The following is a 56,383-nucleotide window of genomic DNA, read 5'->3' on the forward strand; positions in this document are numbered from 1 at the left end:
AAGCTAGTAAGATCCCTGAAAGATGATCAGGTTGATAGGTTCGAGGTGGAAGCATGGTGACATGTGGAGCTGACGAATACTAATAGATCGAGGACTTAACCATATAATATGTAGCAATGTTATCTAGTTTTGAAAGAATATAAAAAACTTATTGACTTTCGAGGTCAAATGAGTTAAAATGATTCTTGTCTTAAATGAATACAGTCTGGTAATGATGGCAGAGAGGTCACACCCGTTCCCATACCGAATACGGAAGTTAAGCTCTCTAGCGCCGATGGTAGTTGGGACCTTGTCCCTGTGAGAGTAGGACGTTGCCAGGCAAAATGGAGGATTAGCTCAGCTGGGAGAGCACCTGCCTTACAAGCAGGGGGTCGGCGGTTCGATCCCGTCATCCTCCACCATATATGTCGGAGGGGTAGCGAAGTGGCTAAACGCGGCGGACTGTAAATCCGCTCCTTCGGGTTCGGCAGTTCGAATCTGCCCCCCTCCACCATTCTTAATTAATGGGCTATAGCCAAGCGGTAAGGCAACGGACTTTGACTCCGTCATGCGCTGGTTCGAATCCAGCTAGCCCAGCCATTAAGAGCCATTAGCTCAGTTGGTAGAGCATCTGACTTTTAATCAGAGGGTCGAAGGTTCGAGTCCTTCATGGCTCACCATTTTAATGAAATATGCGGGTGTGGCGGAATTGGCAGACGCACTAGACTTAGGATCTAGCGCCTTTGGCGTGGGGGTTCGACTCCCTTCACCCGCACTTTTAATAAAATAACTCATACATGTCTTGCGGAAGTAGTTCAGTGGTAGAATACAACCTTGCCAAGGTTGGGGTCGCGGGTTCGAATCCCGTCTTCCGCTCCAATTTTCAATATGACATGCCGGGGTGGCGGAACAGGCAGACGCACAGGACTTAAAATCCTGCGGTGGGTGACCACCGTGCGGGTTCGACCCCCGCCCTCGGCACCATATGCGCCCGTAGCTCAATTGGATAGAGCGTTTGACTACGGATCAAGAGGTTAGGGGTTCGACTCCTCTCGGGCGCGCTTTTATTAACGGGAAGTGGCTCAGCTTGGTAGAGCACCTGGTTTGGGACCAGGGGGTCGCAGGTTCAAATCCTGTCTTCCCGATATTCCCAAAAAACATGGGGCCTTAGCTCAGCTGGGAGAGCACCTGCCTTGCACGCAGGAGGTCAGCGGTTCGATCCCGCTAGGCTCCACTTTATTTAATATATGTCTTGGAGGTATACCCAAGTTCGGCTGAAGGGATCGGTCTTGAAAACCGACAGGCGGCGAGAGTCGCGCGGGGGTTCGAATCCCTCTACCTCCTCCATTTTTTAAAACTTTATATTGTCGCGGGGTGGAGCAGCACGGTAGCTCGTCGGGCTCATAACCCGAAGGTCGCAGGTTCAAATCCTGTCCCCGCAACCAAATGGTCCCGTGGTGTAGTGGTTAACATGCCTGCCTGTCACGCAGGAGATCGCCGGTTCGACCCCGGTCGGGACCGCCATTTATGTTGGCTCGGTAGCTCAGTCGGTAGAGCAGAGGACTGAAAATCCTCGTGTCGGCGGTTCGATTCCGTCCCGAGCCACCATTTTTTTATGCCGGCTTAGCTCAATTGGTAGAGCAACTGACTTGTAATCAGTAGGTTGGGGGTTCAAGTCCTCTAGCCGGCATCATTTAGGGGCATAGTTTAAAGGTAGAACTGAGGTCTCCAAAACCTCCAGTGTGGGTTCGATTCCTACTGCCCCTGTAAAGTATATGGGCCTATAGCTCAGCTGGTTAGAGCGCACGCCTGATAAGCGTGAGGTCGATGGTTCGAGTCCATTTAGGCCCACCATATATTATTCCGCAGTAGCTCAGTGGTAGAGCTATCGGCTGTTAACCGATCGGTCGTAGGTTCGAGTCCTACCTGCGGAGCCATGGCCCGTTGGTCAAGTGGTTAAGACACCGCCCTTTCACGGCGGTAACACGGGTTCGAATCCCGTACGGGTCATACAAAAAGAGTCAGCATTATGCTGGCTCTTTTTTATTTTGTTAATCCTTTTTATTACGTTACTTTCCAGAAATAAATAAAGGAATTTTGGAAAAGCTATGGTATGTATAAAAAGGAGGAAATCATAATGACACGAGTGAGAGACTTAATGAGTACCCATATTGTACATTGTACACCGCTAGACAATGTATATGAGGCAGCTGTAAAAATGAAGGAAGAATCGGTTGGATTAATTCCTGTTGTTGAAAATGAGCAAGTTGTTGGGCTTGTTACTGATCGTGATTTAGTCGTTCGAGGGATTGCTGAAAAACATCCTGGATCTAATAAGATTACAAATGTAATGACAACAAATATTATCTCAGTTTCTCCAAATGATTCTATTGAAAAAGCTACAGAGCTAATGGCACAGCATCAAATTAGACGATTACCAGTAGTTGATAGTGGTCAACTTATTGGCATGTTAGCACTAGGAGATTTAGCTATAAGGGAATCAGCAGATGATCAAGCTGGATTTGCCTTGAGCGAAATCTCAGAGCGTACAGAGTAAATTTAAACTTTCATTAACCGAGAGTTTAATGGTCACTCATAAAGAGCTAAATTATATATAAATTTCAGATACATTATTCTAGTATATATGGATTAAACTAATATGTTAGCGTGATGTATCTGAGACATTATATAATAAGTATGTGGTTAATAATTTCGACATTTTTTTAAAATTTGTTATTCTTAATTTTTAATAAGAGAAAAGATGATATACTGATAGATATAAGTATTATGAGAGATTTTGAATATAACAATATTAATTTTTAGTGGTGCGATAATAAATTAATATTTCCTACATAGATGAAAAGGGAAGGGGAATTATATGAAGGCTGTACAGGGCGACCCAAATTGGAATTTGGTTACAGATACATATATAGAACCAAATAATTTCGCTGAATTATTTTCTTTGCTTGTACCTTGTCACCCAAAAGGTGAGGGGAAAGAACGAACTATATTAGTATGGAAAGAGAAAGAATTTTATAAAGAAGAAAATTTAGCGGCATTTATCGTATATGGCATGAATAAAGCAAAGAAATTACCGCAGTTTCATAAAGATGAAATTCCAACTTTAGTGCGTATTCTTCGCTTATGCCAAGAGATTGGTTGGTATGAAGAGGCAAATGATTTTATGATAGCGCAAGGATTAGCTGAGTTTGTTCATACTTCATTGGAATATGAAACATGGGATCTTTTGACGCAATCAGTTGCTTTAAATTATTTAATTATTAAATATCGTATAGGTGAATTGACAGATAGGGATATTGAAATTTGGGATAGAGTTAAATTTAATGAGAAGTGTATAACCGATTGTAAACATTTATTATCTCATAAAGAAGTATTGGAATTTACATTCTTTTATATGTGCAAGAGAGCGAAATCATTATCAAAAGAGCAATTAAATAGTGATATGATGAGTTTAGCAATGTATTGTAATACTTTTGTATATGATTTGTATACACATGATTTATTACGGAAATATCGTAAGTGTACAGATTTCCTATCATATTATGGACCTAGTCAGGCAGTTTTAGCATGTCAAAGAGCTGTATTATCTCAAATTTCCGATCGCTTAGACCCATTAAAGACAACGCATGTAGATGATTATTTATATGTGATGAAAGAAATGATGGAGCATATGACGATAGGAGTAATGGATCGATATGGTCATTTTATTGGAAAGCTACTATCTTATGTGCCATTTTTCGAAATGATACAAGTTCCACAGCATGCATATTATTGTGAAGAATTACTGTATATTTGTAAGGGCATTGAATATAAAGAAGAAACACTACGCAATTATATATTTATACAATTACATGATTGTTTACCATCATTCTTTAGGCTATTTCTTAAAAATAAGCGTTACGCAACGATTCATGATATTCTTTTCTATTGGTGCGATGACGAACAACGAATGAGCTTAGAGAAAAAATATAATCTGAGCTTTATTTATGAAAAATATGCTTGTGGATAAACAATATTTTCGATATGAAAAATTAATATAAATTAAAAAGGATCTCCAGTTTATGTGAGATCCTTTTTTGTTAGTAAAACAAGGAGAAAGTGATTAAGATAAGAAACAACATTCCATATAGGAGAAGTTGTGCAGTATAACTTCCTTGTATACCAAAAAAAGTATTGGCTTTCTTATACAAATTCAATATGTATTTTATTGGAGTATCTTTGAAAGATTGGTACACAGTGTCGCCTCTTTCTAAGCTTCTTGTTTTTGTTTTTGGTTATAAGGGACATTAATATATCTAGCTACAAATAATAAAACAGCCATAAAGAATACTGGAAATACAGTAGATAAATAAAAGCCATTACTAATTATATTTGTTATGAGAGCACTCAAAAGAAAAATAGCATTATAAATATGGGCAATTTTTTGTTTTAGTTGCACTTGAAATGATTCCATCATAATTTCTAATGCAACAAAAGCAATAATAATAGATAAAAATACAATATTTGTATTGTAAATGATTAAACAACAGATTAAACCTAAAAAGGCTACGTATTCAATTATAAGAGGTATATTGCGTGGCATACAATTTACCTAACTAAATATGGCAGTGGATTTACTGCATTTGTTTTTTCAAAATTCCATTCTCCATTATGTAATTCAAAATGAAGATGTTGCCCGTATGAATGACCTGTGTTTCCCATATGACCTATTAATTGTCCAGTTTGTACTTGATCACCAGCTTGTACAGTGCGATCCTTCATATGAGCATAAACAGTTGTATATAATTTCCCATTGATTTGATGCGCAATGAAAACAACATTGCCATAGCTAGCTGAATAATAAGATTTCACAACTTTACCTGCAGCAGCAGCTTGGATAGAGACGTTTCCTGGAGCGGCAATATCTATACCATAATGCATTTGTTCCCAGCGTATATCAAAGGTTGAGCTAATTCTTCCTTGAGCGGGGAATTTGAAAGCAGCTGGAATTGATGAAGGCTGATCTGTTTTAGCTTGTGGTTGATTTTGTACTACATAGTGTTTTGCTACATATCCGTATCCTGTGCCAAAACGAATTTTATACCAAGTACCTACAGTTTCTACTACTTGTACTTGTGTACCGTTTTGTAATGAACCGAGTAGAGCGCTACTTGTACTAGCGGTGCTACGTACATTTAGATTAGGTGTTGCAACAGTATATTTTGTATTATTTTGAACGGTGATTCCTTTTACTAAGGGTTGTGAACCATTAGAGATGAATGCTTTTTGTACGTAACCTGTTTGGCCATTATGTGATATTTTATACCATTCGCCTTGATCTTCTTGAACGCTAATAAACTTACCATTTGGTAATACATCTAAAATGGAAGATTCTAAATTAGGTTCAGAGCGAACGTTTAATGCATTAGCATTAACGATGTATTGATCATTAGATTGAAGTTTGTTTTTTAGTAAAATAGCATCTTTTTGTACATAACCTACTTTATTATGAACAGATACTTTATACCAACCATTAGTTGTTTCAAGGATGTTCACTTTTGTATTAAAGCGAATTGTATCAATTGATGTGCTTTTTACGTTATCTTCTGTATGTAATGCTACTTGATCGACTTTGACATACCCAGTTTTAATATTAGATAATTGTTCAGCGTTTGCTTTTTGTACATTTGTTTCACCCATAGAAGGAAGTAAAGAAGCAATCGCTACAGTAGTTGCTGTTAAAGCAGTAGCTTTCATATTCATGGAATAGAGACCTCCTCTAGTTGTATAGTTGTATAGTTGTAATTTTATTATAGTATAAAGATATAATATAGTGGGGGTATTCACATAAATGTAATATGAAATCAATATAAAAATAAATTTTTTGAAGATAATGATTCCTTTTTATACAATTAATCAGGGTTTTATTTTCTAAAATAGAATGTATGTATTGTATAATTTTGATATTATGTTGATAATTAAGAAAATTAAAAAAGTTGATGATGTCTTATTAGGGTGTTATACTGACAGTGATAATTTTATAGTTTGCTAGGAGAGCTGGTGTTGCCAGCTGAGAGTAGGCCGTAAGCCTTTGATCCTTTTTATTACCTGATCTAGATTATGCTAGCGTAGGGAAGCAATTCGGACACTAACAATGAGTCCCCGTTTCTTTGCGTATAGAAACGGGGCTTTTTTATTTGAAAATTTCATATTGAAACCACTAGGGGTGCTTGACTTGCTGAGAGAGGAATAATCCTTAACCCTTACAACACCTGATCTAGGTAATACTAGCGAAGGGAAGTGGAACATCGAATAAATGTATAACTTTATTTGCTGTAACCACTTCTTATATATAGAAGTGGTTTTTTATTTAGATACATATATTGAAAGGGGATAGAGAAATGAAATTTTGCTATAGATTATTAGAAACTGTGCAACCGGTATGGGAGATGAGTCATAATCATCCGTTTGTAGTGGGTATGGGAGATGGCACGTTAGAAAAAGATAAATTCCAGTATTATATTATTCAAGATTATTTATATCTGCTAGATTATGCAAAGTTATATGCGATTGGTGTTGTAAAAGCAACGAATCCACAAGTAATGGGAAAGTTCGCTGAACAAATTGATGGAATATTAAATGGCGAAATGACAATCCATAAACAATATGCAAAAAGACTTGGAATTTCTATAGAGGAGATAGAGTCTGCGAAACCATCTGCTAAAAATTTAGCTTATACAAATTACATGATGTCTGTATCTCAAAATGGCACACTTGCGGAATTAATAGCAGCGCTTCTTCCATGTATGTGGAGCTATTGGGAAATTGGAAAGCGTTTAAATGATATTCCTGGAGCAAGAGATCATGAGTTTTTTGGTGAGTGGATTCAAGGATATAGTTCGGAAGAATACGGTAATCTTTGTATTTGGTTAATAGATTTATTAAATGAAATGGCAGTTGGAAAGTCTGAGAAAGAACTAGAAAGATTAGAGGAGATTTTCTTAAATTCCAGTCGATTTGAATATTTATTCTGGGATATGTCCTATCGTAAGGAGATGTGGGGATTTGAGGAGCAAGAACATACTACAGTTTCATAATGTTTCTTTTCATTACGATGAGAAACCAATCATCCATGAATTAAATGCTTCTATACATGAGAAAGAGTTTGTCAGTATTATCGGACCGAGTGGATGTGGGAAAAGTACTTTATTTCGCCTTATTACAGGTCTAGAAAAGGTAAGTATTGGACAGATAGAACTGACAGAAACAAAGCACCATCCTGTAGGATATATGCCGCAAAAAGATATGCTTTTGCCGTGGAGAACAATTATTGAGAATGCTGCCCTGCCGTTAGAGTGCCAAGGTGTACAGAAGAAAGAAGCAGAAGTAAAGGCAAAGGAACTGTTACATAAATTTGGTTTGCAAGGGTATGAGAAAAAATATCCGAAAGATTTATCTGGTGGTATGAGACAACGTGTATCTTTTATTCGAACTTTATTAACAGGCGGGGAGATATTGCTGTTAGATGAACCATTTAGTGCGTTGGATGCTTTAACGAAGACCTCTTTGCAAGAATGGTTGTTTGAACAATGGCAAGAGTGGGAAAAAACAATTTTATTCATTACTCATGATGTTGAAGAAGCGTTATTTCTTTCAAACCGAGTTTTAGTAGTGGAACAGCAGCCGATAATGACTTTGACTGAGCGGACTGTACCGCTTGATCATAACAGAACACGAAAAGATTTATATAAACCGGAAGTATTAGCGTTGAAAGATGAGCTTCTTAGTATGTTACAAAGGCAGGTACTTGTGTGATGAACCGATTGAAAGAATTAGTTCCTGCTATTACACTTTCTAGTATTTTACTAGCTGTGTGGGAAATAGGAGCAAGAATTGTAGATGAGATGTACATTTTACCGTCACCTTCTGCGATTTTAATGAAGATATGGAAACTAAAAGACATATTATTTACAGTTCATTTACCTGCAACGTTATACGTCGTTTTAATAGGTGTTGTTATCTCTATCGTATTAGGTGTAGGGCTAGCGATGTTAATGAATGCGAGTACATGGATGGAGAGAGCATTTTATCCATTATTAGTTGCTTCACAAACGATTCCGATTACTGCGCTTGCTCCGCTATTTGTTTTATGGTTTGGATATACAATTTGGAGTAAGGTTGTTGTCACAGTTTTAATTACGTTTTTCCCAATTGCGGTCAATACGTATGATGGACTGCGTAGTACGAAAAAAGAATGGGAGGAGCTCTTAGTTACATATGGAGCAACAAAAAGAGATATTTTTCTTAAATTAAAGTTGCCGTCTGCTCTTCCTTATTTTTTCTCAGCTTTAAAAATTGCAGTTCCGCTTAGTGTTATCGGAGCAGCAATTGGAGAATGGCTCGGTGCACAAGCTGGGCTTGGATATTTCAGTAAGAGAATGATGACGCAGTTAGATGGAGCTGGCGTATTTGCACCTATTGTATTGTTATCATTATTAGCTATTTTCTTCGTCGTAATTATTTCCATATTAGAAAAGAAATTCATTAGTTGGAGGAAGCATTCATGAAATTTTTAAAGCGCATCTTTGTGTTTACATTATTAATTGCAATAATTGCAGGATGTTCGAGTAATTCAGCATCAGACAAAAGTAAAAAAGAGAAAGAAATAACAGTCATGTTAGATTGGTATCCAAATGCGGTACATAGCTTTATCTATGCAGCAATTGAAAAAGGATACTTTAAAGAAGAAGGTGTAAAGGTAAATATTAAATTCCCTTCTAATCCGACTGATCCATTAACGCTGGCAGCAGCAGGGAAGGTGACAGTGGGCTTGTATTATCAGCCAGATGTTGTTATGGCGAGAGCGAATGAGCAAATTCCAGTGAAATCAATTGGGGCTGTCGTACGTTCACCATTAAATCATGTTGTATCACTGAAATCAGCGGGCATTCAATCACCGAAAGATTTAGAAGGAAAAACAGTAGGATACTCTGGAACACCATTAAGTGAGATGTATTTAAAAACGATGGTAAAAGAAGCTGGTGGTAATCCTGATACAGTGAAAGTAGTAGATGTTGGCTTTGATTTAGTACCAGCATTAATTACGAAGAAAGTAGATGCGGTAACAGGGGCATACATTAACCATGAAGTACCTGTTATGCGTCATGAAGGCCATGAACCAGCGTACTTTAATCCAGCTGATTACGGAGTACCAAACTATCATGAGCTTGTGTTTGTAACAGGTGATAAAACGTTGAAAAAAGATAAAGAGGCGTTGCAAGCTTTCTTACGTGGTACGAAAAAAGGCTATGATTTCATGAAGAAAAACCCAGATGAAGCATTGAATATTTTATTAAACCATCAAGAAAAAGAAAACTTCCCACTTGTGCCAGAAGTTGAAAAGGAAAGTATGAAAATTTTATTAGAGAAGATGGAAACGAAAGATGAGCCATTCTTATCAGATTCAAAAGAATCTTGGGAGAAACAAAATAAGTGGCTGAAGGACAAAGGAATGACGAAAGAAACCGTCCCAGCCGATGAATTATTCGAAAATATTTTAAAGTAGGCGAATGAATATGAAAAATGAGCTCCACGTAATCTCAAATGGCCATATGCCATTCGAAGAGTTAGTGAATGTAGCGATGCAAATTGAGAGTGAGATTGATTATTTGCATATTCGTGAGCGTGAGAAGAGTACGAAGGAATTATATGAAGGTGTGGAAAGTCTATTAATGGAGGGCTTTCCGGCTTCTAAAATTGTCATAAACGATCGAATTGATATTGCAATTTTATTAAATATTCCTCGTGTTCAACTAGGATATCGAAGTACAGATGTAAAGTCAGTGAAAGAAAAGTTTTCGTATTTGCATGTCGGTTATTCTGTGCATTCGCTAGATGAAGCAATAGTAGCTTTTAAAAATGGAGCGGATTCACTCGTTTATGGCCATGTATTTCCGACAGATTGTAAAAAAGGTGTGCCAGCGAGAGGGCTTGAAGAAATTTCAGACATTGCAAGGTGTTTATCTATACCGATTACAGCAATTGGAGGAATTACCCCAGAAAACACAGTGGATGTTCTTACTAACGGTGTAAGCGGTATAGCAGTTATGTCTGGAATTGTAAGTAGTAGTAACCCGTATAGCAAAGCGAAATCTTATAAGGAATCAATAAGAAAGTGGGCGGAAAAACATGTGTGAGAAGTATGATGTAGCGATTATTGGTGGTGGTGTAATTGGTAGTTCAGTTGCACATTTTCTAGCAGAAAGAGGACATAAAGTAGCGATTGTGGAGAAGCAAAGTATTGCATCGGAAGCTTCAAAAGCAGCAGCTGGTTTACTTGGTGTTCAGGCAGAATGGGATGCGTATGATCCGCTATTTGAACTTGCTAGAGAAAGCCGAGCTATATTTCCACAACTTGCAGCAGTTTTACGTGAAAAGACGGGTGTTGATATTGGATATGAAGAAAAAGGAATTTATCGTATTGCTCAAAATGAAGATGAGAAGGAAAGAATTCTTCACATTATGGATTGGCAGCAGAAAACAGGTGAAGATTCTTATTTTCTAACGGGAGACCATGTGCGGGAAAAAGAGCCATATCTATCCGAATCTATTATAGGAGCAGTATATTATCCGAAAGACGGTCATGTTATTGCACCAGAGCTTACGAAAGCATTCGCACATTCTGCAGCGATTTCCGGTGCTGATATATATGAACAGACAGAAGTATTTGATATCCGTATTGAAAATAATAAAGTGACTGGAGTTATTACAAGTGAAGGTATTGTCACATGTGAGAAAGTCGTTATTGCAGGAGGTTCATGGAGCACGAAGTTACTCAGTTATTTTCACCGCGATTGGGGTACATATCCAGTTAAAGGAGAAGTGGTTGCGGTAAGAAGTAGAAAACAACTTTTAAAAGCACCTATTTTTCAAAAAAGATTTTACATTACTCCAAAGCGCGGTGGACGTTACGTAATTGGGGCAACAATGAAGCCACATACGTTCAATAAAACTGTGCAGCCAGAAAGTATAACTTCTATATTAGAGCGTGCTTATACAATATTGCCAGCTTTAAAAGAAGCAGAATGGGAAAGCACGTGGGCAGGATTAAGACCACAATCGAATCATGAAGCTCCTTATATGGGAGAGCATGAAGAAATAAAAGGTTTATATGCTTGCACGGGCCATTATCGAAACGGTATTTTATTAAGTCCTATTTCTGGCCAATATATGGCTGATTTAATAGAAGGAAAGCAAGAGAATCATTTGCTAGATTCATTGCTTTCTAGAAGAGTTTAGAAAGGGGATGGAAGTTTGAATTTAAAAATTAATGGTAACCAAATTGAAGTGCCAGCGAGTGTAAAAACAGTAGCTGAGCTACTTACACATTTAGAGCTAGATAACAGAATTGTTGTAGTAGAGCGTAATAAAGATATTTTACAAAAAGATGATCATACAGATACATCTGTTTTTGATGGAGACCAAATTGAGATTGTAACTTTCGTAGGAGGCGGTTGATTATGTTAAACATTGGACCATTTTCATTTCATTCTAGACTTTTATTAGGAACAGGTAAATTCCCTGATTTTGACGTACAGCAAAAGGCAATTGACGTTTCTGAAGCTGAAATTTTAACGTTTGCAGTACGTCGTATGGATATCTTTGATGCAAAGCAACCTAATTTATTAGAGAAACTTGATGTGAAAAAATATACGTTATTACCAAATACAGCAGGAGCAAAAAACGCTGAAGAGGCTGTTCGTATTGCAAAATTAGCAAAAGCTTCTGGGCTTTGTGACATGATAAAGGTAGAAGTTATTGGTGATGATAGAACGTTATTACCTGATCCGGTAGAAACATTAAAGGCATCTGAAATGTTACTGGAAGAAGGATTTATCGTACTTCCGTATACATCTGATGATGTTGTATTAGCACGTAAATTACAAGAGCTTGGCGTGCATGCGATTATGCCAGGAGCATCTCCAATCGGATCAGGACTTGGTATTGTAAATCCATTAAATTTGAGCTTCATTATTGAACAAGCGACAGTACCAGTTATCGTTGATGCCGGTATTGGTAGCCCAGCTGATGCGGCATTTGCAATGGAATTAGGAGCAGATGGCGTGTTATTAAATACAGCTGTATCAGGAGCAAAAGATCCTATTAAAATGGCACAAGCAATGAAATTAAGTATTGAAGCAGGCCGTTTAGGATTTGAAGCAGGTCGCATTGCACGTAAGCGTTGTGCAACTGCAAGTAGTCCTTTAGAAGGAATGAGCGTAGTTGAATAATCGATATTCTCGCCAAGAACTATTTTCTCCAATTGGAGAAGAAGGACAGCAAAAGATAAGAGAAAAGCATGTGCTTATTATCGGTGCAGGTGCATTAGGTAGTGCAAATGCAGAGATGTTTGTAAGAGCAGGTGTTGGCAAGATAACAATTGTTGACCGTGATTATGTAGATTGGAGTAATTTACAAAGACAACAATTGTATGCAGAGAGCGACGTAAAGAATAATCTTCCAAAAGCTATAGCGGCTAAAAAACGTTTAGAAGAGATTAATAGTGATGTAACAATAGAAGCTCTCGTTCAAGATGTAACAGCTGAAGAGCTAGAAGAACTTGTTATAAATGTTGATGTAATTATTGATGCGACTGATAATTTCGAAACGCGCTTTATTGTAAATGATATATCACAAAAATATTCTATTCCATGGATTTACGGTGCATGTGTAGGTAGTTACGGTCTTTCTTACACAATCCTTCCTAGTAAAACACCATGTTTATCATGTTTATTACAGTCGATTCCGCTTGGCGGGGCAACATGTGATACAGCGGGTATTATATCACCTGCTGTATCTCTTGTCGTTTCTCATCAAGTAACAGAAGCTCTTAAACTGTTAGTAGAAGATTACGAATCACTTCGAGATGGGCTTGTATCGTTTGATATGTGGAAGAATGAGTATTCATGTATGAATGTGCAAAAACTTCGCCAGCATAATTGTCCTTCATGCGGAGAGAATGCATTATATCCGTATTTAAATAAAGAAAACACATCAAAAACAGCAGTTTTATGCGGGCGAAATACAGTTCAAATTAGACCACCTCATAAAGATGAAATGAATTTTGAACAATATAAAGAGTTGTTGGAAGGTCGTGTAAATGATTTAAATATAAATCCATATTTACTATCATTTTCTGTTGAAGACAAGAGGTTAGTAGCCTTTAAAGATGGCCGTGTGCTCGTACATGGAACGAAAGGTATAAGCGAAGCAAAAACGATTTATCATCGCTATTTTGGATAGAAAAGGATGAGTGGGATGAAAGTGAATAAAGCTTTAACAATTGCAGGGTCTGATAGCGGCGGCGGTGCTGGAATTCAGGCAGATTTAAAAACATTCCAAGAGCTTGGTGTATACGGAATGACGGCTATTACGGCAATTACTGCTCAAAACACGCTTGGCGTTCAAGGGGTATATCCTGTTCCATTAGAAGGTATTACAGAACAGCTGAATTCAATTGGTACGGATGTAACACCAGATGCAGTGAAACTAGGAATGTTATTTAGTAGTGAAATAATTCAAATTGTTGCAGAACAAATTAAAAAGTTTGGCTGGAATAATATTGTGCTAGATCCCGTTATGATTGCAAAAGGCGGTGCATCATTATTACAGCAAGAAGCAGTTCAAGCATTAAAAGAATATTTATTACCAGTAGCAACTGTTATAACACCGAATGTCCCAGAAGCAGAAGTGTTAACTGGGATGGAGATTCATAATGTTGAAGATAGTAAGGAAGCTGCAAAAATATTGCATGAATTAGGTGCTAAATATGTGCTTATGAAGGGCGGACATGCAGAATATCAAGGGAATGAAGTAATTGATTTCCTCTTTGATGGAGAAAAATTTATTGAGTTTAGAAGCGAGCGAATTCCTTCAAAGCAAACGCATGGAAGTGGGTGTACATTTGCTTCAGCGGTTACAGCAGGACTTGCGAAAGGATACTCAATTGAAGATGCTGTTCAAGAAGCAAAACGATTTATTAGTATAGCAATTGAAGAGCCATTGAATATTGGTAGTGGTCATGGACCGACGAATCATTTTGCGTATAAAGTGAATAGAACGCGTGTATAGATAAGTGAAAAGCCAGTTTTATAACTGGCTTTTTTTCTGTTTACTTTTTCAAAATACAGGAGTAATATATCAGCCAGAATACATTTTTTTGTAAACGCTGAGTCCAATTATATGGAGCGGAGGAACCAATTTGTGCAGTGTCACTAGGGGTGAATCTTTCAAGTTTGAAAGTAGGGCTACTCTCAAAGTCCGAATCCGACAGCTAACTTCGTAAGCGTCTTGAGAGAGGACGGTGCCATGATGGATACATCACTTCATCGATCTGATTAGTATAGGGGAATATCAATCTATGTTTGATTTCTTTTATACTAAGGAGGATGAGGTACATGGAACTAACACTTATTTGTGTTGGAGAAGAAAGTAAGGTAAATAGTTTAAGAGATTTAGTATCATTTCAACATGAGTTAATTATTTTTACAGCAAATGAAGAGATAGCGGCTGAAGTTAGGAATTGTGGGTTTGATTGGACTTATAGCTGCAGTAAGGAGCAGGACTTTACTAGTATTTGTGAGTGTATTAAGAAGGTGATTTTACTAGGGGATGAGCTTCCAATCGTTAGTTTTTTCACAGAACACATTCGCTTTTCTTTTCAAGCACCTATTACTGTTGTTACAAGGAATAAACGATATCCAGCGAGGCTCTATGAAACAATTGGAGCTAAGTTTGTCGTGTTTACAAATTGTGATAATATTTCTTTTTTATTTTTTGAATAGGGCGGGGGAAGAAATGATGAAGGTACTATTACTTGGAGATATAGCAAATCGTTGGGCAGTATCGGTAGAGCGAGTTCAAGAATTGGTTCAGATCGATCCCCTTTTTCCAGGGCCGTATATTATATTACCATCAAAAGATGCTTTGTATTTAGAGGTAGATATTACCGAGTATGAGCAGCTACATGCAGAATTGACACAAGTTTATATTCGCGGGAGAAATTTACGTGCATTTTTACGAGGAGAATAAAGGTTGAATAAAAAAGAGCGAATGCTGAGTGCAACAAGCTATGCACTTCATGTCATTCGCTCTTTTTATTTCATATTTAAAAGGTCATTTTTAAGAAAAGAGAAGAGAAATAAAGAAAATAGATGAAATAATAGTAATAATCTTCAATGTAAGCGTTTAGATGAATGTAAATATTATTATTTTCAGTAATTTACTCCTTTACAAGTGAAATATAGAGGAGTATATTTACTCTCATAAATCATTCATAAAATTTCCAAAAAAACCTAAAATCGCTGAGTTCCAGAAATGGAGCGGGGGAACCAATTTTGTGCATCGTCACTTGGGGTGAATCTTTCAGTTTTGAAAGTAGGGCTACTCTTTAGGCCCGAATCCGACAGCTAACCTCGTAAGCGTTTAGAGAGGAGGTTTACTTTTTGTTGTTCATTTTTTGAACACTGAGTAGAGCTCAGTGTTCTTTTTTAATATTTAAATGGTAAATTTTAACAAAAAGAGAGGGATAGTTATGTTAGATGTTGTAATGGTCGGGATTTTTATTTTATTAGTTGCATCAATGGCAAGTCTTGCAAGTTGGTCAGATAAAGTTGTGAAAGAAGGAAAGCAATCATGATGATTGTCTTATTGGTTATTGTCGCAGCAATTACAGTGTATTTAGTGTATGCATTATTAAATCCAGAGAAGTTTTAATTAGGGGGAATCATTCATTATGATTTGGGTTGCAGTCATTATTACAATGCTCTTGTTTATTTTAGTAGCAAAGCCAACGGGGGTTTATTTAGAAAAAGCTTTTCAAGGTAGCAAAACGCTAGATAAAGTATTTGGGCCTTTTGAAAAACTTATTTTTAAAATTACGGGTGTAAAAGAATACAATCAAACGTGGAAACAGTACGCATTATCATTAGTTTTACTCAACGGATTTATGATTGTTGTTGTATATTTCATTTTCAGATTACAAGGTGTGCTGCCGCTAAATCCAGCGCATATTGAAGGGATGGAGCCTACGCTCGCTTTTAATACAGCGATTAGTTTTATGGCTGATACAAATTTACAGCATTATAGCGGTGAAAATGGTTTATCCTATTTATCACAATTAATCGGGATTACATTTTTAATGTTTGCGGCACCAGCAACGACATTAGCGCTCGTTATGGCTTTTATAAGAGGACTTGCTGGAAAAGAACTTGGTAACTTTTTCGTTGATTTTACGAGAGCGTTAACGAGAGTGTTTCTTCCTATCGCATTTATTGCGGCACTAGTTTTTGTCGCACTTGGCGTACCGCAAACGTTAGATGGGGCGGTTACAGCACAAACGATTGATGGGGCAAAGCAAAGTATATTACGTGGACCTGTTGCATCATTCGTTTCCATAAAGGAACTTGGAAATAACGGCGGTGGATTTTTCGGAGCGAACTCTACGCATCCTTTTGAAAATCCAGGACAAATGAGTAATATTTTGCAAATGATGCTTATGATGTTATTACCAACAGCACTTCCATTTACGTACGGACGAATGGTAGGAAATAAAAAACAAGGTCGCATCCTTTTCGTATCACTTTTTATGGTGTTTTTACTAGGATTTATAACGATTACGACATCTGAACTAAATGGGAATCCGGCATTAAATGGAATGGGTATCGAACATGTACAAGGAAGTACAGAAGGGAAAGAAGTACGATTTGGAACAGTATTTTCTTCACTATACGCAACGGTAACGACAGCTGCTGAAACAGGCGCTGTTAATACGATGCATGATACGTTAACACCAATTGGCGGTTTAGTTCCGCTTGTAAATATGATGTTAAATACTGTGTATGGCGGCGTTGGAGCAGGTTTTGTAAACATTATTATGTATGCAATTATCGCGGTGTTTATATCTGGGTTAATGGTTGGACGGACACCAGAGTTTTTAGGTAAAAAGATTGAAGGTAAGGAAATGAAATTAATCGCGGTCACGATTTTATTTCATCCATTGCTCATTTTAGGATTTTCGGCATTAGCTCTTTCAACAAATTTAGGGACGGATGCTATTTCTCATTCCGGTTTCCACGGTTTGACGCAAGTGGTATATGAATATACATCGTCAGCTGCGAATAACGGATCTGGATTTGAAGGATTAGGAGATAATACACCGTTTTGGAATATTACGACTGGTTTAGTTATGTTTTTAGGACGTTACTTCAGTTTAATTACGATGCTAGCTGTGGCAGCTTCATTGAAAGAAAAAACGGTAGTGCCAGAAACAGTCGGAACGTTCCGTACAGATAATAGTTTATTTGGTGGCATCTTCATCGGAACAATTGTAATTGTCGGTGCATTAACATTCTTCCCAATGTTAGTACTCGGTCCAATTGCAGAATTTCTTACATTGAAGTAATGGAGGGTAAATGATGAGACCGGTAGTAGTAAAAGAAAAACAATTAAATGAGTCCCAAATACATGCTGTAGAAGATGAAGTTAGACAAGCGAAAACGATGGATCGTGATATCGTAACACATGCGATGAAGCAATCCGTTGCGAAATTGAATCCGAAGGTCATGATAAAGAATCCGATTATGTTCGTTGTGGAAATTGGATTTATCATTACGTTCATTTTATCTTTTCTTCCAAGCAGTTCTAGTAGTATACCAGGATGGTTTAATATAACAGTTTCTCTCATTCTATTATTTACAGTTTTATTTGCGAATTTTGCAGAAGCATTAGCAGAAGGTCGTGGTAAAGCGCAAGCCGATTCTTTAAAGCAGTCGAAGAAAGATGTGTTTGCAAATGTAGTAAAAGAAAATGGAGACATTGTCCAAGTTTCAGCAACTGATCTTAGAAAAGGTGATGTTGTTATCGTAAAACAAGGAGAAATGATTCCAAGTGATGGCGAAGTAATCAAAGGATTAGCATCTGTAGATGAATCTGCAATTACAGGTGAATCAGCTCCTGTTATAAAAGAAGCAGGCGGTGATTTTTGTTCCGTAACAGGTGGAACGATGGTCGTAAGTGATGAAATTACAATTGTCATTACGAGTAATCCTGGTGAATCATTTATCGATAAAATGATTTCTTTAGTAGAAGGAGCTGCTCGTCAAAAAACGCCGAATGAGATTGCTTTAAATACAGTATTAACGAGCTTAACTCTTATTTTCTTGATCGTCGTTGTGACGTTGCCGATTTTTACAAATTATTTAGGTTTTCAAATTGATACTGCTGTACTTGTAGCGTTGTTAGTATGTTTAATTCCAACGACAATTGGTGGTTTGCTATCAGCGATTGGTATTGCTGGGATGGACCGGGTAACAAAATTTAACGTGTTAGCGATGTCAGGGAAAGCAGTAGAAGCTGCTGGCGATATTAATACAATTATTTTAGATAAAACAGGTACAATTACTTTTGGGAACCGAATGGCTCATACATTATTACCTGTAGGAAATGAAACGATTGAGCAAGTTGGAAAGTGGGCCGCTATTAGTTCTGTTTTAGATGAAACACCAGAAGGTCGATCTGTTATCGAGTATGTGCAGGGAAAATCTATATCATATAATAGAGAACTTGCAGAACAAGGTGAGTTTGTTCCGTTTAAAGCAGAAACGAGAATGAGTGGTGTTGATTTACAAGACGGAACGAAAGTGAGAAAAGGTGCTGTAGGTGCCGTTATTGAATGGGTTGAGTCACAAGGCGGAACAATTCCGAAAGATGTAAATCAAAAAGCTGACTTAATTTCAAAAGAGGGCGGAACACCACTTGTAGTTGCAGTAGATAATCGTATTTATGGCTTAATTTATTTAAAGGATACAGTAAAACCGGGTATGCGTGATCGTTTTGAACAGTTGCGCCAAATGGGGATTAAAACGGTTATGTGTACAGGTGATAATCCGTTAACAGCAGCAACGATTGCAAAAGAAGCTGGAGTAGATGAATTCGTTGCCGAGTGTAAACCGGAAGATAAAATTGCTGTTATTAAAGCAGAGCAAGATAAAGGGAAACTTGTAGCGATGACAGGTGATGGTACAAATGATGCTCCAGCATTAGCACAGGCGGACGTTGGATTAGCGATGAACAGTGGTACGACAGCAGCGAAAGAAGCGGCGAACATGATTGATCTAGACTCAAATCCAACGAAAATTATTGAGGTTGTAGGAATCGGTAAGCAATTGTTAATGACGCGAGGTGCTTTAACGACGTTTAGTATTGCGAATGATATAGCGAAATATTTTGCAATCATTCCAGCAATGTTTACACTTGCGATTCCGCAAATGGAAGCATTAAACATTATGAAACTAACATCACCACTGTCAGCAATTTTATCAGCATTAATATTTAACGCTGTTATTATTCCATTACTCATTCCGTTAGCGATGAAAGGTATTGCATATAAACCGATGAGTTCTAATGCATTGCTTAGCCGAAACTTACTTATTTATGGGCTTGGCGGAGTTATCGTTCCGTTCATTGGAATTAAGGTAATTGATATGATTGTCGGCTTGTTTATATAAGGAAGAGGGGAAAAAGATGGAGAAGAAACAAAGTATACTATCACCAATTATCCGTATTACTTTTACATTTCTAGTGTTGTGTGGACTTGTATACCCACTTATTGTTACTGGTATTGCACAAGCAGTAATGAAGGATAACGCGGATGGAAGTCTAATATATAATGATAAAAATGAAGTGATTGGTTCTAAATTAATTGGTCAAAACTTCACGGATCCACGTTATTTTCAAGGGCGTGTTTCTAGTATTGAATATAAGGCTGAAGCATCTGGTTCAAATAACTATGCACCATCTAATCCAGATTTAGCAAAGCGAGTAGAGAAAAATATTGCGGACTGGAAGGAAAAAAATCCAGCTGTTCCGGTTACAGAAATACCAATAGATTTAGTGACAAATTCAGGTTCAGGGCTTGATCCTGATATTAGTCCAAAGGCGGCCTCGGTGCAGGTGGATCGCATCTCGAAATTAACGAATATTCCGAAAGAAAAACTTAATCAATTGATTAAAGATCAAACAGAAGGTGCTGCACTTGGTTTATTTGGAGAGACCCGCGTAAACGTCTTAAAGCTAAATTTGGCATTACAGAAATTAATGAAATAGTAACAGTGCTACCTCAATCTAACGGATTGAGGTAGCGTTGTTTCGAATGAAAGGTAGTGTTTATTTTGTATGCAGATGATTATGAACCGAAGTTTCAAAGGCGAACGCCAGAGGAATATTTAGAATATATTCGTCAGCAAAAGCGCGGAAAGTTAAAGCTATATGTAGGAGCAGCTCCAGGCGTAGGAAAAAGTTATAAAATGCTCTTTGATGCAAGGGAAATGAAAAAAGATGGAATTGATATTGTAATTGGTTTAATTGAAACGCATGGAAGAAAAGAGACGGAAGAAGCAATTGCTGATTTAGAAAAAGTTCCTTTGAAAGAAATACAGTATAAAGGAAAGGTATTTTATGAGCTTGATGTGGAAGGAATAAAAAAACGCGCGCCGCAAGTAGTTGTAGTGGATGAACTTGCGCATAGTAATGTTCCTGGTTCTAAACATAAGAAACGTTATATGGATGTGCAGGAATTGTTAGAGGCTGGTATATCGGTATTATCAGCTTTTAATATTCAACATTTAGAAAGTGTTCATGATATTGTAGCTCAAATTACGAATGTAAAAGTAAGAGAACGAATTCCAGATTTTATTTTACAAAAAGCAAATGAAATTCAGCTCGTTGATGCAACGCCCGAGGTATTAAGGAAGAGACTAATAGACGGAAAGATATATAAAGAAGAAAAAATTCAGCAAAGCTTACAAAACTTCTTTACACTTAATAATTTAGGAGCACTTAGGGAATTATCACTTCGAGAAGTTGCGGATGATATGGACGAGAAAATTAGCCAAACAGTAATAGAACCGATTGGCGTAAAAGAAAAAATTCTTGTTTGTGTACAATACAGTTCAACAGCGGAGAAATTAATACGACGGGGATGGCGCATGGCTGATCGGTTAAATGCTGAATTGTACGTATTAAACGTTGAGAGGGAAAATATAGATTCTATTTCAGCTGGAAAAAAGCAGACGATTGAAGAGTGGAAGGCGCTCACGAATCAATTTGATGCAAGTTTTGTATTAGAAGAAGCAAAGGGAAGAAAGCCAGCGGATGTTATTATTGAAGTCGCGAAAAGATTGCAAGTAACACAAATTTTACTTGGGCAATCAGCGAGAACGCGGTGGGAAGAAATTCGAAAAGGTTCTATTGTAAATGAAATTATGAGACAAACAAAGTATATTGATATTCATATTGTTGCGGATCAAAGAGGGTAAAATAGAGCCGACATTTTTGGGGCTCTATTTTAATTTTTGTACAGCATGAAGGCTTAGCATTTTCATTGTATATAAGATTACAAGTAAAAACATAATTGCGCCTAGGAAGAAAATCCAAAAGTAATTTTGGTTAAATAAAAGAAATCCACCTATAAGTGGCCCTGTGCCCATACCAAGATAGCGGATGAAGTTGTACATACCGATAGCTGTTGCGCGTTCTTGTACGAATTCTTCTGTTAATAAAGTTGTGTGAGTTGGCATAGAAAGTCCCATACTAAAACCGTACAAAGATGTAACGATAATGATGAATGGGATATTGATGTTATATATGAAAGAGAATAAAACGACACATATAATATTGAAGAAACTCGTAATAAATAAAGCTTGCTTTGTTGTGAGGCGTTTTTGCAAAAATTTGTAGCAAAAACTTCCTAGCATGATAGAAAGAGACATTGGTACAAACATAAGACCAATTTTATTTACAGTTAAATGAAATGAATTTGTTAAAATACTCGGTAAAAAAACGAGAAAGCAAAAGTAAATACAAAATTGAATGAAGCCAATAAGAGTAATAGAAAATCCAGTTTTATTTTTTAAGATAAGAGAGTAATTCTTTTGTGCTTTAGCTTGTTTAATTATATTTGGCTTTGTTTCTGGGAGTAGTGAAATGTTTATAATTAATAAGATAATGCCAAGTGTAGATAAAAAGAGAAATACAGATAAGTGACCATGTATACTGCCAAGATAACCGCCTATGAGAGGAGCCATTGCAGGTGCGAGGGCAAGTAACATTTGGTATAGGCTCATCGCTTCTCCGCGTTCTTTTCCTTCAAAAAAATCGCCGATAATCGTTGCTGAAACTACAGGTATAGCCGCTATTCCTATAGCTTGAACAGCTCTAAAAAAGAGAAATAAATAAATGTTTGCCGAAAAAGCACATCCGATTGAACCAATTGTACTAATGACTAAACTAGGAATAAGGACAGATTTTCTTCCTTTTGTATCAATTAAAGGTCCATATACGAGCTGCATAATTGCAAGAACGAATGTGAAAAGTGAAACGGTTATATTTACAAGATAAAGAGAAGTGTGAAAAGAATTTTGAATCATCGGTAAGATAGGTGTGTAAATATTTTGCGTGAAGGAACCGAATAAGGCACTAATACAGACAACATATAAAATAAAAGTTAGTTTAGAGTTTTTCATCATGTTAACCTCCTTGTGATTTGGTTTCCTAGGAAACCAAATTTATTTTAACATGATTTTCTTACTTGTAAAGATGAAAAAATGGTTTTAAAATGGTATATAGTTAAATTGTTTCTTTGGAAACTTAGGAGGCGAACGGATTGAAGCATGCAATGAAGCAAATGGAAATACTTTCGGACATTCGTACACTTTTGCATAAAAAAGAAGAACATTTAAAACGACAAAATGAGAAGTTTCTTCGTGAGACAGGCGTAAGTAGTATGTCTTTATCTGAGTTACATGTAATCGAATGTATCGGAAAAAATGGTTTGATGAATGTAACGGCAATTACGACAGAAATGGGCATGACGAAGGGAGCAATCTCTAAAATTTGTACAAAGTTGTTTCAAAAGCAATTCGTTGAGAAGATGCAAATGTTAGATAATCAAAAAGAAATCTTCTTCAGCTTAACGGAGAGTGGGAATGAAATATATAAAGCTCATGAAAAATTGCATAAGCAAGCTGAAGAAAAGTGGTTGTTACTTTTAGATGGATATACGAAAGAAGAGCAAGACTTTATTCAAAGGTTTATAAAGGATGTCTCCGGTCATTTGGAAATATAATTGGAAGAAAAAACTCCTTTTTCTCAAGGCTTTTAAATATAATTTCTGAAAGAACTCATATATAATAGAAAAAGATACTTAACATGGTGAATAATTAAAGAGTCAATATATATAGAGGAGAGAGTAACATGCTTGAAAATACGGGGTTAGTATTAGAAGGCGGCGGTATGCGTGGTGTATACACGGGCGGGATATTAGAATACTTTATGGAACAAGATTTATATTTTCCATATGTAATCGGTGTATCAGCTGGTGCTTGTCATGCAGCGTCGTATCTTTCCAGACAAAGAAATAGAAATAAAACGGTCAATATTGAGTATGCATCACATCCGAAATATTTATCGTATAAAAACTTATGGAGAAAACGTCAGCTATTTGATATGGATTTCATTTTCCACGAAATTCCAGAAAAGCATGTGCCGTTTGATTTTGAAACATACTTTAATAGCCCAGAACGTTTCCTTGTAGGAACGACGGATTGTGAAACAGGACAGTCTGTTTATTTTGAAAAAGAAGGAACGAATGATGATGCACTAAATTTATTACAAGCGTCTAGTTCATTGCCTTTCATTGCACCAGTAGTAAATTATCGTGGTAAGCAACTGTTAGATGGCGGGATTTCTGATCCAATTCCAGTTCGTAAAGCACAGGAAGATGGATTTAAAAAATCAGTCGTAATTTTAACGAGAAATCATGGTTACGCAAAGAAAAAATCAAGATTTGGGTGGATTGCTGCGAAAGCTTATAAAAAATATCCGAACCTTGTGAACACGATGCTAAATCGTTATGAAGTGTATAATGAAACACTTCACTATATTGAAAAAGAAGAACAAGCTGGGAATTTATTTGTTATTCGTCCAGAAGTACCGCTTCAAGTAGATCGTATGGAAAAAGATACAGCAAAACTACAAAATCTATATGAGCAAGGCTATGAAGATGCAAAGAGACAGTTTGCAGATTTGCAGGCGTTCTTGCAAAAATAAATATTAGGCTGCGGAGAAGAATTTCTCTGTAGCCTTTTTATATTGCTTTTAAAAAAGGAAAATAGAGCATCGAATTTCGATGCTCTACTTTTTATGTATAAAAAAATCCCTCTTTATGAGGGATTTTAATGTGGTAAGAATATCAATTGATAAGCAAACAAAATTCCAAATACATACACAAGTGGGTGAACAGCACGGAATTTACCTTTTGCCACTTTCATAAGTGGGTATGAAATAAATCCAAGTGCGATACCTGTTGCGATACTTGATGTAAGTGGCATGCTTAAGATTACTAAAAATGCTGGGAATGCTTCATCAAATGCGTCCCAATCGATGTGGCGAACTGAACCCATCATAAGACTACCAACGATAATTAATGAGGGAGCAGTAATAGCTGATACACCAGAAACGGCACTTACTAATGGTCCGAAGAATGCTGCTAGTGCGAATAGAACCGCTACTGTAACAGTTGTTAAACCAGTACGACCACCAGCTGCAACACCAGCAGATGATTCAATGTAAGCTGTTGATGGTGTCGTTCCGAACATAGAACCAATAGTTGCTGAGAATGAGTCAGATAGAAGAGCTCGTCCTGCTTTTGGAAGCTTTCCGTCTTTCATAAATCCACCTTGTTGTGCAACGCCAAGTAATGTACCTGTTGTATCGAATAGTGTAACAAGGAAGAATGAGAATACAACGCCGTATAATCCGTAGTTAATTACGTCAGATACAGCAGTAATTGGATTTGAAACGATAATTCCTTCTGGTAAACCAGGCATTGATGTAACACCGTTTGAGAATGATAATTGTCCCGTGAAGAAAGCGATAATACCAGTTAATAGCATCCCGATAAATAGTGCGCCATTTACATTTAAAGACATAAGGACAATTGTAATTCCAAGTCCAGCTAATGCTAGTAGTACTGGAGCAGAGTGAAGATCACCAAGTCCAACTAAGTTTGCATCATTTTTTGTAACGATACCTGTTAAACGTAAACCGATAAAGGCGATAAATAGCCCGATACCAGCAGTAATTGCATGTTTTAAGTTTTCAGGAATTGCTTCCATTAATTTTGTACGGAAAGATGTAAATGATAGCAAAATTAAAATCATACCTGCTACGAATACAGCAGAGAATGCAATTGCGAAAGTCATGCCTTCATGCGCTTTTACAACAGAGTAAGAGAAGTAAGCATTTAATCCCATACCTGGCGCGATTGCGATTGGTAAGTTTGTAAAGATTGCCATAAATAATGTTCCGACAACAGCAGCAATAATTGTTGCTGTAAATGCTTGTTCAAATGGAACACCTGCATCTCCAAGGATAACAGGGTTTACGACAATGATATATGCCATTGTTAAGAAGGTAATAATACCTGCCATAATTTCAGTTTTAATAGAAGTTTTATGTTTTGAAAGGTTAAACATATAAACATCCTTTCTGTTTACGAATAATTTTCACAACAGTTATATATAATATTCGTTTTTTATCTATTTTGCAATAGTTTTGCATAAAAAGTTTATAACAATTCATATTTTGTGTCTTAAATTCGAATATTAATCGTAAAACGATGTGTGAATTTCAGCTTTTTATTGTGCACATGCTAAGGAAAAGGAGTTGAAAGCAGCTATGCCACAGCAAAAAAACTTTATAACAATGCCTGCGCAACATCAAAATAAGCAGCCAGGTATTGAATCATTAATGAGCCCCCTTCCGCAGTTTGAAGATGCAAACTATAAAGGAAGTGAAAAGTTAAAAGGGAAGAATGTGTTAATTACGGGAGGAGATAGCGGAATTGGACGAGCAGTTTCCATCGCTTTTGCAAAAGAGGGAGCAAATGTTGCGATTGCTTATTTAGATGAGGAAGAAGATGCAAATGAGACGAAACAACGTGTTGAAAAAGAAGGTGTAAAGTGTGTATTGTTGCCGGGGGATTTGAGTAATGAACAGCATTGTAAAGATATTGTGGAAGAGACCGCCCGGCAGTTAGGTAGTTTAAATATTTTAGTGAATAACGTTGCACAGCAATATCCGCAGCAAGGGCTAGAGTATATTACAGCAGAACAGCTAGAAAAAACATTTCGTATTAATATTTTTTCTTATTTTCACGTTACGAAAGCAGCTCTTTCTCATTTGAAGAAAGGGGATGTCATTATAAATACGGCATCTATCGTTGCATATGAAGGAAATGAAACGTTAATTGATTATTCCGCAACGAAAGGAGCAATCGTAGCTTTTACAAGATCACTTTCTCAATCGTTAGTGCAAAAAGGGATTCGGGTAAATGGTGTTGCACCAGGCCCGATTTGGACACCGCTTATTCCATCGAGCTTTGATGAGAAGAAAGTCTCTCAGTTTGGGAGCAATGTTCCGATGCAAAGACCTGGTCAACCATATGAATTAGCGCCGGCATACGTATACTTGGCATCTGGTGATTCATCCTATGTTACTGGGCAAATGATACATGTAAATGGGGGCGTTATTGTAAATGGATAGTTTTCATTTATAAGAGCAAAGTAATGTTAATTCCAATTATTATAGGGAGCGCTAGGGGGGATATAGCTGAAAAAGTTATGTTTCATCATACTATTATTTTTCATCCTACCGGTTAGTGCTTTTGCTAATACAGATCATTTAATATTAGTAAATCTTACGACGAACCAGTTGTCTTTTTTTGAAAATGGAAATTACACAAAAACATTTCCAGTAACGACTGGAAGAGATCGTACACCTACGCCTGAAGGTAATTTTTGTATTATAACTAAATTTAAAAATAAAGAATACCATCGAAAAAAAATACCTGGGGGTGCACCGAATAACCCTCTTGGTACGAGGTGGCTTGGACTAGATAAGAATGAATATGCAATTCACGGGACGAACCGGGAATGGACGATTGGAAGTAGGGAATCAAATGGCTGTATTCGTATGCATGACAGGGATATACAATGGTTATATGACCGAGTACAATTACAAACAAAAGTAATCATTTCTCGTTTTCATACGAGCCCCGAATATGAAGCGAATAAACTTGGTTATCGCGTTGTGAGCTGGAATGGTCGAAAAATAGAAAAAGAACAAATTGGAGTACTTACGTTAGTAGACCGCGCGGATATATATTGGCAAGAACCAAATGGACAGTTAACGAAAGTGAAAACGGTATTGCCAAATGAAAGATATCCAGTGTACTCAAAACGAAAAGATGGAATATATTATATAGGAAACAATTCGTATATTATAGATGAAACAGGAGAGAAAGTTCGTTACGAGCAAATTCCTTCTTCGATTTTAAGTAATATATATAAACGGAAATACAATGTTCCGTAATGGCTACCGTATTATAGACGGTAGCTTATTTATACTTGGAGTTTAACTGCAACTATTGTATTTTGTTGAATATAATACAGTACAGATAGGGGGCGGTTATATTATGAAAAGTGAATTTGCGTTTAAAGTTTTCTTAGTAACGACCTGTTTATTTATCGTGTATTTATATGCGTTTCTCGTCTTTTCTTTTTATGTTCCATATGTTGATTTAATATTGTTCTTCGGATTTATTTGGGCGTTTGTGAAAGCGAGGGAAGGAGAGAAGAGTATATATCGGCGCATTACCTTATGCGGGACGGCCGTTCTCGTTATTTTGTACTTTTTTATTATGCATGATTTTTGGAGAGGGATGTAAAAAAGCATACGATTAATCGTATGCTTTTATATCTGTTAATGATGGAAGAGAGGCAATTGCACCGTAATTTGTACATGTGATAGCGCCTACTTTATTGGCAAAGGAGATAAATGCTGTTAAGTCTTTGAAATGATACGAAAGTGTATGTTCACTTTGGGCAATCTGATATAACATTGCTCCAACGAAAGCATCACCAGCACCAGTTGTATCGACTTGTTGAATGGAAATAGAAGAGACAATAGTTTGACCTTCATTTGTCGCAAGAAGGGTACCGTCTTTTCCAAGGGTAATAGCTACTACTTTTGCGCCATAATTTAATAATTTGAGTGCAGCTTGTTGTAAATCACTCTCTTTAGAGAGCATAGTAGCTTCCTCTTGACTTACTTTTACGAAGTGTGCATGTTTTATAAAGGTTAGACAATCTTGAGAGAATTGTTCTGTATTTGTAATGAGTGCACTTCGATAATTTGGATCAAAAGAAATAAAATGGCCTTTATCTTTCGCATATTGTAACAACTGAAAATACGTTTCTTTTAATGGGCTTGATAGTAAAGCTGTCGCTGAACCGAAATGTATTAAATCATTCGTTTGTATTTTTGATAAATCAATGCTATTGAATTGATATTCACCATCTGCACCACGCATAAAAGTAAAATCACGTTCGCCATCTTGATCGATGGATACGAATGCAAGTGTTGTTTGTTTATCTTTTATGAGCATGGATGTATCGACTTGCGCACGCTGTAAAGTTTGTTCAAGAAACTCACCAAATGGGTCGTTTCCTACTTGCCCCATAAATGTAGCGTGTCCACCTAATTTTGTAATCGCAGCAGCAACGTTAGCGGGTGCTCCACCAGCTTTTTTTTCGAAATCTGAACCGTTTACTAAAGAAACGTTAGTATTTCGGCACACAAAATCAATTAATAGTTCACCTATACAAAAGATATTTCTCATACAATCCCTCTTTTCAGCTTATATTGTGTGATGGTAAAGCTTAGTTTTGCATCTGAAAAGATTGCGATATGATGTTTCATGTCTTTTCGGGGAAAAACTCGGGACGTAAAGACTGTTGAACCATCGTATAAGAAAATTTCCACGATGCTTTTATCTACAAATATTTGTAGTTCTATCGTATCTTGAATATTGATTTTTTTACAGCGTTCAAATCCATATTCTCCGCCAAATTGATGGTAGAAGTTGCCCCTGTCTATAGAAATAGTACCTTGTTCCCGATTAAATGTAATGGGGAAACATTCCTCCTCATTGTGGAAGAGAGAAAGACCAAAACGCTTTGCATCTTCTGTTTTAAGTGTAACAATTAATTCATAGGAGTCTTCATCATCAAGCGTTGATAATACATTTAATCCAGCTGTTATATCTCCTGAAATGTCTTTTTTTGTTGTTCGTAGTTTTGTTAATTCTGAAACTGGTTTTTGTTTTAAGATGTTATCTTCTAATGTTAATTCACGTGGAAGTGTTAGGCAATGAGCCCACATATAATCATCAGAAGGATATGTGATTTCACTTGATCCTGCCCAAGCAAACAATAGGCGACGACTAGTAGAGTCTTCTAAAGTTTGAGGGGCATAAAAATCGAATCCTTTATCAGCTTCGTAATAGGAATCAACATGGAAATATAAATTTTTAATATCGAAATGGCCTATAGCATAAACGACATTGTATACATTGTGAAAGTTTTCTCCGTCTTTTTCAATTCCTTGCGGTGAAAAGAGAAGTACATCTTTCCCTGATAATTGGAAGTAATCGGGGCATTCCCACATAAATCCGAATTCTTTTAAGTTTGTTGTAATTTCGCCTTGGAAATGCCAATTGTATAGGTCTTGTGATTTGTATAGTAATAGAGTTCCTGTTTTATTTTCACGTTGGGCACCGAGTAACATATAGTACATATCATTATGTTTCCAGACTTTTGGATCACGTACATGTTTTGTATATCCGTCAGGAATTATATCAATAACAGGATTATTACTATATTTCGTCATCGTATATTGTGAATCCATTGTTGCCATACATTGTTTTGCATCACGGGAATCATCAGGCTTTTTTATATTCCCTGTATAAAGTAGATGAAGAAGGCCATCTTTTACGATAGCACTACCAGAATATGCACCGTGTGATTCATAGCTTTCAGTAGGGATGATGGCTACAGGCATACGCTCCCAGTTAATAAGGTCTTTTGACCTCACATGCCCCCAATGCTTCATTCCATGAATGGGACCAAATGGATACCACTGATAAAAAACGTGATATTCATCATTGTAGTATGATACACCGTTAGGATCATTCATTAATCCAAATGGTGGGTGGATATGATAAATTGGTTTCCATGAATCTTGGTTTGCAATTTCATATAAAGAATGTAATTCGTCTTTATTAGATTGCAGTATTGTTTTATATTTTGACATAGGTTTTCACCCCGTTATTATTTACTTTCTTTATATAAAATGAATGTGGCAACAAAAGCAGTGATAACTGCAATAGCGAAACCAATTATATAGTGAATCATGTTCATCATGCCAAGAGGTGCAACAATTGTAAGCATCGGAATACCTGTTAAACCGTATGCATTAGCCGCTACTTGCATCCAAACAACGTAAGCGCCTCCAATTGCGCCGCCAATAGCTGCTGCAATAAATGGTTTACCAAGTTTTAAATTGACACCAAAGATAGCTGGTTCTGTAATTCCTAAAAATGCTGAAGCTGCTGCTGGAATTGCAATTTCTTTCGTTTTTTTGTTTTTTGTTTTGAAATAGACAGCTAAAGTAGCACCGCCCTGTGCAACGTTCGCCATTGACCAAATAGGGAGTAAGAAATTGACACCGATATCTTTATTTGCGAGTAAGCCCGCTTCAATAGCGTGGAAGCTATGATGTAAGCCAGTAAGAACGATTGTTGAATACAATCCACCGAATATAAGTCCAGCTACTGGTCCTGCAAATTGATAAATTGTATTTAAAAGGTACGTAATGCCGTCACCGATTTTATATCCAATTGGTCCGATAATAATAAGTGATAAAAAGCCAGTTATAATAATTGTTAAGAATGGTGTAACTAATAAATCTAAAGAGTTCGGAACACGTTTTCGAAGTTCTTTTTCAATTGTACTCATAACATATACACATAATAAAATAGGTAAAACAGTACCTTGATAGCCAATCATATCAATATCCATACCAAGGAAATGTAAAACAGTGGGTTTTGCATTTGAAAGAGTCCAAGGATTTGTTAAGTTTGGGTGAGTTAATATACCACCAACAACTGCACCTAAGAAAATGTTTCCACCAAATTCTTTAGCGGCACTAACTCCAATTAAAATAGGTAAAATGATGAAAGCTGCACTTGAGAACATATCAAGTAATTGGATAAGTGAGTGATCTCCAGGAACTAATTTAAACGCTTTCAACATTCCGAGTAGACCCATAAGTAAACCGCTTGCGACGATAGCTGGAATAATTGGAACAAAAATATTAGATAGTGTCTTTGCTAGGCGGGCGATAGGATTCATTTTTTTCTTAGGTATATCGTTTGATGTTGTAGAATCTAGTTCGGCTATTCCAATTAGTTTTGAGAATTCATCATATACTTTGTTTACTATGCCAGTTCCAAAAATAATTTGATATTGCTCGGTCGTTGCAAAAGCACCTTTTACTCCATCGATGTTTTCGATTTCTGCAGCGTTTATTTTCGTATCATCCTTTAATATAAGACGAAGGCGAGTCGCGCAATGTGTGGCACGAACAATGTTTTCCTTTCCACCAATATTCTGTATTACTTGAGTTGCAATTTGTTTCATATCCATAAAAATTCCCCCTTACTATAAATTTTCTTTTATGGAACCGGTTCCGCAAAAAATTAAAATAAAAAACAGGGAAATGATGTTGAAAATCCTGTTTTTAAAATGTGGAACCGGTTTTAATTTTATTATAGAGCGCCTTTATATTTTGTCAACGCTTTCTTGGATTTTTAATGTATAACGAGAGTGTAATATTTTTGGTATAGTTTTGTTTTCAACAAGCTGTGAAAGAGAAGTGGCAGCAAGCTTTCCAGCATACTCATAGTCAAACGCAATTGTCGTTAAACTAGGGTGTACCATTTCTGAAATATCATATCCACCGAATCCTGTTACAGAAATATCACCTGGTACAGAAAGAGAGTGGGAGTGAATGACTTTCATTGCGCCAAGAGCGATGTTATCTGTAGCACATACGATAAGAGTTGGGCGATTATTATCTAAAATATGTTGTACTTGTTTCATGGCATCTTCTATGCGGAAAGTTGTTTCGTAATATGAAACGTTGCAAGTCGGTTCTAAATTTTCAATTGCTTTTTGAAAACCATTTTTTCGATTTATTCCAACAGAAATATCATCTTTTTCTATCCCTAAATAGGCAATATGTCGATGGCCTTGCGATAAAACGTATGCCCCTAACTCATAAGCTGCATCATAATCATCGTGAACGAGGCAATATTGATCTTTATATTCTTGCCCGACGAATAAAATAGGGATGTTTGAATTAGCCATAATTTTTTGATGTTCATTCGTTAATGTTTTTGTTAATAAAATAATGCCAGCTACCTTTTGTTTTATAAAGTTTTCAATTGCTTGTATTTCAGTTCCGGTTGTTTGATTTGCATTTGCTACAAGCATTTGATAGTTATTTTCCTGTAATGTTTTATCGATCCCGATAAGTGTTTTCATTGTAGCGAAGGAGTCTAATCGGGGGATGATGACACCAATTAAATTTGTTGTTTTTGCTTTTAAACTTTGAGCAAATGTATTGGGAGAGAAATTTGTTTCCTGAATAATACCTTCGATTTTAAGTTTTGTTTTATCACTTACATATCCGCCGTTTAAGTAACGAGAGACTGTGCTTTTTGCAACTCCAGCCAATTTGGCGATATCTGCAATTGTTTTAGCCATAGTATTTCACCTTCGTATTCATAAAAATGTTAACTTTATTATAGGGAGAATTAGAGATGACGTAAACAAGAAGAGAGAAAGAAAAAACCACCTCACGTATATGAGGTGGAATAATTGTTAATATCTAGGCTTAAATGTATGACAACAAGTCTCTACACTCGTTGCTACAGAACTTTCTAGCGTTTCGTTTGTTAAAACAGCAGCTGTATATGAATCATTTTCAGTTTGACCAGTTTCATCTGCATCAGGCTGAACGATGATCGCACTTGCTTGACAAAAGTTACCTTGTCCCCAAAAAGAACAGTTGGAAACAGAACATCTTACTTCTGGCATAAAACCCCCTCCTTATACATTAGTGTGGGATTTTACGCCCATTTCATGTGTAGAAGGAGTTTCCTTTTCTCGTTACTTTTTCGTTTGCTCAAGCCATTCTTTTAATTTGTCTTTCGGCTGTTCACCGCTAATACGGCTCACTTCTTTGCCATCTTTAAAATGAATGATTGTTGGTGTACCTTGAATTTTATATTCATCCCAAGGAGCATCTAATTTTTCAATATCCATAACTTTCATATCAACGTTTAAGTCTTTAGCCATTGGCACTAGGACAGGAGATAATTTTTGGCAATGAACGCAAGATGTTTGATAAAAGTATACTGTTTCTTCTTTTTTCTCTTTTAAGTTCTTTTGAAGATCTGAAAGAGAAATTTTATTTGTGTAGTAGTCAGGACCGTTTGTCTTACTTTCAGTAGGATTATCAATCTTTTGACTAGTAGCATTTTTTTCTTCCATTTGTGTTACAGCGAAAATTGCCACGAACAAGGCGATAATAATACCACCAAATATAAGCATTTTTTTCATTCTTTCATCTCCTTATTTGTTTTTGATGACAATAAAGCTACAAACAGCGATTGTAATAAAGCCGATAAGTGCTAAAAACGGGATTGTCACAAAGCCGAACCAGTTTATGTATTCTCCCGTACATGGTACACGTCCACAAGCTGCCCCAGCAGCTGAAAATGCTGCGACTTTTTGAATTGCATAGTGATATAAAGAAATACAAGCACCAATACTTGCAATTGGTAAAGAATAACTTGCAATGCGATAATCTTTCTTTGCTACAGCGATACCAAGCCATAAAACGAATGGATACATAAAAATACGTTGATACCAACAAAGAACACAAGGCTCAAATTTCATGATTTCGGAAAAGTACAGACTTCCTAGTGTAGCGATAAAAGAAGCTCCCCATGCGGTAAGTAAAGCATATTCTTGCTTTTTTTCTCGTCCCATATTTTATACCTCTCTTATAATAGTTACATACTAAATTATAGTATGAAGTGGTATGGAAAAGAAAGAAAAAATATGTTTATCAATAAAAGTTTTATAAGGAGAAACTTTTATTGATATAAACATTTTAAAAAAGCGCCATTCTCCGGAAGAGAATAGCGCTATATTTTACATTTGAATTTGTTCTACTTCTTCTACATGCGACTTTTGGGATGCGTGGTCAATATATTGAAATAGGAGCTGCAATTGTTTATCAACTTCTGGTAGTTCCTTGCTGTATTGATAAGCGTGTAAAAAATGCTCAATACGCTTAGAAAATAATTGATCGTTCGTTTGAACCATGAGAACGAGTAATTTATCCCAATTACAGCAATACGTGTAATAGAGAGCTTTATCATAGTCGTTATATGTTTGCACTGTGTACCCTCCTTACCGAGAGTTATATATAGTGTGTGATAAGTAAGGAGAAATACACTTGAAAGAATTTGTTAAGAAAAAAAGTGAATGAAAAGAAAAAACGAGGAGTTTCCTCGTTTTTTAAGCTTTTGGCATTGGCGTAGGTGTTGGTTTGCCATAGCCTTCTTTATATTTATTATCGATATAGTTACGAATTTCTAGCGTTGATTTTCCTTTTTGTTTCATGGAAGCAGATTCAACTGCGATTTCTAGGCAATTGACGCAAGTCGTTGCGTGGGAATCCCAAACAACTTCACCATTCTTTTTAATTTCACGGATAAAGCAGTTTTTATTATTTTTATGTCCTACACTTTCGCCGCAACCACAATAGCATGGAATCCAATCTAATAGCTCTGCATTTTGTCCAGCGACGGTGTAGATATCTTTCATTTGTGGATCAAGCTTATCTAGGAAGGTCGGAAGTGTGTCGACTCCTTTTGTTTTCTCTTGAATGTCAGCTTGCTGAGTGTGCGATGCGTGGTCATGTTCTTCTTTTTTTGATTCAGAAGATTTTTGGTCATTTGTACCAGTACTTCCGCATCCAGCAAGAATTAAGCTTAGTACTGCAAGTAAAGAAAATACATACTTTTTCATTCGCTTGTCCCCTTTACAAATGTATTAATCAAATTGTATCAGAGATTACGGTGTATCGGTTGAAGATTTTTTTGACTGATTTTTGAAGCGCCACCTTAGCGAATGAACTAGAAATAAAATTGGGATATAAGCGTATACAATATACAATCCCGCTTGAGATAGTACAGTATTTAATGCGTTGATACTTTCCCGATTTTTAAAAAATAAAGAAGCTGTAAAAACGATGAAAATAAAAAATGGTAGTGTAAATTTAAATGAAATATGAAAGGAACGCTTCATCGTTTGACATGATGACCAAATAGTTAAACAAAGATTCGGCAAAATTATTAAAAACCAAACAAAAATAATAATATATTCGAACCGTTGAATAAAAGGAACTTTTATTATTTTTAACATCGTTAAAGTAGGCCAAATAGTGTGATTCAATTGTCCTTCACTATAATACATAAATGATACAATAGCTAAAACTACATAAATTAGAGTGCTAAAAACAATCCCTGCGTGAGCCCATCTTTTTAAAGATTTTCCTTTTTCAATAAAGGGATAGAAGATAAGAATTGTTTCAAATCCGAGAAATTCTAATGCAGATTGTTTTGCTGACACAAGTATGTCGAAAGGGGAATGCGTAAAAATAGGTAAAATATTACGAAAATGTGCATACTTCATCGGATAGACTAAAAAGAATACAACGAACATAGGAAGAACAATACCCCAAAAACATATCCCTGTCACAGAACGGAAGCCACCTTTTATAATGTAGTAAGTGACCAATAAAAACATTAGGGTAAGTTTCCATAACTTAATGGTAGGAAAGATCCAAACTTGTATTACTTCCATATATGTACGAAGAACAGTAAGGCAAAATAATAAGCAATAGAGAGTGAAAATTACAGAAAATATAGAGCCAATCCATTTTCCAAAGGTTGTTGTATGAATGCTAATTAAATCTCCGTCTTTTTCAAGCATTTTTAACATACAAAACAGTACAATATGAGTTGCAATACCTGCAATAATAAGAGAAATCCAAGCATCATAACCTGCATTTTTCAAAATTACACGTTGATATCCGAGAATTCCTATTCCGATTTGGAGAGAATGCAATAAAATAAATGCAAAATATGGAGAGACAGTTTTTGTTTTATTCATTGTATTCATTGCTCATTTCACCTCACTATTCCCCGATTCCAGATTGTACAATATTAAGATCTAAATTTATATCCACCGCTACATTTTGATACATATTTCGAATTTGTTTTATATTCCATTTTCTCGTATGGCTTCTAATTTCATCTCGTATTCCTAAAGGATCAATTTTCTTTTCTTGAAATTGTTTTATTAAATCTTCACAGTCTTTTTCAACATTTCGTTCAATTTGTTTTTTTATATAGTTGATATTTGTTTTTTTTCTTAGATCAATCCAATTTGGAGAGTTTTTAATTAATCCATTTAATTTTAAATGGATTTTTACTTTTGGTATGTCGCCAGTTTGATCTATATCATACTTATTTTCCCCAGCTAAGTTTTGTATAACAACCATACCTTTATGTTTATCCTTTGTTATCGCTGCTTCGTAACGTCCATTTTTCGTAGGGTTAATAAGTAATTTTGCTAAAACAGAATGTCTTTTATCCGTATACATAACGACTTTATCGCCTTTTAAAAAAGCAAGTCCTTTGACAGCGACGGAATGATTATCGTCCATTTTAAGATAAGGGACATAGGCATCACATACAGAAGAGTAGTAATTATATAAAAAAATGTCTAATGCGGTTTGTGGAATGTTCTCATTTCGGATATTTTGTTCAAGTAAATCAGCAATGTATAAAGATCCATTTTTTTTTCCGTAATTTAAAAGTTCCTCAGCTGATCCATCTACAATTGCTAGTTGTACATCGCGCCCGATATTTGGGTCACGTTGTAAGTTAGTAATAATCTCTCCCATTCCGCGTTCTCCTAGAGCCTTTCCAAATAGGACGACACGCATTTGACCTACAACGACATTGTGAGGTGATTTTGCATTTAATCGTGAAGCGATTGTCTCAAGTGAACGGGCAGATGTTGATTGAGTTTCTGGTTTAGACTTTACACCATGTGTGTACTCTGGGAAGAGAATAGTTCCTTGGAATCTTTTGTTTTTAGTGATGTCAAATCCAGCGACATGAATAATACGCTGCGTATCCACTATATACGTTTGTGTACAGCCAGTTTGTAAAATGAAGAAGATAATGATAATAAGGTGCAATAAAATTTTCTTCATTCATTCTCACCATCACGTTTTTGCTTCGATTTGTTTGGATTGTAGCGCCATTTTGATTTTGGTCTAAGAAAAGAAGGTCTTTGTGCCGTTTGACTAAATGGTAATCGAAGAAAACCTTCTGCTGTACCTAAACCACGAAATGGATATAAAGGTAACAAATAAGGTGATCCAAGCGATTTTAATTTAATTAAATGAGCTAAAATAAATACAAATCCGACAGCGAGGCCTAATCCTCCGAATGCACCGGCTAAAAGAATAAGCGGAAAGCGTAACAACCGGATAGTAGAAGACATCTTTACTGTTGGTGTTGTGAAAGATGCAAGAGCGGATAAAGCAACTGCAATTAATAAAATTGTACTTGTCAAAGCTGCCTCCACGGATGCTTGGCCAATTACAATCCCCCCAACAATCCCGATTGTTTGTCCGACTTTTGTCGGTAAACGCGCTCCAGCTTCACGGAGCAATTCAATTGTAATTTCTAAAAAGAGTGCTTCTAGAATAGGAGGGAAAGGTACGTTAGCTCTCGAGAAAATAATAGGACCTAGTAAATCGGCAGGGATCATTTGATAATGATATGTTAAAGCCGCTGTATAAATAGCGGAGGAAAAAAGAGAAAATATAGCTCCGAAAAAACGAATAATACGAAAGAACGATCCAATCATCCACGGTAAATAATAATCTTCTGGTGAAATGAAAAAATCCAGTAACGTTGTTGGTCCTGATAAAGCATATGGAGAGCCATCTGTTAAGATTAAAACTTCCCCGTTAATTAATGCAAATACAGCTCGATCTAATCGTTCTGTAGGTAATAGAACAGGAAAAGGTGAATTGCTATTATCACTAATAAATTGCTCAATCATAGTTGAATCAAATGGGACATCAAAGTCAATGTCTTCTAGCCGTTGAATTGCTGTGTTGACAAATTGTTCATTTGTAATTCCTTCTATATAAGCAACTGCTACTTTCGTTTTTGATATAGATCCGACGGTAACTTCTTTAAAAATGAGTTGCTCCGTTACGATATTTCGGCGTAATAAGTGGATATTTGTATCAAGGTTTTCAACGAAACCGATTTTAGGTCCGATTACGCTATACTCATTTTCTGTATCGTTATATAATCGTTTTCCTAAAACAGTACTTTCGGCACGAATTAAAGCATATTGATCAGGATTCGAATTGTTTTTTAAGCGTATTAAAATATATCCACCTAATAATTTTTTACGAATATCATCAATAGAAGGGGAGGTAATAATGTCTTCAATAGAGATGATATTACATAAATCAGAGATGTTTTGGATTTGGTCCGATTCCTTTTTTAGAGGAGTTAAAATGAATTGTTTAATAATAAGTGCTTCCACGACAGATTTATAATAAAACAAGCACAACGTTTCATCTTTAAGTATGTTATAAGAGACAAAATCGCTTGATTCTTTCATGGTTTGTATAAATTCTGGGATAGAACAAAGTGTTTTTGTATTAGTCTTTTTTGATTTTTTAGATGATAAACCGAACATTTTCTCACCCCTAACATATATCATTTACTTGTGTTAGTTTTTGGGAAAGACGGGAATTTATACTTAAAAATTGAAAGTTCATAAAGAAAAGGAAGAGTGGTGAATGGCTCTTCCTTTTTAGCATTTTAATTTGTTTTTTGTTCTTTAATAGACTTCACTAATTTCATCATTTCCGCTCGTATATCTTCTCTTTTTACATTTAATTTTTCGGCAATTTGTTTAATGTCCATTCCATCTTTTTTCATCTTTAATACATCATCAAGAGGAGTATTGCTTTTTTGAGAGATGATTGTTAACACAGTAAGATGACGCAATTTGATGTTATATTCTTTCATTTTTTGCTTTAGCTGATCCGGTGTGGATTTTTGCATAGTTGCTAACTGTTGTAGCAGTGCTTGCTTTGTTTCTTTATTCATATGATGCTTTTTCAGCTTACTTGGATCTATACCGAAATGCTCGGCTGTTTTCTCCCAAGATTTATTTTGCTTATAGTAAGCTAAAACATCTTTTATTTCTTTATTACTAATTCTTGCAATATGAGCAGCTTTCCAAATTTCATGTTTGTTATAGCCGAGTTTTTCTAGCGATTGCATTTCTTCTTCTGAAATTGGGTTATGGTGATGCAGTGTTACTTCTTTTGGCGTGGCAGCGGATATAGGGAAGGTGGATATCCCGCATAATAATGCTGCCATAGTCATACAAACAGCGATTTTTTTGTACATGTAAACTCCTCCTAGATGGATAATGTAGAAAACTGTACACATATCATTTCCATAAAATGTGAAATACTTGTGAACAAGCTAAGTTTTTTTATTCACAGCATGAAATGACGTTTTTAGAAGTTTTCCAACATAAAACATTGATTAATAGTAAAAAACTAAGGTATAATCGAAATTGAAAATCAATATCAATACTAACGATAAACTTATACATATAGATAAAAATAAGGGAGAGATAAATATGACTACATATACTTCCATCGCAAATGTGATTAAAGAAAGACGTTCTGTACGTACATTTACAGATAAAGCAGTAGAAAAAGATTTATTAATTGAACTATTAAACGACGCAACATGGGCACCTAATCATAAGCACCGTGAACCATGGAATTGTAAACTATACATCGGAGAAGGCCGCAAGAAATTAGTAGACGCAGTATTAAACTCTTTCACAGAAGAAGAAAGAGCGAAACGCGGTAAAATTTTATCAGATCGTTTTTTAAGCACACCTGCACAAATCGTTGTATATATGAATGAAGATCCACGTCAAATTCAGCGTGACGAAGATTACGCTGCAACATGTGCATTTATGCAAAACTTCCAACTTCTTGCTTGGGAACGTGGATTAGGTTGTGTTTGGAAATCAGGCGGATTAAACTACAATCCATTATTTATAGAAGGAATCGGTTTAACAAGAGGCCAACGTATCGTTGGAATTCTTCATATCGGCTATTTCGATAAAGCACCAGAAGGAAAAGCTCGTACTCCGATTACGGAGAAGATGGAGATTATTGAAGGTTAATAGATGAGACATTCTCGTTTTTGCGGGGGTGTCTTTTTATTATGCAATCAATCCTCATGAAAGCTTGTTCTTCATCATACACTTTCTTAAGGGAAAGTGTAAGGAGGGAAAATAATGAGAGCAAGTGACGATAAAGCACTGCAATATGCGATTGCGGAAATTACGGAAATTGCGACTGGATTTGGGCTTGATTTTTATCCGATGCGTTATGAAATATGTCCAGCGGAAATTATTTATACATTTGGTGCATATGGGATGCCGACAAGGTTTTCACATTGGAGTTTTGGAAAACAATTTTTCAGAATGAAATTACAATACGATTTAGGACTTAGTAAAATATACGAACTCGTTATTAACTCTGATCCATGTTACGCCTTTTTATTAGATACGAACTCTTTAATTCAAAACAAATTAATTGTAGCGCACGTTTTAGCACACTGTGATTTCTTCAAAAATAATATTCGTTTTTCAAATACGAAGCGAGATATGGTAGAGAGTATGGCGGCAACAGCGGACCGTGTGAAAGCGTATGAGCATAAGTACGGAAAGGCAGAGGTAGAAACATTTTTAGATGCCGTACTTGCCATTCAAGAGCATATTGATCCGTCGCTTATGCGTCCGAAGCTCGCATGGAGTATTGATGATTTAGAAGATGAAGAAGTAGAAAAGAAAAAGGTGTCGCAATACGATGATTTATGGAATTTAGATAATCGCAATAAAAAGCAGGAACGTTCTAATGTGCGTAAAAAGAAGAAAATTCCACCACAACCAGAGAAAGATTTACTGCTCTTTATTGAAGAATATAGCCGTGAGTTAGAAGATTGGCAGCGTGATATATTAACGATGATGCGCGAAGAAATGTTATATTTTTGGCCACAGCTTGAAACGAAAATCATGAACGAAGGCTGGGCATCCTACTGGCATCAACGCATACTTCGTGAAATGGACTTAACCTCTGATGAAGCTATTGAATTTGCGAAATTAAATGCAGGTGTTGTACAGCCATCAAAAACAAGTATTAATCCATACTACCTAGGTATTAAAATCTTTGAAGATATTGAAGAACGGTACAACAATCCAACAGAAGAAATGAAGCGACGAGGCGTAAAACCAGGATCTGGCCGTGACAAAATGTTTGAAGTACGCGAAATTGAATGGGACGTATCGTTCCTAAGAAACTACTTAAATAAAGATCTTGTTATGCGAGAAGATATGTACTTATTCCAGCGCCAAGGAAAAGAATATAAAGTAATAGATAAAGAATGGGAAAATGTGCGTGATCAACTTGTAAATATGCGGACAAATGGTGGGTTCCCGTACTTAGTAGTAGAAGATGGAGACTACTTAAAGAACGGAGAATTATACATTAAACATAGTTACGAAGGAATCGAGCTCGATTTAAAATACTTAGAAAAGGTATTACCATATCTTCATCAGCTATGGGGAAGAACGGTGCATATGGAGTCTATTGTGGAGAGTAAGGGCGTTGTGTTTTCTTATGATGGGAAGATGGTGCATCGGAAGTATGTGTGAGGGGAAGAACGGACATAGGATACTGTGTCCGTTCTTTTTATTTGGAACTAAGTTAAATATGTTATTCTTGAAAAAAGGGAGTTACATAGAGAAATGGAGAGGTTCAAATGGGCAAAGTAGGGGTAGGTAAGGTGGATATTACGCCGCCTATAGGTATTGATTTTGTCGGATACCATAGAGAGACAGGAATAAATAATATTGAAGAACGTATTTATGGAACGGTTTTTGTATTTGAAAAAGATGAAATGAAAACTGTGTTTATAAGCATTGATAATATTGGAATGTTAATAGAAGATACGAATATGATTCGTGAGCGAGTAGCAAGAGAACTTCATGTTCCATTTGAGCAAATAACAGTTGTTTATACACATACCCACTCTGGTCCAGAAACGGTCGGTGATAATCCGCTCGTACAGTCGTATAAAACGATTTTAGTAAATAATGTAGTACACGGTGCTGTTACTGCGAATAAAAACTTGAAGCGATGCGAAGTAGGCTGGGGTGTTACGACAGGTGATATTGGGGTCAACCGAAGAGAGCGAACATCTGATGGAAGAGCAAAGATGGGCACAAATATAGGTGGTGTTGTAGATAAACGAATTGGCATGTTAGCAATAAGAGATGCTGAAACGAAGGAGTTATCTGGGATTGTAGTATTTTGTACGGCGCATCCGAATGTTTTAAAAGGTGATAGTGATGTATTATCAGCAGACTATCCGGGGATGACAAGAGAGATTCTTGAGAAGACCGTAAATTGTCCTGTTATGATTGTTCAAGGTGCTGCTGGTAATGTGAATGCGAAGTATCGAGGTTCAAGGAAAGCATTAAAACAAATGGCTCACATACTTAGTGGACATATATTAACGATGCTTCCAACAGTTATTTATAGCCCGATTGTAAATGTAAGAACAGTTTCGAGTACGATGCAAATGAAGTTGAAGGATATTCCTGAAATTGATGAGATACGAAGCATGGCCCAGTTAGCTGAAGAGCAGTGGGGTGTGAATACGGATGAATGGCTTACTATCGTTTTAGAGAAATATAAGCAAGGTATTCGGCAGTTAAGTATCAATTTAGAAGTGCAACTGTTTCAAGTTAATGATGGTATGTTTTCAGGTGTACCGATGGAACCTTTTTCGGAAACGGCATTAGAAGTGAAAGAGAATCTTCAAAATGAATTAGCTTTCTTTGGTGGATATACGAATGGATATATTGGTTACTTACCAACGAAGGAAGAATTCTCATATGGTGGGTATGAAGTGGAATTAAACCCTGTTGTGTATGGACCGGTTACGAATTTATTGATGCCATCGGAGGAGAATACAGCGGAGTTGGTTGTGAAGAGAGTTATGGAATTATATACCGCGTAAAAAATATATTCAGTAGAATAAAATGTAAAGAAATTCATGATTTTTAATACAGCTATAGAAAAACGAATCCATTTTGAAGAAGATGAATTAAAATGGATTCGTTTTTGTTTACCAGACAGGTCGTATATTTGATGATAATTTCTCTGTATTTTCTTTAGTAACGAATGTTGTTAAATCTTCTTTTAGCATTTGCATTCGTTCTGTACCTATGTTTTCAATCCAGCGCTGCTCTATTTCAGCTACTATTTCTTCTTTTGCTTTCATTACTGCTAAACCACGTTCGGTTAAAACAATGATTTTACCCCTTTTATCAGTAGGGTGTGTTTTACGTGTAACGTAGCCACTATTCTCAAGAGAATCCACCATTTTACTTATAGCTTGTTTGGAAATCCCTAAATACTCAGCTAGCTCTATACCAGTTGCCCCATTAGGAAGGATGCGTTTGAACATAAAACCATGTGCTGGCCTAATATCCTCAAATCCTAATTCACTTAATTTATCATGTAGCTCAGTAATTAATGTGCTAAATGATAATGATAAAAGCGATGTAAGATCTAACTCGTTAAATGTTTGATCCATATATATAACCTCCGCACTTGTAGTCAATTAAGTTGACTATATGTAATACCTATTGTACTATACATAATATAGTCAATCAAATTGACTATATTATGTCGGTAGAACAAATAATGATTTATATAATATAGAATCAATGGAGGTTTCACATGGTTAATATCGTGAAAATTAGAGGGAGTGTATTTGCACCATATGCATCGCTGGAACCTATTAAGGACCCTGCAACAGGAAGAGTGTTTGAATATGCTGGAGATGCACGTGAGTTTACACCACAAGCAGTGAACACAAAGCGTTCAAGGTTAGAACAAGAAGTGAATATTGATTTTTATAAAAGAGAAATTTTCACATATGCAGATGCTTGTATCGTCACCGTGAAGATTACAAATTCAGATGGCTCAATTGAGTATCAAAAGGGAGAAACAAGTACAGAAAACATTGTATGTACAAATATTGTATGGAGTGAAGATGAAGTTTCATTTGAAATGAGAGCAAGTGCAAGTAATCCTTTAAACGCAGCAGCACCTGCAGCTGATTATTTTTTGACTATACGAGCTAATGAAAGTGGTACTGTGAATATTGAAGGTGTACATGATGGTTTCCCTTGCTATGAATTTTATAAACAAGTAGATTTTGGTTCGTTTGAATTGATATACACACATGATTTCAGAAAAACGGATGATACCCCAGCAGCACTAGCTGGAGAGATGGAATATAGCTTTAAAACGACAGTCTAAACATAAATATAGCGTTATTTTTTAGAAGGAAATAGAAAAGTAAAAGAGAAATCTATTGGTTTTAGGATTGAAATTATGGTCTGTTTTATTTAATAAGCATTCAGCATCTAAAATAAAATTATAGAGGTGTTTCTTATGACTAATATCGTGAAAATTAGAGCCAGTGTATTTATTCCAATGTCTTGGACTGAGGCTAAGAAGGATATGGAAACAGGAAAAGTAATTCAATTCGAAGGTGATTCACGTGAATTCACACCGTATGCGGTAAATGCGATGCGCTCTAGAGTTGAGCAAGAGGTAGTAGTTGATTTCTATAAAGAAGAAGTGTTTTCATATGCGAACACGGGTATTACGACCGAGAAGATTACAAGTCCAGATGGTTCTGTGAGTAAAAGAACAGGGAAAGCAAGTACAGAAAATATTGTGTGCACTGATATCACATGGAATTCTGAAGGTGTGCAATTCAAAATGAGTGCGAGTGCAAGTAATCCATTAAATGTATATGCACCTCCTGTGGATTATGTATTAAATGTATGTGTGAAACAGGATGGTAGTATTGATATTCAAGGGGAGCATGATGGATTCCCTTGTTTTGAATTTTATAAGCAAGTAGATTTCGGTTCATTTGAAAAAATATATACACATGATTTTAGAGAAACTGGTGATACAGCGGCAGCCCTAGGCGGGAACATGGAGTATAGTTTTACAAAGAGATTATAGGAAGTATGACGATAGAACGATGGATGGCTTCATTCGTAAAGAACTTGGAAATATCTAAGTTCTTTTTTTGTTTCAAATTTGTGAAAGAAAGACATATTGATTGAAAATAAATTTTTTATACTCTATCATATACCCATACAGGTATAGGTTTTTCTGTGTGATGCATGAGAAAATTAAATAATATGGAGGTTCGAAATATGTCTAGAAAAATTGTTGTAGTAGGCGGAGTTGCTGGCGGGGCATCAGTAGCTGCAAGGCTTCGTCGTTTAAGTGAGGAAGATGAAATTATTATGGTTGAACGCGGTGAATACATTTCGTTCGCAAACTGTGGATTGCCATATTATATTGGCGGTGTCATTACAGAAAGACAAAAGTTATTAGTACAAACTGTTGAAAGGATGTCAAAACGTTTTAATTTAGATATACGTGTATTGAGTGAAGTTGTAAAGATTAATAAAGAAGAGAAAACAATTACGATAAAGAATGTAACTACAGATGAAACATATAACGAGGAATATGATGTTTTGATTCTTTCACCAGGGGCGAAACCAATTGTTCCACCTATTCCGGGCATTGAAGAAGCGAAGGCGTTGTTTACGTTACGAAATGTACCTGATACAGATCGTATAAAAGCGTATATTGATGAGAAGAAACCACGTCATGCGACGGTTATTGGTGGAGGATTTATTGGAGTGGAAATGGTTGAGAATTTAAGAGAACGCGGGATTGAGGTTACTCTTGTAGAGATGGCAAATCAAGTGATGCCACCAATTGATTACGAAATGGCGGCATATGTACATGAGCATATGAAGGTGCACAATGTTGAGCTTGTTTTTGAAGATGGTGTAGATGCGTTAGAAGAGAATGGGACTGTTGTACGTTTAAAAAGTGGCTCAGTTATAAAAACAGATATGATTATTTTAGCAATTGGTGTACAACCAGAGAGTAGTTTAGCGAAAGATGCAGGATTATCATTAGGAGTTAGAGGAACGATAAAGGTAAATGAGAAATTTCAAACATCTGACCCATATGTATATGCAATTGGTGATGCGATTGAAGTGAAAGATTTTGTTACAGAAACAGAAACGATGATTCCTTTAGCGTGGCCCGCTAATCGTCAAGGTCGTATGTTAGCAGATATTATTCATGGCCATACGGAGTCTTTATATAAAGGTACGATGGGAACTTCTGTGGCTAAAGTTTTTGATTTAACAGTTGCTTCGACTGGAGTAAATGAGAAAATATTAAAACGATTAAATATACCCTATGAGGTAGTACATGTACAGGCAAATTCTCATGCAGGATACTATCCGAATGCTACGCCAGTGCTAATAAAATTAATTTTTAATAAAGATAGCGGAAAGATTTACGGAGCACAGGCTTTAGGGCGTGACGGGGTAGATAAGCGTATAGATGTTATCGCGACGGCAATGAAGGCAAACTTAGCTGTAATCGATTTACCAGATTTAGAATTATCATATGCCCCGCCGTATTCTTCTGAAAAAGATCCAGTAAACATGGTGGGGTATGCCGCAAGTAATATAGTAGATGGTTTTGTGGAAACGGTACAATGGCATGAAATAGATCGTATTGTTGACAATGGTGGATATCTTATAGATGTTCGGGAGCCCAATGAACTAAAACAAGGAATGATTAAAGGCTCTATTAATATTCCGTTAGATGAATTACGTGATCGATTGGATGAAGTGCCAATGGGCAAAGAAATATATATCACTTGTCAACTTGGTATGAGAGGGTATGTTGCAGCGCGCATGTTAATGGAAAAAGGATATAAGGTAAAGAATGTAGATGGTGGTTTTAAATTGTATGGGACAGTACTGCCAGAACGTGTTGTATATTGATATTTTTCATCTGCTACTTCAAGATTTAGTGGAAGATAAAAACTTATAGATTAAGGTTTTATTTTTTGTTTTGCGAACATATAAGGTGAAAATTTAAAATAGGGGTTTACAAAGTACCCTATAGGGTATAATATATTGTCATAGGTTATAAATAGTGACATAATGGTAATGAGGTGATTATAGGATGGAATATAATCAAGATATGAAAAATAGATTGAAACGTATTGAAGGTCAAGTTCGTGGTGTGCTTCGTATGATGGAAGAAGGAAAGGATTGCCGAGAAGTTATTACACAGTTAACGGCATCTCGTTCTGCCCTTGATCGTACAATTGGGCTCGTTGTTGGAACGAATTTAGAGCAATGTTTGCGTGAACAGTTTGAAATTGGTAATGGTTCAAATGAAGAGTTAATTAAAGAAGCTGTTCAATTACTTGTAAAAAGCCGATAATCTGTCAAACATAATTGTTGACAGATTTTCAAAAACATTTTAATATACCCCTACAGGTATATGTATATAAATTGTGGAGGAATCGATTATGAGTATAAAAGTGGATATGAGTTTAGATTGTAAAGGGTTGGCTTGTCCGATGCCGATTGTGAAAACGAAGAAGGCGATAGAGGGATTAGCACCAGGGCAAGTGATTGAAGTTAAGGCAACAGATAAAGGTTCTACGGTAGATATAAAAAGTTGGGCGAGTAAAGTAGGACATCAATATATCGGGACGAAACAAGAGGGCGATGTTTTGATGCATTACATTAGGAAAGCGCATGAGCATGAAGTGAATGAAGTAGCAAAGTATCCTCATACAATTACGAATGCAGAGTTGGAAGAGATATTATTAAGTGAGGAAGAGTGTATTGTATTAGATGTTCGAGAAGCAGCGGAATTCGCTTTTGGTCATATTCCATCGGCCATTTCGATGCCGTTAGGAGAGTTAGACAGTGCAGCGTTAGATCAGACGAAACAAATTTATGTTGTTTGCCGAACTGGTAACCGTAGTGATGTAGCTTGCCACATGTTGAAAGAGCAAGGTTATGCAAATGTGAAAAATGTCATTCCAGGTATGTTAGAGTGGCAAGGGAATGTGAAAAAATAAAATTTTTTAAATGAAAATATACCTATGGGGGTAATTAAATGAGTGTTAAATCGTTAAAAGCGAAAGATGTTGCAGAGAAAGTTTTATTCGGAGAGTTGTTTATTTTAGATGTTCGTAATGAGAAGGATTATGAAGATTGGAAAATTGAAGGAAAACAAGTTTCTTCTATTAATAAACCTTATTTTGATTTGTTAGATGGTGTAGAACATATTGTAAGTGAATTACCTAAGGATAAAGATGTTTTAGTAGTATGTGCAAAAGAAGGGTCTTCTATATTTGTGGCAGAGCAGTTAACAGAGGCTGGATTAGAAAATATTTATTATTTAGCTGGTGGTATGAAGGCATGGAGTGAACATGTAAAGCCTGTAAAAGTTGGAGATTTAAAAAATGGCGGAAGTATGTATCAGTTTAACCGTCTTGGAAAAGGCTGTTTATCTTATATGGTCATTTCAAACGGTGAAGCAGCAGTTATTGATGCAGTAAGAACAGTTGAAGCGTATGAAGAATTTGCGAAAGAGCATGGCGTTACGATTACGAATGTAATGGATACACATTTACATGCAGACCATATTTCTGGAGGACGTAAGTTAGCGGAAAAGGTAGGTGGTACGTATTGGTTACCACCAAAAGATGCAGAGGAAGTTGTTTTCTCATACGAACCGCTTGTTGAAGGATCTGTTATTACGGTGGGGGGTACTAAAATGGTAATTGACGCATTATACTCACCAGGACATACGATTGGAAGTACGTCATTCATTGTAGATGATTCTTATTTATTATCAGGCGATATTTTATTTGTAGATTCAATTGGGCGTCCTGATCTTGCTGGTAAGGCTGAAGATTGGGTGAGTGATTTACGTAATACTTTGTATAGCCGATATAAAGAGCTATCTCAAAATTTAGTTGTGTTACCGGCTCATTATTCAAAAATAAGTGAAATGAACGAAAGTGGTATTGTTAGTGCAAAATTAAAAGATTTATTTGAGCATAATGCAGGATTAAATATTGAGGATGAGGGAGAGTTCCGTAAAGTTGTAACAGAAAACTTACCACCTCAGCCAAATGCATATGAAGAAATTCGTCAAACCAATATGGGTAAAATTCACCCAAGTGTGGATAAAGAGCGTGAAATGGAGATTGGTCCAAATCGTTGTGCAGTGCACGAATAATGAAATAAATAAAAAATGGAGGAATTGATGATGAATATAAAACAAGTGTTAGATGCGAAAGGTTTAGCATGTCCAATGCCGATTGTAAGAACAAAGAGAGCAATGGATGCTCTACAAACTGGAGAAGTGTTAGAAATACATGTAACGGATAAAGGGTCAGTTAAGGATATTCCAGCGTGGGCAAATAAATGTGGCCATGACATCGTAAAGCTTGAAGAAGAAGGCGATGTGCTGAAGTTTTGGATTAGGAAGGCGTAGTGAAGCAATAGTTTTGTAAATATAGAGAGGTTGGTTATATGAACACAATATTAAGTACGCTTTTCATTGTACTTGCTGCATGGTTTGTTATTTCACGATTTTTACCAGTGAAAGGTGTGCAAAATATAAATGGCAAAGAATTGAAAAGTATAGTGGGGAAAAAGGGGAAGTATTTTATTGATGTCCGTACAGTAGGTGAATATAGAGGGAATCATATGAAAGGCTTTCAAAATATCCCCCTAAATGATCTAGCAAGTAAGGCGAATCAATTAGATAAGAATAAGGAAGTAATCGTTATTTGCCAAAGTGGAATGAGAAGTAAGCAAGCAGGAAAGGTATTGAAAAAACTAGGGTTTCAGCAAGTAATAAACGTTTCAGGTGGTATGAATGGTTTGTGAGGAGGAAATTTAAAATGAAAGAAATGACTACAAAAGAATTAGAAGAAAAATTGTTGCGTAAAGAAGCGGTAAATATTGTGGATGTACGTGAAGTAGAAGAAGTAGCTGAAGGGAAAATTCCAGAAGCATGTAATATTCCACTAGGACTATTAGAGTTTCGTATGCATGAATTAAATAAAAATCAGGAATATATTATCGTTTGTCGTTCAGGCGGGAGAAGTGCAAGAGCTGTTCAATTTTTAGAAAGTTACGGTTTTCAAGTGATCAATGTGGTAGGTGGTATGTTAGCTTGGGAAGGAAAAGTAGAATAGGGAGAAACAATTTTTATAAATAAAAATACCCCTATAGGTAATTGGAGGGAGAACAATATGGAACAACAGAAGAAAACAACAATCGTTTTATTTAGCGGAGATTACGATAAAGCAATGGCTGCTTATATTATTGCAAATGGTGCAGCGGCGTATGATCAAGAGGTTACTATTTTTCATACTTTCTGGGGATTAAATGCTTTAAGGAAAGATGAACATGTGAATGTAAAGAAAACATTTATAGAAAAAGTATTTGGAAGAATGATGCCACGCGGTGCTGATAAGATGGGGTTATCCAAAATGAATTTTGCTGGTATGGGACCAAAGATGATTAAAGGCATTATGAAAAAACATAATGCAATGCCTTTGCCAGATTTAATTGATTTGGCAAAAGAACAGGGGATTAAACTTGTAGCTTGTCAAATGACAGTAGATTTATTAGGCTTAAAAGAGGAAGAGATTATGGAAGGCGTAGAGTTTGCAGGTGTAGGGGCATATTTAGCAGATGCTTCGGATGGGAATGTAAACTTATTCATTTAATCACCTTCTTTTTAGAAGGAGGGGGATGTAAGGTGAGTGGATTATTATTACTTTTTATAATTGGGTTTATAGGATCGTTTATATCAGGAATGGTTGGAATTGGCGGTGCAATTATTAATTATCCGATGATCTTATATATTCCGGTATTGTTAGGATTTACTGGCTATACGTCACACGAAGTGAGCGGTATTACAGCAGTACAAGTATTCTTTGCAACTTTTGCAGGTGCCTGGGCATATCGGAAAAGTACTGATATGAATAAAATGTTAGTTGTGTATATGGGAGCTAGTATATTAATAGGAAGTTTTATAGGAAGTTTTAGTGCAAATCTATTAGATGAACACGCTGTAAATGTTGTTTATACAGTATTGGCGACCATTGCAGCTATGATGATGTTTGTACCGAAGAAAAATAATAGTGGAGCAGTTAAGTATAATAAATGGTTAGCAAGTGTGTTAGCGTTTATTGTAGGAGGTGTTTCGGGCATTATTGGAGCTGGAGGTGCGTTTCTTTTAGTTCCTATTATGCTAGTTATTTTAAAATTACCATTGCGCATGACGATAGCGACATCTATCGCTATTACGTTTATTTCCTCAGTAGGGATTACGACTGGAAAAGTGATTACTGGACAAGTAGTTATCATTCCAGCTCTAATTATTGCAGTTGCAAGTATATTTGCTGCGCCACTTGGAGCGCGAGTCGGGAAGAGGATAAATCAAAAAGTACTACAATATATGTTATCGATTTTAATTGTCGGCACTGCTGTTAAGATGTGGATTGATATGATATCGAAATAAAAGGATGGGCTGCTTGCAGCCCATCCTTTTATTTATGCCCAAATAACTTTCATTAAGTTTTTATATTCGTCATTCGCTAATTTATATAGCATTCTCGTATGTTCAAAGACAAGTGCTGGATTAAAGTTTGGTTCTGAGAATGCAAGAGATGTTGAAATATCAATTGCATTTTGCTTATTTAATGTGAATTTTGCAAAGCGATAAGATGTATTTAATTCATTGATGACATGTAAAATATCATTTGTTGATGTTGCATCAGGTACGTGAGCAACATTGAAGCAGTATATATCCACCGTAGGATGTTCGTTTTGGAAAGCAGCGATAAGTTGAATTTTTGCGCCAGCTTCAGTCTCTAATCCTACTGAAAAATGAACAGAGCCATCATTTTCATCTATATTTTCTTCCATGTATATATCGTTGGATTTTAAGTAGTCTTTAAAATCTGAGATGTTATGTTTTACTGCAGCTTTCATATGTATGAGCCCCCTGATAATTGGAATAGATTGCTACTATTTATTATAATTTAAAAATATTAAAAAAGATAGTTAGAAAGTTCTGATTTTTAATCCTGAAGAAATAAAAAGAAGCCGTACTCTACCTCCATAGAGTGCGGCTTCTTTACTATTCATTGTCGTTAGACGATGTTTCTGTATCTTCACTGCTATTTTTGTTCTTATTTTTCACTTCATTGTTACTTGATTCGCGTTCACTTGAATTTTCAGACTTAGATTCTTTTGTCTTTTTCGAATCAGAGTCTGAGTCAAACTTTGTATATGCAGGTAGCCCAAGATGAGTACGAAGTTCATTTGTAACATTAGCTAATTCTTTTTTATCTGGATTGTAGTAGTAAGTTCGACCACCACCAGCAGATTTGCTACAAGTATCGTCACCTTTTGCCATATAGCAATCATCACCTTGGATTTGTAATTTCTCAATTTCCGAATCCGATCCATATTTATAGAATGAAAGCATATCATCAAATGTTAAGTTTGTAACGAATTGTCCGTTAATATCATCAATGATGTTGCCAACTTTTGTTACAGAACCAACACTTGTTAGTTTCTTTAAAATAGCCTCGATAACGAGTTGTTGACGTTGTCCACGCATTGCATCACTATCGATGTGTCTTGTTCTAGCAAGAGCAAGAGCTTCTTCGCCATTTAGCTTTTGAACACCTTTTTCTAGGTGAATAGCCTCAGCATTATCATTGCTATCTTGCTCAGTAAATTCAACTGGTACATCAACTTCAACACCGCCCAAGTCATCGACGATTTTTATAAATGATTTAAAGTTGAATTTTACAAAATAATCGACAGGAACATTCATTAATTTTTCAACTGCATCAATGCTTGCTTGTGGTCCACCATTTTTTCCGTTTTTAGCAGAACCGAATGCATGAGCGTGTGTAATTTTATCTTTTTTCTTTTCTATTGGAATATAAGTATATGTGTCACGTGGAATACTTAATAGTTTAACAGTTTTGCTATCTTTATTAAATGTTGCAAGTAAAAGCGCGTCTGTTCTTATAGCTTCACCATATTCTTTTCCACGGACATCGCTTTCATCAACACCCATTATTAAAACAGAGACATTGTTTGTAATAGGTTTTACAGCCTTATCACGTAAATCAGATTTATCACCGCGTGCTAAATCGTGTGCGGCATTTCGAACAGCAGAAGATGCTTTATTTACTAAAAACCAAGTATAACCGCCGCCTATTAATAAAACGAATAGTATAGCGCTTATAATAATTTTTATTTTTTTCTTATTTTTTTTCGGTTTATTGCGTGTATTTTCTTGCAAAGATGGGTTTTGCTCCATTTCCTGTACTCCTTCATTTGGATTGAAATACGACACTCATATCCACTTATTATAATGAAATTTAGCGAAAAAAAACATTACAAAACATTTACATTTCGTAAAAATTCAATATATTTATAAAAAGTCAGATTTTCTATATTATCTTTTTTAGATGTAGAATAAGTATAAGTTGTTTTAGTAGAAATGAAAATATGTATTGTGAGAAAGTGATAGAGAAGTAAGATTTGTTGAAATATAGCCAAGAAGAAATGAGTAAGCTTACTTATTTCTTCTATATAATAAAGAAGAATTTGACGGATAAAGGAGAGAGCATAATGAATCATACATCATTCCGAGCAATCGTTGTGAACGAAAAGGAAAATCATCAGTTTGTAAGAAAAGTTGTTGAGAGAGAAGTAAGTAGTTTACCTGAAGGAGACGTATTAATACAGGTTCATTATTCTTCATTAAATTATAAAGATGCTCTTTCAGCTACTGGTAATAAGGGTGTTACGAGAACATATCCTCATACGCCAGGAATTGATGCTGCAGGAGTGGTTGTGAGTAGTGAAGATGCTACCATTAAAGCAGGAGATCAAGTTATTGTAACGGGATATGACTTAGGTATGAATACCTCTGGTGGTTTCGGAGAATATATTCGCGTGCCATCATCTTGGGTCGTGCCTTTACCGGAAGGAATGTCATTAAAGGAAAGTATGATGTATGGGACAGCAGGTTTTACTGCGGCTTTGTCGGTATATAAGCTTATTGGAGCAGGAGTCAAGCCTAGTATGGGAGATGTTTTAGTAACGGGTGCTACAGGCGGCGTAGGGAGTGTAGCTGTTAGTATATTAAGTAAGCTAGGGTTTAACGTAGTAGGAGCGACAGGAAAAATGGAAGAGGAAGATATGCTACTACGTCTAGGAGCGAAAAAGGTGATTCATCGCGCGGAATTGAATGATGAATCAGGAAGACCGATGTTAAAAGGGATATACGCGGGAGTTATCGATACTGTAGGTGGACATATGCTAGAAACAGCTTTAAAAACAGTAAAGTATGGTGGTTGTGTAACGACATGCGGTAATGTGGCAGGCCAGGAACTACAAACAACGGTATATCCGTTTATTTTACGAGGTATAAGCCTTTTAGGGATAGATTCCGTGCAATGCCCAGTAGATGTGAGAAGAGATGTTTGGACGCTTTTAGCGAAAGAATGGGGAAATAAAGAGTTACTATCTTATACAGAAGAATGTACATTAGAAGAATTAGAGAAGAAGTTTGCACTTATATTGCAAGGAAAGTTAAAAGGAAGAACAGTTGTTAAAATATAATGAAAAAAGAGACGCTTAAGTTAGCGTCTCTTTCTTATTATAATGATTGTTTTAGATTGATTTTTCCTTGTTCACCTAAAACACCGTCAGCGATATTTACAGCGTGATCGCCAATGCGCTCTAAGTTACTTACCATATCGACGAAGATGATACTTGCATCACCTGAACAGCTGCGTTCGTTTAGACGTAATACGTGACGTTTACGAAGAACACGTTCCATTTGGTCGATTTTGCGTTCTTTGGCAATAACAGTTTGAGCTAGTTCAGTATCGAAGTTTGTTAAAGCTTCAACTGAGTCTTGCAGTGTTGAAATTGTTAACTCAAGCATTTCGTTTAATTCAGCTAATGCTTCATCTGATAGTGAAACACGGTTTGAAATTTGGAAATCTACAAGTTCTACAAGGTTTTCTACATGATCACCGACACGTTCAATATCTCCAACAACACCTGCTAAAACAGAATGTTTTTCAGAATCTGTAGGTGAAAGTGGCTTTTCTGATAGTAAAACTAAATACTCGGTAATTTTTTTATCTAAATTGTTAATAGCTCCTTCTAATTGAGTAGCCATGTTTGCGTGTTTTTTGTCTTGTGTATTTAAAAATTGATTTGCTTCTTTTAATCCATGTAATGAGAACTCAGCCATACGGATAATCTCTTTTTGAGCTTCAGTTAAAGCGATGGCTGGAGATTGTTCAATAAAGATTGGATTTAAATGTTGTGGTTTGAAGTCAATCGCTGCATCTTCACCACGAATAATTTTTGTTACGATCCATGCTAACACTGCAATGAACGGGAATTGAATGATTGTATTTGTTACGTTAAATGTTCCGTGTGCAAATGCAATAGTCATTTCTGGATTCAAGTTTAATGATGTTTGGAAATATTGAATTAAACTTGTAAATGGTATTAATAAAATTGTAAAGATAATTGTACCGATAATATTAAAGATAACGTGAACTAATGCTGCACGTCTTGCTGCAATTGAAGTACCGATTGCTGCTAATACAGCTGTAATTGTTGTACCGATGTTATCACCGAATAATACAGGAAGAGCTGCTTGTAAATCGATTGCACCTTGACCGAATAGTTCTTGTAAAATACCGATAGTTGCACTTGAGCTTTGTACAATTAAAGTAAAGACTGTACCGACAACAATTCCTAAAATTGGATTATCACTCATGCTAACTGTTAATTCTTGGAATGATTCTAAAGAACGAAGAGGTTTCATACCTGCACTCATTAACTCTAAACCGAAGAATAACATACCAAAACCGAATACAACTTGACCTACAGAATGTACTTTTTTATTTTTGAAGAAGAATAGTAAGATTGCTCCAATTGCCATAACTGGGAGAGCATATTCTCCGATTTTAATTCCGATAATAAATGCAGTAACTGTCGTACCGATGTTTGCACCCATAATAACACCGATTGCTTGTCTTAATGTCATAAATCCGGCACTTACAAGTCCGACTGTTAAAGCGGTTGTTCCTGAA

The 56,383-nt window shown here is 36.1% G+C and carries 62 protein-coding genes, 19 tRNA genes, 2 rRNA genes and 4 riboswitches (1 of these 87 cut by a window edge); of the genes, 62 read left to right on the plus strand and 21 right to left on the minus strand.

The genetic code is table 11. The features are described 5' to 3' along the window. The 23 genes from MR168_RS04800 to MR168_RS04910 all read left to right on the plus strand — a co-directional run. Positions 1-103, plus strand: a 23S ribosomal RNA gene (locus MR168_RS04800); the annotation flags it as partial. 101 nt (positions 104-204) lie between these two features. Continuing rightward, positions 205-320, plus strand: a 5S ribosomal RNA gene (gene rrf, locus MR168_RS04805). A gap of 5 nt (positions 321-325) precedes the next feature. Continuing rightward, a tRNA-Val gene (locus MR168_RS04810) sits at positions 326-401 on the plus strand. Between the two features lie 8 nt (positions 402-409). Beyond that, positions 410-493 (plus strand) — tRNA-Tyr (locus tag MR168_RS04815). Between the two features lie 11 nt (positions 494-504). Beyond that, positions 505-579, plus strand: a tRNA-Gln gene (locus MR168_RS04820). A 4-nt stretch (positions 580-583) separates the two neighbouring features. Then, a tRNA-Lys gene (locus MR168_RS04825) sits at positions 584-659 on the plus strand. Between the two features lie 14 nt (positions 660-673). Beyond that, positions 674-754 (plus strand) — tRNA-Leu (locus MR168_RS04830). Positions 755-783: 29 nt separating this feature from the next. After that, positions 784-858 (plus strand) — tRNA-Gly (locus MR168_RS04835). Positions 859-874: 16 nt separating this feature from the next. Then, positions 875-963: transfer RNA gene (locus MR168_RS04840), tRNA-Leu, on the plus strand. A gap of 3 nt (positions 964-966) precedes the next feature. After that, positions 967-1,040 (plus strand) — tRNA-Arg (locus tag MR168_RS04845). A 10-nt stretch (positions 1,041-1,050) separates the two neighbouring features. Next, positions 1,051-1,124: transfer RNA gene (locus MR168_RS04850), tRNA-Pro, on the plus strand. A 16-nt stretch (positions 1,125-1,140) separates the two neighbouring features. Then, positions 1,141-1,213, plus strand: a tRNA-Ala gene (locus MR168_RS04855). Positions 1,214-1,233: 20 nt separating this feature from the next. Continuing rightward, positions 1,234-1,326: transfer RNA gene (locus tag MR168_RS04860), tRNA-Ser, on the plus strand. A gap of 21 nt (positions 1,327-1,347) precedes the next feature. After that, positions 1,348-1,424 (plus strand) — tRNA-Met (locus MR168_RS04865). A gap of 3 nt (positions 1,425-1,427) precedes the next feature. Next, positions 1,428-1,503, plus strand: a tRNA-Asp gene (locus tag MR168_RS04870). An 8-nt stretch (positions 1,504-1,511) separates the two neighbouring features. Next, positions 1,512-1,587, plus strand: a tRNA-Phe gene (locus MR168_RS04875). A 9-nt stretch (positions 1,588-1,596) separates the two neighbouring features. After that, a tRNA-Thr gene (locus tag MR168_RS04880) sits at positions 1,597-1,669 on the plus strand. 6 nt (positions 1,670-1,675) lie between these two features. After that, a tRNA-Trp gene (locus MR168_RS04885) sits at positions 1,676-1,746 on the plus strand. A 10-nt stretch (positions 1,747-1,756) separates the two neighbouring features. Then, positions 1,757-1,833, plus strand: a tRNA-Ile gene (locus tag MR168_RS04890). An 8-nt stretch (positions 1,834-1,841) separates the two neighbouring features. Next, a tRNA-Asn gene (locus tag MR168_RS04895) sits at positions 1,842-1,916 on the plus strand. Position 1,917: 1 nt separating this feature from the next. After that, positions 1,918-1,989 (plus strand) — tRNA-Glu (locus MR168_RS04900). A gap of 127 nt (positions 1,990-2,116) precedes the next feature. After that, positions 2,117-2,536 carry a CBS domain-containing protein gene (locus tag MR168_RS04905; RefSeq protein ID WP_000199011.1) on the plus strand — a complete coding sequence of 140 codons (420 nt, stop codon included), beginning with the start codon at positions 2,117-2,119 and terminating at the stop codon, positions 2,534-2,536. A 321-nt stretch (positions 2,537-2,857) separates the two neighbouring features. After that, positions 2,858-4,009, plus strand: a complete 1,152-nt coding sequence (locus MR168_RS04910; RefSeq protein ID WP_000648912.1) for a DUF3965 domain-containing protein — start codon at positions 2,858-2,860, stop codon at positions 4,007-4,009. A 240-nt stretch (positions 4,010-4,249) separates the two neighbouring features. Here the strand turns inward: MR168_RS04910 and MR168_RS04915 are convergent, their stop codons facing one another. Beyond that, positions 4,250-4,582, minus strand: coding sequence for a hypothetical protein (locus tag MR168_RS04915; protein WP_001137823.1), 333 nt, complete (start codon positions 4,580-4,582; stop codon positions 4,250-4,252). A gap of 5 nt (positions 4,583-4,587) precedes the next feature. Then, on the minus strand, positions 4,588-5,742 hold the full coding sequence (locus tag MR168_RS04920) for an SH3 domain-containing protein (protein ID WP_086412664.1): 1,155 nt from the start codon (positions 5,740-5,742) through the stop codon (positions 4,588-4,590). A gap of 277 nt (positions 5,743-6,019) precedes the next feature. Beyond that, positions 6,020-6,131, plus strand: a riboswitch (TPP riboswitch). Between the two features lie 60 nt (positions 6,132-6,191). Continuing rightward, positions 6,192-6,295: riboswitch (TPP riboswitch) on the plus strand. An 85-nt stretch (positions 6,296-6,380) separates the two neighbouring features. Here MR168_RS04920 and tenA point away from each other — a divergent pair. The 19 genes from tenA to kdpDN all read left to right on the plus strand — a co-directional run bounded on the left by tenA (position 6,381) and on the right by kdpDN (position 21,353). Further along, the gene (tenA, locus tag MR168_RS04925; RefSeq protein WP_086412665.1) at positions 6,381-7,076 is read left to right on the plus strand and encodes a thiaminase II; all 696 of its coding nucleotides are present in this window, start codon (positions 6,381-6,383) and stop codon (positions 7,074-7,076) included. Further along, a complete protein-coding gene (locus MR168_RS04930) occupies positions 7,045-7,794 on the plus strand; it encodes an ABC transporter ATP-binding protein (protein WP_086412666.1) in 750 nt (249 codons plus the stop codon). Before tenA ends, MR168_RS04930 begins: the two co-directional genes overlap by 32 nt. Next, on the plus strand, positions 7,794-8,546 hold the full coding sequence (locus tag MR168_RS04935; protein WP_001080853.1) for an ABC transporter permease: 753 nt from the start codon (positions 7,794-7,796) through the stop codon (positions 8,544-8,546). The genes MR168_RS04930 and MR168_RS04935 overlap by 1 nt, the downstream gene beginning before the upstream one ends. Beyond that, positions 8,543-9,544: an ABC transporter substrate-binding protein gene (locus MR168_RS04940; protein WP_000670416.1), complete on the plus strand. Its 1,002-nt coding sequence runs from the start codon at positions 8,543-8,545 to the stop codon at positions 9,542-9,544. Before MR168_RS04935 ends, MR168_RS04940 begins: the two co-directional genes overlap by 4 nt. Positions 9,545-9,554: 10 nt before the next feature. After that, positions 9,555-10,175: a thiazole tautomerase TenI gene (gene tenI / locus MR168_RS04945; RefSeq protein WP_000787170.1), complete on the plus strand. Its 621-nt coding sequence runs from the start codon at positions 9,555-9,557 to the stop codon at positions 10,173-10,175. Further along, positions 10,168-11,277: a glycine oxidase ThiO gene (gene thiO / locus MR168_RS04950; RefSeq protein ID WP_086412667.1), complete on the plus strand. Its 1,110-nt coding sequence runs from the start codon at positions 10,168-10,170 to the stop codon at positions 11,275-11,277. Before tenI ends, thiO begins: the two co-directional genes overlap by 8 nt. Before the next feature lie 15 nt (positions 11,278-11,292). Next, positions 11,293-11,496, plus strand: coding sequence for a sulfur carrier protein ThiS (gene thiS, locus MR168_RS04955; protein ID WP_001049502.1), 204 nt, complete (start codon positions 11,293-11,295; stop codon positions 11,494-11,496). A gap of 2 nt (positions 11,497-11,498) precedes the next feature. Then, positions 11,499-12,269: a thiazole synthase gene (gene thiG, locus MR168_RS04960; protein WP_000931981.1), complete on the plus strand. Its 771-nt coding sequence runs from the start codon at positions 11,499-11,501 to the stop codon at positions 12,267-12,269. Further along, positions 12,262-13,281 carry a thiazole biosynthesis adenylyltransferase ThiF gene (thiF, locus tag MR168_RS04965; protein WP_086412668.1) on the plus strand — a complete coding sequence of 340 codons (1,020 nt, stop codon included), beginning with the start codon at positions 12,262-12,264 and terminating at the stop codon, positions 13,279-13,281. The genes thiG and thiF overlap by 8 nt, the downstream gene beginning before the upstream one ends. Before the next feature lie 15 nt (positions 13,282-13,296). After that, on the plus strand, positions 13,297-14,109 hold the full coding sequence (gene thiD, locus MR168_RS04970) for a bifunctional hydroxymethylpyrimidine kinase/phosphomethylpyrimidine kinase (protein WP_000867387.1): 813 nt from the start codon (positions 13,297-13,299) through the stop codon (positions 14,107-14,109). Between the two features lie 85 nt (positions 14,110-14,194). Further along, a riboswitch (cyclic di-AMP (ydaO/yuaA leader) is annotated at positions 14,195-14,342 on the plus strand. Between the two features lie 93 nt (positions 14,343-14,435). Beyond that, positions 14,436-14,822, plus strand: coding sequence for a hypothetical protein (locus MR168_RS04975; RefSeq protein WP_000424090.1), 387 nt, complete (start codon positions 14,436-14,438; stop codon positions 14,820-14,822). Between the two features lie 13 nt (positions 14,823-14,835). Beyond that, entirely contained in the window at positions 14,836-15,069 is a 234-nt protein-coding gene (locus MR168_RS04980; RefSeq protein WP_001985933.1) for a hypothetical protein, read from the plus strand. 3 nt (positions 15,070-15,072) lie between these two features. Then, positions 15,073-15,195, plus strand: coding sequence for a hypothetical protein (locus tag MR168_RS33310; protein ID WP_001034421.1), 123 nt, complete (start codon positions 15,073-15,075; stop codon positions 15,193-15,195). 134 nt (positions 15,196-15,329) lie between these two features. Then, positions 15,330-15,475, plus strand: a riboswitch (cyclic di-AMP (ydaO/yuaA leader). Between the two features lie 96 nt (positions 15,476-15,571). Continuing rightward, entirely contained in the window at positions 15,572-15,676 is a 105-nt protein-coding gene (locus MR168_RS04985) for a SipW-dependent-type signal peptide-containing protein (RefSeq protein WP_000887894.1), read from the plus strand. Continuing rightward, positions 15,676-15,753 carry a K(+)-transporting ATPase subunit F gene (kdpF, locus tag MR168_RS04990; RefSeq protein ID WP_228497303.1) on the plus strand — a complete coding sequence of 26 codons (78 nt, stop codon included), beginning with the start codon at positions 15,676-15,678 and terminating at the stop codon, positions 15,751-15,753. Before MR168_RS04985 ends, kdpF begins: the two co-directional genes overlap by 1 nt. 19 nt (positions 15,754-15,772) lie before the next feature. Next, positions 15,773-17,440, plus strand: a complete 1,668-nt coding sequence (kdpA, locus tag MR168_RS04995) for a potassium-transporting ATPase subunit KdpA (protein WP_006914749.1) — start codon at positions 15,773-15,775, stop codon at positions 17,438-17,440. Between the two features lie 13 nt (positions 17,441-17,453). Continuing rightward, positions 17,454-19,544, plus strand: coding sequence for a potassium-transporting ATPase subunit KdpB (gene kdpB / locus MR168_RS05000; protein ID WP_001248002.1), 2,091 nt, complete (start codon positions 17,454-17,456; stop codon positions 19,542-19,544). Positions 19,545-19,560: 16 nt separating this feature from the next. Beyond that, positions 19,561-20,142, plus strand: coding sequence for a K(+)-transporting ATPase subunit C (gene kdpC, locus MR168_RS05005; protein WP_086412671.1), 582 nt, complete (start codon positions 19,561-19,563; stop codon positions 20,140-20,142). A gap of 56 nt (positions 20,143-20,198) precedes the next feature. After that, positions 20,199-21,353, plus strand: a complete 1,155-nt coding sequence (gene kdpDN / locus MR168_RS05010; protein WP_086412672.1) for a KdpD-like non-kinase potassium sensor — start codon at positions 20,199-20,201, stop codon at positions 21,351-21,353. A gap of 24 nt (positions 21,354-21,377) precedes the next feature. On the opposite strand, the gene MR168_RS05015 is transcribed toward kdpDN, so the two are convergent. Further along, a complete protein-coding gene (locus MR168_RS05015; protein WP_086412673.1) occupies positions 21,378-22,559 on the minus strand; it encodes an MFS transporter in 1,182 nt (393 codons plus the stop codon). Between the two features lie 140 nt (positions 22,560-22,699). Here MR168_RS05015 and MR168_RS05020 point away from each other — a divergent pair, with 140 nt between their 5' ends. Together MR168_RS05020 and MR168_RS05025 are read left to right on the plus strand one after the other, a co-directional pair. Next, positions 22,700-23,161, plus strand: a complete 462-nt coding sequence (locus MR168_RS05020; protein WP_086412674.1) for a MarR family transcriptional regulator — start codon at positions 22,700-22,702, stop codon at positions 23,159-23,161. Positions 23,162-23,289: 128 nt separating this feature from the next. Further along, entirely contained in the window at positions 23,290-24,144 is an 855-nt protein-coding gene (locus tag MR168_RS05025) for a patatin-like phospholipase family protein (RefSeq protein WP_006914761.1), read from the plus strand. Between the two features lie 125 nt (positions 24,145-24,269). Here MR168_RS05025 and MR168_RS05030 read toward each other — a convergent pair whose 3' ends face one another. Next, entirely contained in the window at positions 24,270-25,571 is a 1,302-nt protein-coding gene (locus MR168_RS05030) for an NCS2 family permease (protein WP_000482713.1), read from the minus strand. 202 nt (positions 25,572-25,773) lie between these two features. On the opposite strand from MR168_RS05030, the gene MR168_RS05035 reads away from it, so the two are divergent. The 3 genes from MR168_RS05035 (at position 25,774) to MR168_RS05045 (ending at position 27,823) form a co-directional block, all read left to right on the plus strand. After that, positions 25,774-26,640, plus strand: a complete 867-nt coding sequence (locus tag MR168_RS05035) for an SDR family oxidoreductase (RefSeq protein WP_001136261.1) — start codon at positions 25,774-25,776, stop codon at positions 26,638-26,640. A 66-nt stretch (positions 26,641-26,706) separates the two neighbouring features. Further along, complete coding sequence (locus MR168_RS05040; RefSeq protein WP_025921749.1) at positions 26,707-27,468, plus strand: L,D-transpeptidase; 762 nt, start codon at positions 26,707-26,709, stop codon at positions 27,466-27,468. 103 nt (positions 27,469-27,571) lie between these two features. Next, positions 27,572-27,823, plus strand: a complete 252-nt coding sequence (locus MR168_RS05045; RefSeq protein ID WP_000834195.1) for a hypothetical protein — start codon at positions 27,572-27,574, stop codon at positions 27,821-27,823. 12 nt (positions 27,824-27,835) lie between these two features. Here the strand turns inward: MR168_RS05045 and MR168_RS05050 are convergent, their stop codons facing one another. From MR168_RS05050 to MR168_RS05110, 13 genes are all read right to left on the minus strand, one after another. Beyond that, a complete protein-coding gene (locus MR168_RS05050; protein ID WP_006914785.1) occupies positions 27,836-28,777 on the minus strand; it encodes a carbohydrate kinase family protein in 942 nt (313 codons plus the stop codon). Beyond that, on the minus strand, positions 28,774-30,249 hold the full coding sequence (gene scrB / locus MR168_RS05055) for a beta-fructofuranosidase (RefSeq protein WP_000049751.1): 1,476 nt from the start codon (positions 30,247-30,249) through the stop codon (positions 28,774-28,776). The genes MR168_RS05050 and scrB overlap by 4 nt, the downstream gene beginning before the upstream one ends. A 17-nt stretch (positions 30,250-30,266) precedes the next feature. Beyond that, positions 30,267-31,643, minus strand: coding sequence for a sucrose-specific PTS transporter subunit IIBC (locus tag MR168_RS05060; protein ID WP_000367318.1), 1,377 nt, complete (start codon positions 31,641-31,643; stop codon positions 30,267-30,269). A gap of 135 nt (positions 31,644-31,778) precedes the next feature. Further along, positions 31,779-32,765: a LacI family DNA-binding transcriptional regulator gene (locus tag MR168_RS05065; protein ID WP_001140402.1), complete on the minus strand. Its 987-nt coding sequence runs from the start codon at positions 32,763-32,765 to the stop codon at positions 31,779-31,781. Positions 32,766-32,882: 117 nt separating this feature from the next. Next, positions 32,883-33,098 (minus strand): DUF1540 domain-containing protein, encoded by a 216-nt coding sequence (locus MR168_RS05070; RefSeq protein ID WP_001115482.1) that lies wholly within the window; start codon positions 33,096-33,098, stop codon positions 32,883-32,885. Positions 33,099-33,170: 72 nt separating this feature from the next. Continuing rightward, a complete protein-coding gene (locus MR168_RS05075; protein WP_000738450.1) occupies positions 33,171-33,623 on the minus strand; it encodes a thioredoxin family protein in 453 nt (150 codons plus the stop codon). 12 nt (positions 33,624-33,635) lie between these two features. Further along, on the minus strand, positions 33,636-34,055 hold the full coding sequence (locus tag MR168_RS05080) for a disulfide formation protein C (protein ID WP_000532263.1): 420 nt from the start codon (positions 34,053-34,055) through the stop codon (positions 33,636-33,638). Between the two features lie 165 nt (positions 34,056-34,220). Continuing rightward, entirely contained in the window at positions 34,221-34,469 is a 249-nt protein-coding gene (locus MR168_RS05085) for a YhdB family protein (protein WP_001195459.1), read from the minus strand. A gap of 120 nt (positions 34,470-34,589) precedes the next feature. Then, complete coding sequence (locus MR168_RS05090; protein WP_000761026.1) at positions 34,590-35,102, minus strand: PCYCGC domain-containing protein; 513 nt, start codon at positions 35,100-35,102, stop codon at positions 34,590-34,592. A gap of 45 nt (positions 35,103-35,147) precedes the next feature. After that, positions 35,148-36,257 (minus strand): GerAB/ArcD/ProY family transporter, encoded by a 1,110-nt coding sequence (locus MR168_RS05095; protein WP_001095034.1) that lies wholly within the window; start codon positions 36,255-36,257, stop codon positions 35,148-35,150. Between the two features lie 16 nt (positions 36,258-36,273). Then, positions 36,274-37,359: a Ger(x)C family spore germination protein gene (locus MR168_RS05100; RefSeq protein WP_000722252.1), complete on the minus strand. Its 1,086-nt coding sequence runs from the start codon at positions 37,357-37,359 to the stop codon at positions 36,274-36,276. After that, a complete protein-coding gene (locus tag MR168_RS05105) occupies positions 37,356-38,873 on the minus strand; it encodes a spore germination protein (RefSeq protein WP_086412675.1) in 1,518 nt (505 codons plus the stop codon). The genes MR168_RS05100 and MR168_RS05105 overlap by 4 nt, the downstream gene beginning before the upstream one ends. Before the next feature lie 125 nt (positions 38,874-38,998). Next, positions 38,999-39,595: a hypothetical protein gene (locus MR168_RS05110; protein ID WP_000276964.1), complete on the minus strand. Its 597-nt coding sequence runs from the start codon at positions 39,593-39,595 to the stop codon at positions 38,999-39,001. Between the two features lie 238 nt (positions 39,596-39,833). Between MR168_RS05110 and MR168_RS05115 the strand changes: the two genes are divergently transcribed. The 3 genes from MR168_RS05115 (at position 39,834) to MR168_RS05125 (ending at position 43,297) form a co-directional block, all read left to right on the plus strand. Beyond that, on the plus strand, positions 39,834-40,394 hold the full coding sequence (locus tag MR168_RS05115) for a nitroreductase family protein (RefSeq protein ID WP_000214821.1): 561 nt from the start codon (positions 39,834-39,836) through the stop codon (positions 40,392-40,394). A 114-nt stretch (positions 40,395-40,508) separates the two neighbouring features. After that, on the plus strand, positions 40,509-41,927 hold the full coding sequence (gene spoVR, locus MR168_RS05120) for a stage V sporulation protein SpoVR (protein ID WP_001202693.1): 1,419 nt from the start codon (positions 40,509-40,511) through the stop codon (positions 41,925-41,927). Between the two features lie 107 nt (positions 41,928-42,034). Further along, a complete protein-coding gene (locus MR168_RS05125) occupies positions 42,035-43,297 on the plus strand; it encodes a neutral/alkaline non-lysosomal ceramidase N-terminal domain-containing protein (protein WP_006914822.1) in 1,263 nt (420 codons plus the stop codon). A gap of 108 nt (positions 43,298-43,405) precedes the next feature. Here the strand turns inward: MR168_RS05125 and MR168_RS05130 are convergent, their stop codons facing one another. Beyond that, positions 43,406-43,876 carry a MarR family winged helix-turn-helix transcriptional regulator gene (locus MR168_RS05130; RefSeq protein ID WP_000372890.1) on the minus strand — a complete coding sequence of 157 codons (471 nt, stop codon included), beginning with the start codon at positions 43,874-43,876 and terminating at the stop codon, positions 43,406-43,408. 146 nt (positions 43,877-44,022) lie between these two features. On the opposite strand from MR168_RS05130, the gene MR168_RS05135 reads away from it, so the two are divergent. From MR168_RS05135 to MR168_RS05185, 11 genes are all read left to right on the plus strand, one after another. Further along, on the plus strand, positions 44,023-44,607 hold the full coding sequence (locus MR168_RS05135) for a DUF3238 domain-containing protein (RefSeq protein WP_000247265.1): 585 nt from the start codon (positions 44,023-44,025) through the stop codon (positions 44,605-44,607). Between the two features lie 135 nt (positions 44,608-44,742). Continuing rightward, positions 44,743-45,327: a DUF3238 domain-containing protein gene (locus tag MR168_RS05140; protein WP_006914827.1), complete on the plus strand. Its 585-nt coding sequence runs from the start codon at positions 44,743-44,745 to the stop codon at positions 45,325-45,327. Between the two features lie 197 nt (positions 45,328-45,524). Beyond that, complete coding sequence (gene cdr / locus MR168_RS05145) at positions 45,525-47,189, plus strand: CoA-disulfide reductase (RefSeq protein ID WP_242291201.1); 1,665 nt, start codon at positions 45,525-45,527, stop codon at positions 47,187-47,189. 184 nt (positions 47,190-47,373) lie between these two features. Beyond that, the gene (locus tag MR168_RS05150; RefSeq protein ID WP_086411495.1) at positions 47,374-47,637 is read left to right on the plus strand and encodes a metal-sensitive transcriptional regulator; all 264 of its coding nucleotides are present in this window, start codon (positions 47,374-47,376) and stop codon (positions 47,635-47,637) included. Positions 47,638-47,725: 88 nt separating this feature from the next. After that, positions 47,726-48,286, plus strand: coding sequence for a sulfurtransferase TusA family protein (locus MR168_RS05155; protein ID WP_086411494.1), 561 nt, complete (start codon positions 47,726-47,728; stop codon positions 48,284-48,286). A 38-nt stretch (positions 48,287-48,324) separates the two neighbouring features. After that, complete coding sequence (locus MR168_RS05160) at positions 48,325-49,455, plus strand: MBL fold metallo-hydrolase (RefSeq protein ID WP_006914917.1); 1,131 nt, start codon at positions 48,325-48,327, stop codon at positions 49,453-49,455. A 27-nt stretch (positions 49,456-49,482) separates the two neighbouring features. Then, the gene (locus MR168_RS05165; RefSeq protein WP_002093886.1) at positions 49,483-49,713 is read left to right on the plus strand and encodes a sulfurtransferase TusA family protein; all 231 of its coding nucleotides are present in this window, start codon (positions 49,483-49,485) and stop codon (positions 49,711-49,713) included. A 38-nt stretch (positions 49,714-49,751) separates the two neighbouring features. After that, the gene (locus tag MR168_RS05170; RefSeq protein ID WP_086411493.1) at positions 49,752-50,111 is read left to right on the plus strand and encodes a rhodanese-like domain-containing protein; all 360 of its coding nucleotides are present in this window, start codon (positions 49,752-49,754) and stop codon (positions 50,109-50,111) included. Positions 50,112-50,125: 14 nt separating this feature from the next. Next, on the plus strand, positions 50,126-50,422 hold the full coding sequence (locus MR168_RS05175; RefSeq protein ID WP_000661810.1) for a rhodanese-like domain-containing protein: 297 nt from the start codon (positions 50,126-50,128) through the stop codon (positions 50,420-50,422). Between the two features lie 57 nt (positions 50,423-50,479). After that, positions 50,480-50,959, plus strand: a complete 480-nt coding sequence (locus tag MR168_RS05180) for a DsrE/DsrF/DrsH-like family protein (protein WP_000437742.1) — start codon at positions 50,480-50,482, stop codon at positions 50,957-50,959. Between the two features lie 32 nt (positions 50,960-50,991). After that, entirely contained in the window at positions 50,992-51,756 is a 765-nt protein-coding gene (locus MR168_RS05185; protein ID WP_086411492.1) for a sulfite exporter TauE/SafE family protein, read from the plus strand. A gap of 32 nt (positions 51,757-51,788) precedes the next feature. On the opposite strand, the gene MR168_RS05190 is transcribed toward MR168_RS05185, so the two are convergent. Then, positions 51,789-52,229, minus strand: coding sequence for a hypothetical protein (locus tag MR168_RS05190; protein WP_000642362.1), 441 nt, complete (start codon positions 52,227-52,229; stop codon positions 51,789-51,791). 148 nt (positions 52,230-52,377) lie between these two features. Beyond that, positions 52,378-53,577, minus strand: coding sequence for an LCP family protein (locus MR168_RS05195; protein WP_000437390.1), 1,200 nt, complete (start codon positions 53,575-53,577; stop codon positions 52,378-52,380). A 314-nt stretch (positions 53,578-53,891) separates the two neighbouring features. Here MR168_RS05195 and MR168_RS05200 point away from each other — a divergent pair, with 314 nt between their 5' ends. Further along, entirely contained in the window at positions 53,892-54,887 is a 996-nt protein-coding gene (locus MR168_RS05200; RefSeq protein ID WP_017656918.1) for a YhdH/YhfP family quinone oxidoreductase, read from the plus strand. Positions 54,888-54,924: 37 nt separating this feature from the next. On the opposite strand, the gene MR168_RS05205 is transcribed toward MR168_RS05200, so the two are convergent. Continuing rightward, positions 54,925-56,383: the 3' portion of a Na/Pi cotransporter family protein gene (locus MR168_RS05205; RefSeq protein WP_000456269.1), read on the minus strand. Its footprint extends 197 nt past the window's final position; the window shows 1,459 of its 1,656 coding nt (coding positions 198-1,656); its start codon lies beyond the right edge, outside the window; its stop codon occupies positions 54,925-54,927.

Origin of the sequence: Bacillus cereus group sp. BfR-BA-01356 (genome assembly GCF_022663635.1) — a bacterium.
In the GTDB taxonomy this organism is placed as follows: Bacteria; Bacillota; Bacilli; order Bacillales; family Bacillaceae_G; genus Bacillus_A; species Bacillus_A cereus.

Coding starts and splice junctions, on each gene's coding strand:
- MR168_RS04905 (WP_000199011.1), top strand. CDS start 2,117: ATGACACGAGTGAGAGACTTAATGAGTACCCATATTGTACATTGTACA.
- MR168_RS04910 (WP_000648912.1), top strand. CDS start 2,858: ATGAAGGCTGTACAGGGCGACCCAAATTGGAATTTGGTTACAGATACA.
- MR168_RS04915 (WP_001137823.1), bottom strand. CDS start 4,582: ATGCCACGCAATATACCTCTTATAATTGAATACGTAGCCTTTTTAGGT.
- MR168_RS04920 (WP_086412664.1), bottom strand. CDS start 5,742: ATGAATATGAAAGCTACTGCTTTAACAGCAACTACTGTAGCGATTGCT.
- tenA (WP_086412665.1), top strand. CDS start 6,381: ATGAAATTTTGCTATAGATTATTAGAAACTGTGCAACCGGTATGGGAG.
- MR168_RS04935 (WP_001080853.1), top strand. CDS start 7,794: ATGAACCGATTGAAAGAATTAGTTCCTGCTATTACACTTTCTAGTATT.
- MR168_RS04940 (WP_000670416.1), top strand. CDS start 8,543: ATGAAATTTTTAAAGCGCATCTTTGTGTTTACATTATTAATTGCAATA.
- tenI (WP_000787170.1), top strand. CDS start 9,555: ATGAAAAATGAGCTCCACGTAATCTCAAATGGCCATATGCCATTCGAA.
- thiO (WP_086412667.1), top strand. CDS start 10,168: ATGTGTGAGAAGTATGATGTAGCGATTATTGGTGGTGGTGTAATTGGT.
- thiG (WP_000931981.1), top strand. CDS start 11,499: ATGTTAAACATTGGACCATTTTCATTTCATTCTAGACTTTTATTAGGA.
- thiD (WP_000867387.1), top strand. CDS start 13,297: ATGAAAGTGAATAAAGCTTTAACAATTGCAGGGTCTGATAGCGGCGGC.
- MR168_RS04975 (WP_000424090.1), top strand. CDS start 14,436: ATGGAACTAACACTTATTTGTGTTGGAGAAGAAAGTAAGGTAAATAGT.
- MR168_RS04980 (WP_001985933.1), top strand. CDS start 14,836: ATGATGAAGGTACTATTACTTGGAGATATAGCAAATCGTTGGGCAGTA.
- MR168_RS04985 (WP_000887894.1), top strand. CDS start 15,572: ATGTTAGATGTTGTAATGGTCGGGATTTTTATTTTATTAGTTGCATCA.
- kdpF (WP_228497303.1), top strand. CDS start 15,676: ATGATTGTCTTATTGGTTATTGTCGCAGCAATTACAGTGTATTTAGTG.
- kdpA (WP_006914749.1), top strand. CDS start 15,773: ATGATTTGGGTTGCAGTCATTATTACAATGCTCTTGTTTATTTTAGTA.
- kdpB (WP_001248002.1), top strand. CDS start 17,454: ATGAGACCGGTAGTAGTAAAAGAAAAACAATTAAATGAGTCCCAAATA.
- kdpC (WP_086412671.1), top strand. CDS start 19,561: ATGGAGAAGAAACAAAGTATACTATCACCAATTATCCGTATTACTTTT.
- MR168_RS05015 (WP_086412673.1), bottom strand. CDS start 22,559: ATGAAAAACTCTAAACTAACTTTTATTTTATATGTTGTCTGTATTAGT.
- MR168_RS05025 (WP_006914761.1), top strand. CDS start 23,290: ATGCTTGAAAATACGGGGTTAGTATTAGAAGGCGGCGGTATGCGTGGT.
- MR168_RS05030 (WP_000482713.1), bottom strand. CDS start 25,571: ATGTTTAACCTTTCAAAACATAAAACTTCTATTAAAACTGAAATTATG.
- MR168_RS05035 (WP_001136261.1), top strand. CDS start 25,774: ATGCCACAGCAAAAAAACTTTATAACAATGCCTGCGCAACATCAAAAT.
- MR168_RS05045 (WP_000834195.1), top strand. CDS start 27,572: ATGAAAAGTGAATTTGCGTTTAAAGTTTTCTTAGTAACGACCTGTTTA.
- MR168_RS05050 (WP_006914785.1), bottom strand. CDS start 28,777: ATGAGAAATATCTTTTGTATAGGTGAACTATTAATTGATTTTGTGTGC.
- scrB (WP_000049751.1), bottom strand. CDS start 30,249: ATGTCAAAATATAAAACAATACTGCAATCTAATAAAGACGAATTACAT.
- MR168_RS05060 (WP_000367318.1), bottom strand. CDS start 31,643: ATGGATATGAAACAAATTGCAACTCAAGTAATACAGAATATTGGTGGA.
- MR168_RS05065 (WP_001140402.1), bottom strand. CDS start 32,765: ATGGCTAAAACAATTGCAGATATCGCCAAATTGGCTGGAGTTGCAAAA.
- MR168_RS05070 (WP_001115482.1), bottom strand. CDS start 33,098: ATGCCAGAAGTAAGATGTTCTGTTTCCAACTGTTCTTTTTGGGGACAA.
- MR168_RS05075 (WP_000738450.1), bottom strand. CDS start 33,623: ATGAAAAAAATGCTTATATTTGGTGGTATTATTATCGCCTTGTTCGTG.
- MR168_RS05080 (WP_000532263.1), bottom strand. CDS start 34,055: ATGGGACGAGAAAAAAAGCAAGAATATGCTTTACTTACCGCATGGGGA.
- MR168_RS05090 (WP_000761026.1), bottom strand. CDS start 35,102: ATGAAAAAGTATGTATTTTCTTTACTTGCAGTACTAAGCTTAATTCTT.
- MR168_RS05095 (WP_001095034.1), bottom strand. CDS start 36,257: ATGAATACAATGAATAAAACAAAAACTGTCTCTCCATATTTTGCATTT.
- MR168_RS05100 (WP_000722252.1), bottom strand. CDS start 37,359: ATGAAGAAAATTTTATTGCACCTTATTATCATTATCTTCTTCATTTTA.
- MR168_RS05105 (WP_086412675.1), bottom strand. CDS start 38,873: ATGTTCGGTTTATCATCTAAAAAATCAAAAAAGACTAATACAAAAACA.
- MR168_RS05110 (WP_000276964.1), bottom strand. CDS start 39,595: ATGTACAAAAAAATCGCTGTTTGTATGACTATGGCAGCATTATTATGC.
- MR168_RS05115 (WP_000214821.1), top strand. CDS start 39,834: ATGACTACATATACTTCCATCGCAAATGTGATTAAAGAAAGACGTTCT.
- spoVR (WP_001202693.1), top strand. CDS start 40,509: ATGAGAGCAAGTGACGATAAAGCACTGCAATATGCGATTGCGGAAATT.
- MR168_RS05125 (WP_006914822.1), top strand. CDS start 42,035: ATGGGCAAAGTAGGGGTAGGTAAGGTGGATATTACGCCGCCTATAGGT.
- MR168_RS05130 (WP_000372890.1), bottom strand. CDS start 43,876: ATGGATCAAACATTTAACGAGTTAGATCTTACATCGCTTTTATCATTA.
- MR168_RS05135 (WP_000247265.1), top strand. CDS start 44,023: ATGGTTAATATCGTGAAAATTAGAGGGAGTGTATTTGCACCATATGCA.
- MR168_RS05140 (WP_006914827.1), top strand. CDS start 44,743: ATGACTAATATCGTGAAAATTAGAGCCAGTGTATTTATTCCAATGTCT.
- cdr (WP_242291201.1), top strand. CDS start 45,525: ATGTCTAGAAAAATTGTTGTAGTAGGCGGAGTTGCTGGCGGGGCATCA.
- MR168_RS05150 (WP_086411495.1), top strand. CDS start 47,374: ATGGAATATAATCAAGATATGAAAAATAGATTGAAACGTATTGAAGGT.
- MR168_RS05155 (WP_086411494.1), top strand. CDS start 47,726: ATGAGTATAAAAGTGGATATGAGTTTAGATTGTAAAGGGTTGGCTTGT.
- MR168_RS05160 (WP_006914917.1), top strand. CDS start 48,325: ATGAGTGTTAAATCGTTAAAAGCGAAAGATGTTGCAGAGAAAGTTTTA.
- MR168_RS05165 (WP_002093886.1), top strand. CDS start 49,483: ATGATGAATATAAAACAAGTGTTAGATGCGAAAGGTTTAGCATGTCCA.
- MR168_RS05170 (WP_086411493.1), top strand. CDS start 49,752: ATGAACACAATATTAAGTACGCTTTTCATTGTACTTGCTGCATGGTTT.
- MR168_RS05175 (WP_000661810.1), top strand. CDS start 50,126: ATGAAAGAAATGACTACAAAAGAATTAGAAGAAAAATTGTTGCGTAAA.
- MR168_RS05180 (WP_000437742.1), top strand. CDS start 50,480: ATGGAACAACAGAAGAAAACAACAATCGTTTTATTTAGCGGAGATTAC.
- MR168_RS05190 (WP_000642362.1), bottom strand. CDS start 52,229: ATGAAAGCTGCAGTAAAACATAACATCTCAGATTTTAAAGACTACTTA.
- MR168_RS05195 (WP_000437390.1), bottom strand. CDS start 53,577: ATGGAGCAAAACCCATCTTTGCAAGAAAATACACGCAATAAACCGAAA.
- MR168_RS05200 (WP_017656918.1), top strand. CDS start 53,892: ATGAATCATACATCATTCCGAGCAATCGTTGTGAACGAAAAGGAAAAT.